This is a genomic window from Algoriphagus halophilus (assembly GCF_900129785.1).
GTDB lineage: Bacteria > Bacteroidota > Bacteroidia > Cytophagales > Cyclobacteriaceae > Algoriphagus > Algoriphagus halophilus.
Genome location: NZ_FSRC01000001.1, coordinates 115,344 through 173,014 on the forward strand (window position 1 = coordinate 115,344; position 57,671 = coordinate 173,014).

The window sequence follows — 57,671 nt, forward strand, 5'->3', positions numbered from 1 at the left end:
GGCCTTTGATCACTCGAAAAATCTCATCTTCCTTGGTATGGATATGTGGAGGAATACCCACTCCAGGATCTACATCGTCTACCCATTCCACTATTTGATTTGCTGTTTCGCTTCCGATCAATTTATGGGTCTGAATATCTCCGAGTACGTTGAGCACTTCTCCTTTTTTATCCTTGATGATTTTTGGATCGAGCTTATCCGAAGAAGCGTTTTTTTTAGATCGAATATTGCTTTTAGAAATTCCTGGAATGAATGCCAGTCCAATTCCTAAACCAGATGTTTTAATGAATTTTTTTCTGTCCATGGTTAAATTTTTTCGTTTGTAGTTTGGACAAAAATAGAATTCCTTATCCCCTAGGGTATTGTGAAAAACTCGGTAATCCTTTAGAATTTTACCCTAATCAACTTTTTCTTATCTGGGAGGGAGTGAGCCCCGTCATTTTTTTGAGATAGTAGCTAAAATAATCCGGTGATGAAAATCCTAGCTCATAGCCCACTTCTTTGATGGTTTTGTCTGTGAATTTCAGATTGTGCCTTGAACGCATGACCAACTGTTCATCAATCAGTTGTTTGGCATTTACTCCCAAAACTTCCTTTACACATTCGTTCAGGTATTTATCTGAAATATGGAGGGAGTTAGCATAATAACCCACCTCATGGTATTGGGTTACATTTCGGTCAATACTTTTTTTGAATTTATACACCAAAGCTGATTTTGCATTATTATCGGTAATGACCGATTTGATATTGCATTTTCCATCACAGTATACAAAGAAGGTATTCAGCAAGGATAAAATGGCTTCCTCCCGATGTTTTAAGTTGGTACTGATCAATTCATCGAGCATTTCCAATATGGATTGTACTCTTAATTCGATGCCGGGAGAAAGGTTTATTTTGGGTATTTCATCTACATTAAAAAGTCTGACCTCTGTAATATGAAGATTTTTGAAAATAGGGTTATTCAAAATCTGTTTAGGAATTAATAGCACGTATCCTGAGAAGGCGGAAGTATCTTTTTTCAATATTTCCCAATCATAAGTTGGGTTTAGAAAAAAGATAGCATTAGACACATTTGTATAGACAGAATCATTGATTTTTATTCCCTTAACTCCATTTTTAATCCAGCATACAGCATAACAATCATCTTTTTGACTGGATGTCATTTTGCCAAGTATGCCTGATATTTTTAAGTTTTCTAGTTTCACTCTTTCCTGAACCCCGGTGATTTAATTTGGTTTTACAAAATGGGTCAAAATTGAAGCTAGGCTAAGCAACAATAGTTTTGAAATTAAAATGTCCCTTTCATCCAAAATGTAGAACTTTTTAATGCTCAATAATAAGGATAGTCTTCCTACAGTCCAAGTACTTACAAGGGTCCACAGTTGAATTTAAAAAATTAGTGATTCTTGTCCTGTTGGAGATTATCAGGAGGCGGTTTGGTTTTTGGTCATTTCGAAGTAGTCTCACTAAGGACCACAATCCTATTTGTTGATTTAATATAACTTGAGATATATAATAACTTGACCCTAGTATTTATTCGTCAATAGATTTCATATTCATCACAGTATTCATTTAAATGCTTATACCCAAATTCAACCCGAATGGCATAAATAAAATATCATCCGTAATTCTTCCAGAAAAGGGTATTAGTCCAAATACTCTAAAATTTAACCTTTTTGATTTTAATGGTAATATTCTATACCCCACTATTGGGTAAAATAAATAGGGTTGAGTAGTGTTTCCTCCAATTATTGTTCCTCCTAGTCCAAACTCGAAAAAATGTCGACTTTTCCCAAGATTTCCTGTTATATGATATAGTATTGTTACATATTTTTCATCTCCGGGAGAACAGGGTCCAAAAACATAAAAAATCAACTTCTTCATTGTATCCTAGGCCTAGTTTGCTACTTAAAATAAAGGAGGGACTTAGTATAAACTGTCTTTCATAATTAAGAGAGATTAAAGAAGCATCACCTAGAAGATTTAGGTTAATGTTATTTAAAGGTCTTGTTTCAACAAGCTCTTTCTGTTTCTGAGCAAACAATATAAGACTGGTGTTGAATAATAATAAAACTAAAAACACTTTTTTCATAATCTAAAAAATTGATTTATCCCATGTTGTTTAAGGGCTTATATAAATTTAATAAATCTTTAGATATTAATTAATTAAGCCTTTTATTCAAAGGAGGAAAAGTTGGTGTTATTCCAATTTCAATGAACTTTGTAACTTCAAAATGCTTTACACTTTTTGAATTCTTTTCTTCTTCCTTCTAGTTATTGATAGACAATGCTAATAGAATTCCTATTACAACAAGAATGATTTCTCCTGTAGCATATTTAGATACCTAGCTTTCATATTTTTGAGTCTGGGTTTACGAAGGAAGTTGAACATGGCTTATTCGGTTTCTTTTTTTATCAGATCTCTTAATTCTTCCATTTGTTCCCTATTACTTTGAAAAGGCATTATTGAATTATTGATTGCACTACTCGATTTGATCAATATATCAATGAATCTCGGGTCCTTTAAAAAATTGAGATTCTCTATGATCAGGTCATGCTCTAAAGAGTTTTTCTCTACTCGAATTTTACTATCAAAAAGTTCATCGAATAGTCTAAACTTTTCATTGATAGATCCTCTAATGATTTCATTTACCCAAATGTCTAACGAAGGCAGATCGCCACCATATAACTTCGCAATCATTCCTCTTAAAGTGTCATTGGATATTTTGTCTAATCCACTAGACCTGATTGACTCATATGGTCCGGTTTTATACGTAACATAAACTCCAAAACCTTGAATTTCTTTGAGGTGAAAATAAACTGAATCTTTATTGAGTATACTGATGTCTTTAGAATTGACAGCATCAGTAAGATAAAGTACTGATTTGTTCCAATCTTTCAGAACTTTGTCAAAGAAGTAAAAAGTTTTGATGTCGCTTTCCAGAGCAATTTGAAGTTCAGAAAGCATTCTCTTTTCGAATTCCCTTTCCTTTTTCTCTCCATTCCAATTGTTGATTCCTAAAGCAATGAGAATACCAATGACTACAAGGATGATCTCTCCAAATGCGTATTTTAAATACTTTGAGTTCATATTGTTTCGTCTGAGTTTGCGGAGAAAGCTAAGCATGTTAGTTTTTTAGTTCTTCGGATAAAAGTGATTCTACTCGTTTTAAGTCAGGAATAAAATTATTGAATGACCTTAATTGAAGCCTGGCTCTGCTTCTCATTTCATCTAATAGGTTTAGAAAATCAGGTTTTTTCAACAGGTCAGGAGGGAACTTTTTATTAATCATTCTTTTGCCATTCACGTATTCGATGAATGGTTCATCCATCATTCCGAAGAATCTGTCTATTTGGGTTTTGTAATCTTGGTCATAATATTCTATAAATTCTTGATGTCTTGGGTACTCGAAGTCATATAGGGTGATGAGTTCTTTTCTTAAAGAATCATTTCTAATCTTATTGACTCCTGTTGATTTGAGGGCTTCGTAGGGGCCCGGATTATATTGATAAATAATTCCAGTGGCCAGATAATAGGATCGACCTCGATCTTGGTTATACATAGAGTCGATAAATTCTGCCTCTTCTTCAATAAATCCTAGCATCACATCGATGGCGGAATCCAAACTTGCCAGTCGACTTACATTATTTTCAAAATATGCAATGTCGTTTTCAAGTGCCAAATGGATCTCAGAAAGCATTTTCCTTTCAAATTTCCGTTCTTTAGATTGTTCATTCCAGTTGTTGATGCTAAGTGCGATCAGAATACCAAAAACCACCAGGATGATCTCACCAAAAGCATAAATCAGGTATCTGGTGAATTTATTTTCAGTAAGCATTTTTTGGCGGATTTTTCTAAAGAAATTGATCATAGTTTCTGGTAGGTCCTGTTTACTTTCGAGGTGAAGCAAAATAGTCTAACTATGAGTAGTTGCGAGGGGTAGCACTTCACTTTCAAGGCCTGCAATTACATCTAGCCATTATTGTATTAATAGTCATTTATTGGTTTTCGTAATTCCTTGGTAAAAACTATCCAGAAACAAAGAATTGTGAGTTTCATTCTTATAAAATTCAGTGGTCAAACTTACTTTCTGGTTCTTCTTTAGCTCTGATATGAATTCTTCAATTTTGCTTTTGTGGAATTCTGGGATAGGCTGATAGGTTAAATGAATTTTTACCTCCTTCTGTAAATTACTGTTTTTTAGTTTATTAATAACTTCTCCATTGCTAAACCAAATTGATGGGTCGTAAATATGAATCACTTCAAAAGGATGATTTAAGGATAAGATATATCCCCCAAAATAACCTCCATAAGAGTGACCAATCAACGTTTCGTAATTATTGGTGGGATAGTTGTTATTTACTTCAGGAATCAATTCATGAATAAAATAATCATAGAATTTCATGCCCTGTCCAGAATTTGAATCATTGTACCAAGTTGAATCAACTTTCTCACCATCATATTCAATTCTTGATTGACTAAAGGTTAGGTCTCGACCTCTTTTTTCTTCCCAGTCAATATGGGGAATACCGACAATGATTGAGTTTTGAATTTTCCCGTCTGCACCTAAATAAAAAGTGATGTTTCTTATTAAGTCAAACCTCCATTCAGCATCTAAGACATAGATGACAGGGTAGCTTAATGTATCTGAATAATTTAGCGGAAGGCTTATCCAATAGCTTCGTTCTTCTTGTAAGTATTCAGAATGTATTTTGTGCTCAATGGTTTTGTTGATACAGATCGTGTCTTGAGCCATCGAGAACTGAGAAATTAAAATCAATCCAAATACAAGTAATCCTTTCATATCGTTTTTTATTGTAGCCAACACGGGTTTAAACCTAATCATCTTAATCCTGTTCAAAGCTATCTACATGGTTTTCAATTGTATTCATTCAGTGTTTAATAATCCAAAATAAGGATTTCAATGTCTTCCATCTCTTTCTTATCCCAATAGTTTTTGGTCAAAAAGAATATAACCCTCCTGTTTAAATCATTCCAAAATTTTAATAGGCTATTTTATTTAATATCAGGAATATAAATCCTATGATTAAGGATCAGGATTGCATCCATAATGGATATAATTACTTGAATATCAGAAAATCAAATAATGACCATTTTTATATAGTTGTAATCATTTTATTAAAAATAATCAGATGTAGAAGGGCGATTATCCTTTACATCTTTATCAAATTTTGGCTTCTCCTTCTCTTTAAATAATTCTTTCTCTTTTTCAATTGCACGATCAATTATTCCTTTTTGAAATGCTTTAATTAAATCAACTTCACTTGTGTATTTTAATTCCTCCAGCACCCATTTGTATTTTCCTTTTAAATCTGAAAACATGGCAAACGCCTGTTCATCTTCTTGAATAATTGGGATAAGAGGGATTTTAAAATTGGGGACTGTTGCTTGAAGTTCAAGAGGACTACTTTTAGGGCTAGTAATATCTGCTATTACAAACCTGGACATACCTGCTAAAATTTGAATAGTCTCTGTATAATCTCTTGATTCCACTTGCTCAAAATCAAACATCATAGGGACATAATCCAATTCTCTTAACTTATTACGAATAGCATCTAATATTTTTTTTCTTTCTGGAGAAAATCGACCTAGAATTAACACTCCCTTACCTGTTATCGTGGTTAAAATTTTTCGAATTTTCGTATTATTCAGCATCAAGTAAATAAATTGAGCTACTTCAATATCATCTACAGTGATAATAGGGTTAACATTAGGTTCTTGTTGATTGGTAATCACCAAATTATTTTGTGAAGCCGGTTCTCCGATTAAATCCCAAACTGAAATTCCATAGACATTGCATCCATCAAAAATGGCGTTTTCTATTTTAGTATAGGTAAAATTAGATCCAGTTAAGATACTATTCGTTAAGTCTGCACTTGAAAGGTTGGTATCAATCATTATCGTATATGCCAAGATTGAATTTCTGATGGTTGCACCTGAAAAATTTGCACTCAAAAGAATTGCTTGAGTAAGAGCTACTTGTGTAAGATTAGCACCTTCAAGATTGGCTTTTTCAAGATTTGTTTTTTCAAGGTTTGCCTTTTCAAGGTTTGCTCCTGACAGATTTGCTCCTGACAGATTTGCTTCTTGAAGATCTACTTCTTGAAGATTTGCTCCTTTAAGATTTACATTAAAAAGACTTGAATAGGGAAGATATGCCTTATGAAGATTTGCCTCTGTGAAATTTGCATACCCCATACTTGCTTTACAAAGATTTGCATTCAAAAGATTTGCCTTTGTAAAATCTCCTAGGTCAAGAACTGCTTCTATAAGAGTGACTTCCGTGAGAATTGCTTCTGTGAGAATTGCTTCATATAGGTTGACACCCTCTAGATTTGCGTGGGAAAGATTGGCACCTTCTAAATTTGCCGCTGAAAAATCTGCCGCTTTACCTGGATTTGATCTAGGATTTTCTGAAAAAAGAGGTTCATCTAATTCACTTACACTTGTGGGATTGACTCTTTCGAGATTTGCTTCTTTAAGATTTGCTTTTTTTAGAATAGCCCCTTTGAGATTTGCTTCTTTAAGGTTTGCTTTTTCAAGGGTTACTCCTTCTAGATTTGCATTGGAGAGATTTGCTCCTTCCAAGTTTGCTCCTTTCAAATTAAAAAATCTTAAATCAAATTCCTGTAGGTCAAAACCACTAAGGTCAAGTTTGCATAGTCCATTGATTTTGACTCTCCTTTCCATCATATCCTTTTCAGATATATATTCAATATCCGAATCAAGAAAATTGCTGTTAAAATAATCGTCAAAATTTTCAGTAAGCGCATTTTTTTTTAACCATTCCCCCCATACCTGAGCCCCTTTCTTTAGAACTTCTAATAGTTCTATTGGAGTGATTTCATTTTCCGATTTCATTTTTGCAATGTTTGCCAACGCTTCTAATATGAGTCCAAATCTAAATAGTCAATTTCCTGACTTTTCAATTGGTTTTCAGTGAATTGGTTGTTGTTCTAACCAAAATAAGGATTTCAATGGCATTCCTCTATACCTTAGCCTAAAAGTTTTTGACCACAAGGTTGGTAGGATATTGAATTAGTTTTTAGTGGTCAGAGTTCGGAAGTCGGTTTGCTTTCTGGGGGTAGGATAAACGTATTCGATTGAAAAGCTTCAACTCAAGGATCAATCTCCAATACCATTATTTCTGCTCTCTGGCATTGATCGGGTGCACGTTGAACGATAAAGGTTCTGTCGTTCGCTTTTAAAAATGGAAGGGGCTCATTTTGACCCTGATTACTCATTTGATAGGATACGGTATCTAAAAGTAATACATCATCTGAACTATCTAAGTATCTTATTTCAAACGTGATTTTACCAATATCTTCCTCGCTGTCATTCACGATTTCAAATCGAGCATTGTTATTCTCAATCTCAATAAATTCCGCTTCGATTTTTTTACTTGAACATGCAACAAATAAGAGGATGGGAAATAAAAATAATTTATTCTTCATTGCTGTTTTCTTTGATTAATTCTGTTAGCAGGTTTTCAATACTGAGTCTCATTTTGGTGTTTTGGTCGGATCGGAAATAATAAGTCCGTAAAATAGAAAGCGCTCTATTGTTGAACAACCTGTATTGTTCTGATTTGAAGTCAAATAGCCAATTATTAAGGGTTTTGGATTCGTCGGATGGGAGATCATTAAAAGAAAGAATATCTACCGCATTTTCAAATTCGAGATCACTCAAGACATATTTTTGGACCACTTCTTCCCTGTTTTTTTCATAAAAATCCTGCGTGGCTTTATATTCTAAAATGGCATTTTTAATCTCTTGGTTAAATAGCTCTAGGTTGCCCGTATTAATAATATCATCGATGGTATAGGCAATACTTTGGTAGAAATCACCGTAATAGTTCACTTTTTCCATTTCTTGAATGACTACCTCATATTCCTTATCCGGATTTTTGAAATAGGAGAGGTAATCATTGATGTCTTTCTGCATTTTCTGACATAAGGTATCTAGCTGATTAATCCTCATCAAATCAGCGTTCAGCTCTGCAATTAAGGTCTCTTCGTAGTTTTTAGCTTTGCGATTTTGCTTAAAGCTTTCATTTGCATTATTGATCTGTAGTGCAATTAAAATTCCTATGACAACGAGTAGGATCTCCCCAAGGGCATATTTTAGGTATTTTCCCGTCTGACCCTTTACCAGCAAGTTTTGTCTAATTTTTCGGAAGAATTTTATCATAGTTTAATGAAAGGTCTTTATAAAGCGTAATTCTAAATACACGATTGCTACAACCCTTGCCGTTTCTACTGAACCGATAATTAGTTTTAAACAATATTGTGTCACATTAAAAAAAATCAAATAGCACTAAATCCTATAAAACAATCCTATTCCTAGACTTGGTAAAACTGGAAAGTCAAGATCAAATGTCCAACCACCAGTCCAAGTCCCAGCACTATTTGAAGTATTCTTATTTATTTCTTTATCACTTAATATGAAAATGGCACCAATGCCTATTTCAATTCCAATTTTCTTTGAAATATTAAAGTCTCTCCCAATCCGAGTATTTAAGTAGAAATCTTTATGAATTATACTTTCAGTTTCATCTCGCAGATAATTCAATCCAATCCTTCCGAACCAAGGACGTCTGTTTGATAATTCAGAAAATCCTCCAAAATGGTAATAAAAATCACCTGAGATGGAAACTACACTTTCATTTGAGCCAAGTGGCAATGATCCAACACTTAATCCTATTTGAGTCTGATCAATTTGATATCGCATACCAATATTTAATAACTCAGGTAGTCCAAATCCAGTCGAAATATTCAATTTCTCTTGTCCATATACTTGATTGATCCAACTGAATAAAGAGGTAATAATCAAAAATAGGTAGGTTAATACTTTCGATTTATTTTTCATTTCTGTCGAATTTTATTGCGCTCTTCGGGACCCGATAAGAATATCGTGCTTGCAATCTCCAAGTATGATCAAAACATTTAAAAGCAAAACTATGCTCTTTCTTATTTACTCGGATTTTAAATCCTATGATAAAGGTTCAGGATTGCTTCTGACAATTGTCGAGGATCCTGAGCAGCAAGGCTTTCCAGCATAATCTACTTTTCAATGCAGTTTTTACAATGTTGACATTTCATTTATTCCATTTTTAATTTAAGGCCATAATATGCATTAATCAAGTATAGAACATTTACTAAAGGTGCAGTTACCATAGTTTGCTGCCAGGTTAAAACATCAGCAAATACAAAAAGTAATACCAATACTTCTATACTGGCAAAAGCTACTGCAGTGTACCTAAGCCAGGGTTTTAATATATTATCCTTGATGTATAGTACAAATAGACCACTTAGGAAAATTATGTTTCCAAAAACAAAAATTATTGTTGCAATTTGATTAATCATTTTTGCCAAATCTATTGGATTGTTATGATAGCCACCCAACATCAATGGATAAATCATCAATAAGACTAACTGTCCAATGGTAATAAGAGACCAACTTATTTTTTTGCTCTTAATAGCAAAGTAGAATGCTCCTATAGCAACCATAGTCATAAGCAAGAATTCTATTTTCCAATGAGCATTATATATTCCCCAATTCTCGTTTATATAGGCAAATCTCTCCTCCAGATTTGCTGGTGCTTTACTAGAAAGGAATATATATACAATTATAGTCCCGTTAACCAAGAATGAGCCTAAAGACCAAAGTGCTTTTGCTAATTTCATACTATTTGATTTTAATGAATTCCAACATATTTAGATATGAACCTCCAAAAATCTATTGCATATCTATCACAATTATCCCTATGCAGATGAATTACCTTCTTTAAAATAAGAATTTCAATGATTTTTTTCTTAATCCGATCCTAAGAGTTTTTGATCATAAGGCTTTTGATCTTCTTTATAGCCTTGGAGAATTATATCAAACAAGGTGTACTTAAAAGTTTTTTTAAGGGTTGGCAAGGTCCATTATTCCGTTCTTCCACTCTTCGGGACCCGATAACTATCGTGGTTGCAATCCCGAAGTATGATCAAAAATTTTTCAAACTTCTAGATCAAAACATTTAAAACAACACAATGCTTTTTTTTAATTGCTTGGATATTAAATCCTATGATATAATTTCAGGATCACATTTACGATGGTTTTCTGTACTTGATCAGAAGGGGTATAACTTTTTTCTCAACCGATTATTTTATGGGATTGAATAGATGAATTTACCCACCAAATTGATGATCGACTGTTCATGTTGCCAAGCATTAAAGTGGGCTTCTTTGCCATAAAATGGATCAGCGGTAGTAACAATGACCATATTTAAATCTCTCAAAATAACGATTAGCTGGCCGCCATGTCCCCAAGCATAAGAGAATTGATGTGGGCCAACACTTGCTGACCACCATTGGTAGCCATATCCAACATCCTTGAAATAGCGACCTAAATGTCCCGATTTCACACCAACGGAATTGATATCTGTTGAATAAGGTTGAGTTGACGCTTTTACCCAATCGGCAGGAATGATTTGATCCCCTTCCATCTGGCCTTCATTTAAATATAAGAGCCCAAACTTTACCATATCACGAGCAGTGAATTGAATATCGCCAGATCCAATTCGATAACCGTCCAAGTCTTGAGGCCAGTCACCTAATTTTACCTGAAGTGGTGAAAACAGGTGTTGTTCGCCAAATGATTTTAGATCCGTATTACAAGCACGTGAAATGATCATGGAAAGCCAATTGGAGGTTAGATTGCTATACTGAAAAGTACTTCCTGGATCATGTGTTAAGGGAATGTCTTCTATCGCATTAATATATTTCCCTGTCCATAAGGTATTCCAGTATTGATCTTCTGTTTCTTCCCATGGATAGCCCGCCCGCATTTGCAGCATCTGTTGGATGGTGATTTCTCTTTTTCGTGGGTCTGTTAGTTGATCTTCTATTTCTGGAAAAAACCCGACCATCTTCTGATCAATATCGGAAAGACATCCTTCCCCTAAAGCGATGCCGAGTAATGCTGAAACATAACTTTTGGTTACAGATGCCCGCTGTGATAATTGATCCACGGATCCTTTATTGAAATAGCCTTCGCCAATTAGAAAACCATTTTTAATTATTAGTAAACCATACAATGTTTCAAGATGGGAAGCTTCGAAATAGATTTCATCTACCAGGTTCTTAGCCAATCCTTGTTCGGAGGGAGATGAAATCTTCCAATCATCCCGATTTAAAGGCTGGTAGTTAACCATTTTGTGACTGGAAGCTTTTTTATTCAGCAAGGCTGCAATTTTTGGCCGGGTGGTTTGAATATAGTTCGAATCAACTTTTAGCCCCATTGGACCCAGAGCACTTTCTAATTGTTGATAGGTTTCCTGATCCAATTTATAGGGAGCTATTACAATATCAAAGGCTGTAGCTCCATCATTATTTCTAATGTATTTATTTGCTCCATTCTGAAGTAACATCTTGACGATGTCTTCATGGCAAAAGAAAGCCGCAATATGCAATGGGGTAGAACCTTGACCATTTGGGATACTTAAATCGGCCCCTTTTTCGATCAATAGCTTTACGATTTCACTCCTGCCAAATGTGGTTGCAATGATAAGGGGGGTAGATCCAAACTGATCTTTCTCATTGAGGTTGGACTCGGATTGTAAGATTTCACGTACTTGTTCAAGGTTTCCTTGAAGAACCGCTAAATGCAGTTTGGTATTCAAATTTTGATCTTGCGCCGGAACTTGTGAAGCCCAAACCAATAAAAAAGCAGCTATTAGTATTTGGAATATTTTCATCAATCTTCAAATTAAAAAAAGTCAATACTGCATAAACCCATGTGTTTTAAATGGATTTCTCTCTTATTAATATATTGATAATTAGCGGGATAAATACGCTCAAAAGACCTCAAATGAGCAGATGTATGACTAAAATCAGCTTATTTAATTTTTAGGTAGGAGGGTGATTTCACTCACAATATGTTTCTTGGTCGTATAGTAATAACCAAGGAGGGAAAAAGAAAAATAAACCTTCGAGGTATTGAAAACCTCAAAGGTTAAATGTTCAATGCAGGTATGGACCTAGGATTACAATTTTATCTCCCGAATCATCGACTTCAAATAAATGAGGAATACGGATATAGCGACCATTCACACTTTTATGGCTATGTACCGACATCAATAATTTTCCTTCAAATGTGCGGAATAGCATTCCATGACCAAAGTTGGGTGGAGTAATGGGTTCCTTTTCCTGAACCCAGGGACCATCCAAGGTGCCACTCTCGGAATAGGCTACTCCCTGAACGTAGTCGCTGAATATCCAGCTGGTCCAGATCATTCCTAATTTCCCGGTTTGAGTTTTAAATAAGTAGGGCCCATCCGTTACTTTGTTAGGTACGATTCTGTCATATCGGTCCTTCTCTTTGCTCCAAGGAGAATCGTGGGCAAAAAACAGGATCTTCCTTTTTCCAACAGTACCACTCAAGTCTGGTTTTAACTCGATCTTTTCCATTGTACCGTTCCAGTTTACTAGCCATTCCTCGCAATAGACGAGGTAGGGTTTTCCATCGGTATCCACCCAGAATGTCCCATCCAAGGTAGGGATGTCTGCGGGTAGATAGGTTTCGTCTTCCATGGGTACATAAGGTCCATCTGGATGATCACTCACCAATACGTGGCTGGCTCGTCTTTCAATGGCATTACCTTTTACTGTGTCGATTACCACTTCTCGGTTTGTAAAGGTGGCGAAGTAGTAATACTTGTTTTGATACGCATGTAATTCTGCGGCCCAGATCATGGGTCTTGGCCCCATCCAGGAATCTGGATTTGTTTGGGTGGCGACGTAGGGGCCAGTCCAGGTTGCCAGGTCCTTACTTTTCCAGAGCAAGCCACCTGTTCCAGTCAAATAATAGGTGGAGGTACTTTTATCCGCAAGGATCGCCGGATCGCTCAGCCGTATAGAATCCAAAGGGATGTTTTCCCGAATTTCCGGTTTCCTGTTTTGGGCGTAAATGGCTGAACAGCACACTAAGACCAACCATGCAGTAAGTGTAATTCTCATAAAATCTAGAATTCTAAATTCATTTTTCAGGATATGTATCATGCTCCTTTAGACAAGTCTTTTGAGTAACTACCCATATGATTCAGAAGACTTTAAGCGTTGTGGAAACCAAATTAAGGATATTGTGGCTCAATCCTAGAAGTTAGTGGAAAGCAAATACGTAATAATAAAAAAGCGTAGAGGTAAACTACGCTTAAGGGGTAACAAAATTAAATTTCTTCCTCAGAAGGTGGTAAACCTTCGTTTATCGAAGGGTCTCTATTTTCAGCATCTAAGGCTTGTTGTTCTTGAATTTGTTCTGCAATACCTGTGGCTTGAGATAATTGTTCTTCAGAACCTAGATTATTTTGAAAATCAGAATTGTTCTTAATTAATTCGTCTTTTTGACTTTCCCATGATTCTTTAAATTTATCGAAATCAGTAAGATTAATATTTAATGATAACAATCCATCATTATCAAGAGTATAATCGGGAAGCAATTTTTTTGTTGATTTAGCTATTGTTTCTAGCTCTTTGATTGCACCAATTAAAACCTCACTTCCTCGTTTATCAGGCGCAAATATTCTCCGCGATAAAACAATTTGTGATTTACCATATTTCCCAATAACAGGTGCAATTCCAAATTCCATTTCAGCTTTTGGAACTGAGGAATTTATTATGCTATCTAAATCCAAAATATTTACTTCACTCGTTATTCTACCAAAGCCCTCAGCATAAGGTGCGAAATCAATTTGTCCACTCCTATCTTTTGAAAGTATTAACATAAGGTAATTTGGTGATCCGTCGGATGAAGTGCCACTATGATATTTAAATGTCAAAGAAGTGAGAACACGACTTCTGTTTTGAGGCTCATTGTAGCCTCTAACAATTTCTCTGGTAATTGCTTGAATACTGTTAATTGTATCTTGATCTACGAATGACATGGAATTAGGATTTTTTTAAAAGGTTCCGCCTCCTTCAGAAGGCCACTCTAAAATTATATTGTTACCATCACGAGGATATATAATATCATCAGCCCATAAGGTATTTAAAACTCCATAACTATCCTTATTTCCTAACTTCCAATCTTTAGATTTTAACATAATGGCCATCTCCTCTTCTGCCTGTTCCTTATTCTCTGGCTTACCTTGGTTAAATAATTCATTCAATAATACATCATCTTTAATGGCAAATAAACACTTGATGGTCACCTTCAAAGGAAACCCATTAAAGTTTTTTCTTTCATTGTCATCTACTAACCAATTGAAACCCTGAGTAAAATCTAAATCAGAGGTTTGAACGTCTGTAGGATTGTCAGGAGTCCCATTGTTTAAATCATATCTCCAAACGATCCTTTTATCTTCATCACCATTATTGATTTTTGGAATAGTTACGTTTTTAAAGTTTTGAGGAAGATCATTAGGGCTTGGGTTACGAGAAACTTCGACATCTTTTTTCAATCTGCCAATGGATATGCTGGTTGTCTTGCTTTGGCTTATACTGCCGCTCACTGTCCCAGTAACCGCTTTGCCAAATGCTCCTGCACTTGCACTTAATGTCCAAGCATTAGTAGTACTTGAATCTTGATTAGTAGTAGTAGATCCTTGGTCCGTCGACGGAATTGGTGGTTCTACATTTACAATGGGAGCTAAAGTTTCAACTATTACAAAGACTTGCACTAAAGACAAATTTCCATTTTTACTTTGGCCACTTTTGATTGTGAAACTAGGTTGTAAAAGATAATAATCAATTAGTTGATTATTACTTGTTAAAAATTGGCCTTTTCCTCCAGTGATCTTAAAATTATATATTTCGAGACCTCCTTTATTATTGTCGAATATTTTGCAATACTTCTCAGCAAATGCGATAGGAGTAAACAAATTATGATGCTTTGGAAAAATTTTCAAAACATCCGGGTTATTTAACAACAAACCAAAATTTGAACCTGAAAATCCTAATTTTCGGGAGGCTTTTTTCGGGTCGAATTTACTTGGATAAACCGGGTCATCGTATTTAAAAATTTGTGATTTAGACATAAAAGTTAAATTTTAGTTAGAATTTTTAATTTAGAAAAAAAATATATATATGCGAAAATGCAGATTAAATTAATCATACTGTTTATTAAATCATGATTGAATTTCCAGTATCCCAAGTATTTTTTCAATGAAATTTATGCTGTGTTAAGGATTGGATAGATAAAGGTAAACCGTTTTCGATCCTATATTCATCAGCTGATTGATAATACAAAACATGAATAAAAGCTGTTTGGTGATAGGTAAGATTTTGATTGTTTAAATGGCTTCATCCGTGAGGCTTTCTCCAACTAAGATTTTTGGAATAGAAATTTTAGAGTGATTGCATCTTCAGACTTTGTTATGGAGTGTGCAAACTTGTAGAAAAAGTCGTTCATTGTCTCCAATAATTCCAAAGGGGAGAGTTCAATGGTCCCCCGAGCCGGACCAAATGCGTGTTTTTTTCTTCTGCTGCCCAAGCTTACCATAATGATCAATTTTAAAGTCAATACTACCCAATAAAACACGGGGCTTCTTTTGAAAAAGCTAGAACTTCTGCTAGAAACTTAATTTACAATGGGGCTGTCTTTATATAATTTATTTTGATCGGAGAGACACTATCAAGCAGGTGTTCCTAATTTCTGGTTTGTTGAAATGCCTGTTTTTATTGGAATTCATTCTGGATAGAAAAAAGAAGCTGAAAAATTTCTGAAAGCCGAAATAATAGTATTCATAGTTCCAACAAATATCCACGTGGTTTTCTCTACCAGATCAGCAGGTGCTAACCTTGAAAGCATAGCTTAGTTTATTTTGCTGTATAGAAACTGTAATTCGTGATAGTGACTACAGCATTTGGGGATAGACGATATGCCTTTCTTACCCATTGCTCTGCAAGAGCCCCTTGATCTTCATATCCACCATGACCTTTCACAATGGAAATGTCTTCATCTCTGTCATTGAAGTTCTGTGTTTCACCATTGTCTGTATAACTTCCTTGAACATTTAATTTCTTTTTTTTGCCATGACTTCCTGATTTTTGCTGAATCACAGATTCCTGCCTGGATAGGTAAGGATTTCTCACTGATTTTCTTTGGAGGAGTTGATTAGTGGTGGATCTGTTATTTGCAATACTTTGTAAATCTTTCATATGAACCGTCTCAGGTCTATTGTCTACCAGCTGAAGCGTGGAATCCGAATTACTAGTATGAGAAGGTAATGGATTGGTTACCGTTTTGCTAGTAGAATTTGTGTGCTTTTCTGTTTGCTCGGCATGTGTTTGCATGATGTGATGGGTAGGTAAAAAATTTCCTTTTTAAAAATTGGTTGACGCAAAATATACTTCTCGGATGGAACTGTATTTTTCTGATTTACAAAAAGATAATAGTGCTTTCAAATACAAAATAAGAATTTAAGTGATATGATCCTTCGTTCATCTTGAAAGATTAGGGATTCAAGGGCTAAAATAGAGAGAGGATTCCGCTACTTTCCTCCATTAAGACTGGAAAATGGAAGTTTTTTAGAGTGATGATTTACTAAAATCTTCTTACCTCTTCCTTGATTAAACTTCGATTTACTGAATTTAAAAGTCCCTAATTTACATTTTGATCCACAAGGTTATAAATCATCAAAAGCAAAAGTAAAATCCAGTTTACTCAAATTTGAATTCGTACGCCGCAAGTTTTGGGTGAGTATCAATACCATTCTGGCAAATAAACATTAATGTTCTATTTTTTTTATTTCCCAAAGAGCTTTAATGGCTTCTGCATTTCCTTCGTCATTTAATTCATTTTCTTTTTGGAGCATTTGATATCTTATTTCTAATTCATTTTGTACCGCTGTCACAAATTCTTTATCATCTGGTCTCCACTGCCATATCAAAGTTGTATTTATTAGTTTGGCTTTCGCATCTTCAGCAGATTCAAACAAATTCACTTTATTTTCTTTAGGGAACCATGGGTCTACCTCTTTGCCAAGATTTCCCTCTTGAACTAGGACTGATCTATGTTTATTTAATTTTTCATTAGGTGGATTTATTTCATACTCATTATCTGTTTGAGGTTCATAACTGATAAGTACTGGTTCTTTTCCTTTTTCTACAAGGCTTAAAAAGGTGGATGCAGAGATATGGTCACAGGATCCTCCCCCTGTTTTCTTTAAAACAAAATCTCTCCATACAATCTCAATTAAATTTCCAAAATTTTTATTTATTTCTATTAATTCTTTAATGTCATCTAATTTCTCTTTTCTCAACACACCTCTATATTTTTCTCCGTTGATTGGTTGATCTAAATTGTTGTCTTTTCCTACATGGGAACTGACAGACATTTGATTGTCCTCCTCCTCAGTCATATGCTCTTGTCTATAAAGAGCATCTCTCGCCAACTCTTTCATATCTTGATTTTCTGGGGAATTGTCAACAGAGTTATTTGTTTTAAGTAACATTTGTTCCAATCGAGTGGCTCTGTGGAAACGTTTCTTTGCCTCTTCCGAACTCGAGGTCAAGTTGCCTGGACCATCAGGCATATAAGCTAATACTTCTCTAGCGCTTTCTTCTTCGGGATTAAACTGGACAGGGGCATTGCTCTTTAGTTGAGTTACTTGTTGTAGAGGTTTATTGAATGCCAAAGTCATTGCGTTAGGGTAACGACTTACATTTTCGCTATGAAAAGATTGGGCTTCTGGCCCATACATTCTAAAGAAATACCTTGGATCTAAATCTGCAGGCGCATGGTCATCAGCCTCTTCATTTCTTCTTACGTAGTTTTCCATCGTGATATAATCTGCTCCACTTCTGGCAATGACTGTTGCAAAATGATAAGGTGCTGGTTTATTGATCATTTTACCTGTGCGATAATCCATCACACTAAAATCACCACTTACATCTCCAATTGATTTTCCTATTGAAAAAATAGCCATGGCATCACCAGCATCTGGGGCAGCACTTTCATTAATCCCCAATTGATCAATGATTTCTTTGGAATTGGGTTTATTTAAAAATTCATTGGAATAATAGCCTCCAATTCTATCTTTCATGTCCTCCATTTTCGCTGTTAATTTCGATTCGCTCAAACCATCTTGATACCCTGTAATCTTATCTCTTGAATCTAAAGAGTGATCCCGTGTGATCTCCATTAATTTTTTTTCTTCGATAGGCTCGGATTGAAAGAACCGACTGAATCCGGAAGATTGCTCATATTCTTTTACCTTTAGATAAGCTGGTAAAAAGCTCGCTAGTCTTCCCACTAATTCTAATCCTAGATATCCTGATGGAGGATTAATAGTTTCGCTTCCGGGTTTGTACTTTCCTTTAAATCTATTTTGCCCTCCACCACCTAAGTTGGTTATAGCACATGCCGCTTCATTACAATTTTCAGGAATCTTAATATTGGTGCCTGTTTCCTGATTTTCAGTCCCGGCATGTTTAACAGGAATGATAAGACTTAATTGATGATCATTACCTTCTTGGTCTTGAACAGTGATCACTTGAGTCCCTTCCTCAAAAGAAATTGGTGAGTTAATCTTTGCCATCGCTTGATTAGCTTCATTTAAAATATCACTGTCTGCGTAGAAAAATTTGGCTTGTCGAGCTCCTTTGTCTGAATCTTCAATTGCCATTTTTCCTGTAACAGCCACTCGAACTTTACTTGAAGTTTTTGATTCTAGCTGGGCCCCAGTTCCTAATTGATTTAAAAATGTTTTTCCTCCTCCCTCCTTTTCACGAGATACTTGGGAAGTAAAACTACCATCAACTTCATTTTCAGGAATAAGGTATCGTTGAGTTGTGGTCTTTGGAAAAGAGGTATTTTGCAAGGAAGAATTGGGAACTATAGCCTGATTTTGAAATGCTTTTAATCCCATCTCATCTGCCTCTTTCTCCAATCCAGCATCATCATTAATATTGACTTTTTCTTTCATTTGCATGGTCGGTTTTACCCTTCCTTGCTTTTGCTGTACCACATGCCATGCCTCGTGAGGCAAATGCTTTTCTTGCCCGGATGCTAAATGAATATCGGTTCCTTGGGCATAGGCATGAGCTTGTAGTTGAGCAGGTTTACTGGAATTGTAATGCACTCTCACATCATCCATAGTGAAACCTGAGAGATTTTCAATTCCCGATTTAAGAGAGTCAGGTAAGCCCGTCTTATTCTCTTTCTTCTGGATAGGTGGAGATTTGGTCGAAAAATGAGTGTCTTCCATCCTATGCAATGGACCAGATGCTTGAACCTGTAGGCTGGAATTCGCCATTTTTTTCAGTTTCCGTTGGGCAACTGCCTCCGACCGATTATCCACCCAGGGAAAAGCAGACTCAACCCCACTTTGTTGAGAAGAGACAGCATGCTCCACAGAATGAGTTGCCTTTCTTCCAGTAGCTTTGGGATTCTTTGGAGTTTGGTCAGCGTGCCTGTGCATGTTTTGATGGTTAGGTAAAAAATATTCTTTTTAAAAATTGGTTGACCCAAAATATACTGCTCAGAATGAACTGTGTTTTTCTGATTTACATAAAGATAACAGCGCTTTCAATTACAAAATAAGAATTTAAGTGAATTGATCCTTGAAATCAGGTCTAGGTTTTTGATGGATGCATACTTTTACTAAATCGCTTGTAGTCAAATTTAGCTTTATAGGGTACAAAAATGAAATGTGATCAGACTAGCATTCCCGGTTTTAAATCTTATCCATATAAAGTGGCAGTGATTGTATTTTTCTAGAAACTAACTATTAATTGAGCTTTCCTTTAGCAATTATCTGCCGTTCACATAAAAAAACCGTCTACATGAAACCTGTATCAATTCTTCAAGTTAACTATGCAATCTACCAACCAAAAGTCACAGCTCTTTAACCCAGTGGCTTTCCGACTTTACCTAGTAAAAAAAATGTTAAGAAAGGCACTTTTCCTTTTGACCCTCTTTCTATGTACAAGGGTTTCCATTGCACAGGATATCATTTTTAAAAAAATAGATGTTCCTATTGTTATTGATGGGGAGATCGACGAAATCTGGGCGGAAGCGGATTCTGCCTATAATTGGATGCAGCAATTTCCCTACGATTCGTCGTTGGCAGTGAATCAGACCGTCGCCAAAGTGCTGTACGATGATAAGAATGTGTATGTACTTGGGATCATGTACAATGCCACAGAAGATCGATCCTATGTGACCCCCTCGCTCAGAAGAGACTTTAGAGGTGCTGCCAATGATAATTTTACAGTGGTTTTTGACACCTTTCAAGATAGAACGAATGCCTTTTCTTTTGGGATCAATCCCTTTGGGGTTCGAAGAGAGGGGTTGGTGGTAAATGGAGGAAGTGGTCGTGAATCATTTAGTCTGGACTGGGACAATGTTTGGAGGGGAGAGGCCAAGCCCCATCAAGGGTACTGGGTGGCTGAAATGGCCATCCCTTTGAATTCCCTACGATTTAATGAAGGACAAAAATTTTGGAATCTCAATTTTTACCGAGTAGATAGTGAAAGCGCAGAACGATCCACTTGGGCGCCGATTCAACGTAATTTTAGTCTCTATAATTTAGCCTCCTCTAGGGTAGCAGAGTGGGAACAACCTACCAAAAGAAGTGGTAAAAATCTCTCTTTTATTCCCTTTGTGTCAGGAAACTACGATCAAAATTTTTCGGAAGGGCTAGATGCCAATACTGGGCTGAGTGCGGGGTTCGATGTGAAATATGGCATTACTCCAGGACTGAATCTGGACCTCACCGTCAATCCTGATTTTTCTCAGGTGGAGGTAGATCAACAAGTAACCAACCTAGACCGTTTTGAGATATTCTTTCCAGAAAGAAGGCAGTTTTTTCTGGAGAATGCAGACCTGTTTTCAGATTATGGCTTGAGAGATACCCGACCATTTTTTAGTAGAAGAATTGGAGTTTCTCGGGATGAAAATACCGGGCAGAACATTCAATCCCGTATTCCCCTAGGGTTGAGATTGAGCGGTAAAGTAAACGATAATCTTCGCGTGGGGGTCTTAAGTATGCAGGTGGCAGATAATCAAACGGCTCAATTGCCTTCCTACAATTATTCCATGATTTCCTTACAGCAAAAAGTCTTTTCAAGATCCAATATTTCGGCCTTTTTGGTCAATAAGCAAACCTTTGAAGATCCTAAGGAATACAGCGATAGTTTATACAATGAATGGGATAGAACCTTTGGATTCGATTATAACCTGGCTTCAGCAGATAATAAAATCACGGGAAAGTTTTTCTACCATCAAAATATCAATCAAGTGAAGGTGGATAGCGCCTTTGCTACCGGGATGGAATTCCAATACAGTGTGCCGGAGTGGGAATTTAATATGAGAGCCCAGATGGTCGGAGCGAATTATGCCCCGGAAGTAGGCTTTGTACGACGGACGGATCTTCGGCAACTCGCCATGACCTATCGAAAAAGGTTTTACCCCACGAGTGGAGGAGTCCAGCGACATGGTCCTGGCTTTGATGTGGACTTGAAAGGGAACCAAACCTATGGATTGCTCGATTGGGATGTGAATATTTTATATGATATCACTTGGCGGACCTCTGCTGAATTTTCCGCTAGGCTACGAAGACAATACACCTACCTGTTTAGATCTTTTGATCCCAGCGGTACCGGTGGACTTCCTTTGGAGGCCAACACCGAATACACCAATAACCTGTTGATCGCGCGGTACCAGTCTGACGCAAGAAAAAAAATATCCTTTGAGCTGAGCACCCGTTCTGGGGAATATTACAATGGGATGCGATGGAACCTGGAGGGAAGCATCCAGTGGCGTTACCAGCCCTTGGGATTTACCAGCATTGACTTTGCCTACAATGGCATCCGGTTGCCAGACCCCTATAACGATGCCAATCTCTTTTTGATCGGACCTCGGTTTGATTTTACCTTCAGCAAAAAACTCTTTTGGACCACTTTTGTCCAGTACAACAGTCAAATTGATAATGTGAACATCAATTCGCGCTTACAATGGCGTTTTGCACCGGTTTCAGATATGTTCTTGGTGTATACGGACAATTACTTGGCAGAAACACAGGAAGGGTTTCTTCAATTTGGCGGGTCCAAATCCCGTGCGCTGGTATTTAAGATGACCTATTGGTTGAATTTGTAACTCAGCATGGTAAAAATCCTCTCGCTCATGTGAGTGTTTTCGCTCATAGTTTTATTAGCTGTTTGGGAAGACATAACCAGGGGAGGGGTCGATATATGAAACCTTCGAGGTATTGAAAACCTCAACCGTTGTCTATTCCGTGCATGTGAGGGTCTTCACTCACATTTCTGCTAACAGTTTGTGGAGAAACAAACAGAGGGAATATTAAAAAATCCTAGTGGTTTCCTACTGTCCAAGCATTCCTAAGGATAACAAAGTCCCGATGATATTGAGCCCACAATGAACATAGATTGCCAATCGTAAACTCTGGGTTTTCCAAACCAAATAGGTCATAGGAAGCAGCGCAAGGATCAAGGTCAAATAGATTTGGGGCTGCCAAAAATGATAGAGTGAAAATAAAACAGCACTCAGCACCGGAGCATACTTGCCCCAGGTCTCCATTCTTGGCAATAAATATCCCCTAAAATACAGCTCCTCAAAAAAGGGAGCCAATAGCCCGTTGAGAAGGAGGTTTAACAACAAGGTGATCAGAATGATTTTTTTCGAATACCCTTCAAAGTCTCTCACCTGATACCAGTCGGGCAGCCAGAACAAGAGTTTTTCGGTCAACAGCACATTGAGGGGCTGGGTGAGTCCGTAGATCAAAAAAGCAAATAGGATCAACCCGGCAGTATACAGCACCATTTTTTGGGTGGGTATTTTCTCTTTGTAAACCATCAGGTCGCTGATTCGTGGAACGCCCTCCTTTGATTTTGCGCTTCTTAAATGGATCAGAAAAACAGGGACCACCACGAGGGTGCCGGCGAGGAGCATTGAAAACTGAGGAGGAAATCCTTTTTCCAATAGGATAGGGGTGATCAAGCTAAAAAAGAAAGTAATGATCACGCCAGGGTAAAAATGATACAGGATGGATTGTGCTTTTGAGAGTTGTTTCATGATAGCTATAATAAAGATGGATGCTCCTATATTCGTCTCCTGCAACCACTCAAACTCCCTTCATCAATTCTGCTTGGTCACGCAGGCTATTCAAGTTTTTTCTTTCTGAAAAGATCCCTTTTAAGGATCACCAAATGCAGTTCCAAGCGCTATCCTTAATTGGATTGACCCAAATACTCCACTACTTTCTGAGCTTTTTGAAGTAGGTCTTCCTGGAATTCTCGAATTTGCTGTCTATAGGCCACAATCATTCCCACTTGGGTTTTTAAATACGCATTCTGCTGTATGCCTTTCCAATCGATCTGGTATGTTGGAGAATAACCCAGTTCCACGGGATCTTCCAGCTCATAAAAATCCCGATACAACAACGGGCTATGGAATTTCACCATTTCATCCCGATAATCGAACCAGGCAGTTTGAAGAATTCGTTCATTAAATAGCACTGCCCAATTATTAGGAATGTAATAGTCGTCCAACAGCCTTTTTAACTGGGCATCTTGAAATAAGTGAAAATGATTGCTATTGATCAGGTCATTATAGGTGGAGTTGGTAATGGTGGCGTTGGGAATGAATGCCGTCATGATAAGTGAGCGTGTAAGCAGGAAGGTATCTATCTCCGTGAGTTGCTGGCCCAAAAACGCTTCCAAGTATTGCCCCTCTTGTTCTGTATAAGTATTGATCTCCTTTTGTTCTTCGATAGAGGAAATGTCCTTTTGCAGATCCACCAATAAGTTTTCTATGTATGATTGCTTCAGTTGCTGATTGAGTCTGTCCTGATTCCAATTATTCACCTGTAGCGCCAGCAGAATGCCTATCATTACTAGCACAATTTCACCCAAGGCATATTTCAGGTATTTTCCGGTAGTTCCATTCGAAAGCAATTGTTGTCGGATTTTTTTAAAGAACAGGATCATGGGCGAAGGTGAAGGTATAGCTATCCATCAAAGAATTTAGCTATTACTGAATAGCTGATTCGAAGCGATTGATTGTTAGGTGGTTTGGCTTGTTTTTATCAAGATAAGGATTTTGGGGAATTCCTGCTTAGAAGCAGCTCTCTGTGTTGGGGTCAAAGGTTAAAAATAGGGGAGGGGGTCTTAGTTTTCAATGTTCAATGTTCAATTGGAAAAGTAGATTCACTTAATTCTAATCCTTGCATCACCACATAATACTTGTCTGTAAATGGGTCTACAATAATCCGAATACTTCCGGTAGCGCCTTCCTGATTTTCTTTTCGGGAACTAAGATGAGTAGTATCAGCCACAAACTTTAACTCATTTTGAAAAGCATTGGAAGCAGGATTGATATTGGTTTGAAAGAACATACTCCCTACTTCTTCTGTCAATCTTTTTCCAATATCCACATTCGGATGGCCATGTTGGGTTCCATTTGACACTACCGAAACTTCGGGGTCTAGATTCCTTACAAAATCAAGACCTGAAGAGGTTCTACTACTTCCGTGATGGTTTACATGATACACATCACTATTCTTTATGTTGGATGCTAATGAACTTTCAGGCTGCAGAGTCAAATCACCAGCTGTGAAATAGTCAAATCCCTTGTATGAAACTATTAAGGCAATGGAATTCTGATTTTTATCCCTGGCAATAGCTAAATTTGGTTCATTGTCTGTCGCATTATTTACAGCTACACATTCTATTGTTACTCCACCGGAGAACTGTTCGATATAATTCAACTGCATCTCTTCACGATCCGATTCTCTATTTTTTAGAGCAGTTTTGTATTTGCTTGTTTGTTGTTTGGATCCTGGGTCATAAATTTTTTGACTTAAAGGGACTATGTCTTTTATTGCTCCTACGTGGTCATGGTCATAATGTGTAGCAATAAATGAAGTGATTGGCTGAGCATTTAAGTTAAATCCAAAAGAAGCAATTGCTTCCCGAATTCTTTCCGCATCATTTCCCATTCCGCAATCTATAAGTATGACATCACGTTTTCCGTTTTCTTCTGGGCAAACAATAAGCGTAGCATCCCCGACTTCCACATCAATAACTTCAATTTGAAGTACGTCTCTACGTGATCTGAGGGATTCTTTGGTGGGTAATTTATATGACCATCCAGTAATACTATCCCGGTCATATGAATAATAATTAGGAGCCTCCTTGGTCAACTTAAATATATCCGCGACTGGGGCTAACCGTTCATTAAGAATTCCATTCCTGCTGGGTTCACTTTTTACGATGGCAGTTCTGTCAGTTTTTACTTTTAATAGCTGGGCAAAGTTATCTTGGGGAAGTAATGCCAGGAAAAACAGGAAAAAGATTGAGTCCTTATTTTTTTTAAAATGATGGAATATCATGTGCTTAAAAAGAAAAACGGGTGATAAGACAAAACAGTGCCAATCGAAAACCTGAAAATAGAATCAATTAAAATGGTCTCCTAGGTTAAATATAGGAAAGCCTATATTCTTCCAGATATTCAAAGGTGTCAATAAGTTCGGAAACTTAAGATTGAACTACAATACCCATTACTGGGTATTTTTTTTTGTTGAAAATATTGAAAAACAGGGGTTTATAGGATGTTGAAGGCGTTTAACCCCTGTTTATTTTTAATGGAAATTATCAATTACACGCGATCAACTAACTATAAGTTTGACTTCCTAATAATTTGGTTATTAAAGAAAATCTATTAAATTACTTTTAGTTAATTTTTATCATTCACCTAAATACTTTTAAGATGGCGATAGAAAATCGTAATTCAATCGAAATCCCAGAGGCTGTATTAGCTGATGCTCTGGGTAAATTAAACGAAGTAAGGGAACTTTTAGCCCCTTATTTAATTGCACTGACTCCGACGCAGCGGAAGAATCTTCTGAAAATGGCGGATGGTTCCAGACCTTTTGTAGAAAAGGTCATGGATTATGTTGAATCTGAACCTCAATTTTTGCCTCCTTATCTTCCTGTGGAAGAATTAAAAATAGACTGGGGAGCAGTAAAAGGATTGGGACCCATTTTAAATTCAGCTAATTTATTTTATGATAACCTCAGTGACACTTTGATGTTGGCTGGATCTGAATGTTTTGATGGAGCTTTGAGTTATTACAACACCGTAAAATATGCTTCAAGAATGAATGCTCCTGGTGCCAAAGGAATCTATGAGGATCTTAAGGAACGATTCGAAAAGAATTCTAGCGATGAAAGTTCGCAAGCTGCTTAATAAAAAGTTGCAATAGCCTTAAATATAAACTTATCGCTCTCCAGCAGATTCCTTTTAGGAACTGCTGGTTTTTTATTTCATTTTATCCTCTTCTATTTCTTCCAAAAGCCCGTTTCTAAAAATTTTTTAAATCCTGAGGTATAAAAATTAATCTCGCTTGATACAAAGAGAGTCTCAGGAGATTTCAAAAGAGTCTTCGTTGATACAAAGAGTATCTCAATAGATACTAAAATAGTCTCGCATGATCCAAATAGTATCTCCTGAGATACGAAAAGAGCCTCGCTTGATATTAAGAATATCTCGCGAGATACAAAAAGAATCTCGGAAGATACTAAAAGAGTCTTCTGAGATACAAAAAGAATCTCTGGAGATATAAATAGAATCTCGCAAGACTCTTTTGACCCCCTAGGGGTACCTCCGAGGTGGGGGAGGGGTACCTCTGAGGTGGGGGGAGGGGTATAAGGAATGACTCGTCCTAATAAAAGTTTATAGGATAATGTTTAAATCCTGATATTAGTTTACATTTTCATACCATTTTTCAATTTCTGAAACAACCTTGTCTAGAGATTCATTTATTTCTTTTCCAGTATACCGTAGCACATTATATCCCATTTGTTGCAGCTGCCTATCAATATTCCGATCCTTCAATGCTTGTTCTTCGGTTCTCTCATGATAAGTATGACCATCGGTATAAATGCAAAGTTTTTGATCTCCTTGATTGATAAAAAAGTCAGCAATGGTCAAAACTTCTTTGAAATTATCGGTAGGGTGATCGTATGATCTATTTTTAGTGTGAATATTTTTCCCGCTTCGACTAATCCCAAATTGAACTTCAAAATAGATGGGGGTTTTTTTTAGAGCGAGAAAAAGCTTCCTTTCTAATGGGCTTTGTAATTCTGTGAAACAGACTTTACAATACTTCATTTTAAAAGAACAATTTGTGCATAGAGGATCGTTATCAAAGGCGAACTGAAGTTTCGTGGAATCCTCTTCTGATATTTTTAGCCTATCAGCCAATGATAATTGATCTAGCGCATTATCAATCTCTTTTTTTAATGCGATCAATTGATCCTCGGATATAACTGAAGAATAATTCCAGCTATTGCCTCTTTCATTTTGGTATACTATGTATTCAATTTTTTGATTTAGAGATTTATTGTCAGGTTTAAGATGTCGGATGATAAAGGGTGATTTTGAAGCCATGAATTATTATTTATCGAAGAACATTTTAAAGATTCCATAAATAACTACCCCTCCAAGTAAAAACGGCCAAATGGCAATTATTAAATTTTCAAAGGCAGTTAGAATAGCGGTTAAAATTCCGAGCCCAATAAAGATTGCAACAGCAACGATCACAATCAGCAAAATTGTAGAAAATATGGATTTCATTAATAGAATATAATCAGGTTGTGAATTATTATACACTCTCAAAAAACTGGGTTGCAAACTTGCAGAACTCGATAATGACCTCTTTATCCAGATCAAATTCCTTTCGTGATCCCAAGTAGTTTCTAGATTCAGGTGTGATTTCTTTACCTTCCAAAAGTTCCGGAACAGTAATACACTTGATGTGCTTTTTCGATACCAAAATAATATAGGCATTGGTGTAGGGGTAATTTTTAGGAAGGTCCTTCATTTTGAACTCTCCACTTGCCCTGAATTTTACTTCCATAAAATAAACCTCCTTGCTTGCAGGGTTTTGCATCACAAAGTCAGGCATTCTTCTAATTTCATGAGCAACATCAGACCTAACTCCCTTCAATAATTCCATAATACCGGGAATAGTATTTTCCATACCAAATCGAAAAACATTGTAATTCAAGCTCAAAAACAGCTCTTGAATCAAGGTTTCGGCAATGCGACCCTTGATCATATTATAGCGATACTTTTTCTGATTGTCAGGAAGGCCTGAAGTCAGTTCTACTTCTGGATCAACTTCATCTATCAGGACTTCGGTATTTGCATTCTTTTTGGAATAACAGGCCGGACAAAGTCCTCCATTAAACTTGGTGTACTCACCGCATTGGATACATGCTGGCATAATCTAATTTTGTGGATTAATAAAGTTTGAAATAATATGTTGCGTTAAGTTTTAAAAAGGAATTGATAATTCTAAAGTAAAAAAAGTGTAGATGCAATCTATGCTTAGTGGGAGATTAAGTATGATTAATTTATTTGCTAATAAATTTAAATTTATTCTTTGAATTTATATAAATATACCGCAGACCTAACTAGAAATTTACTGTAATAAGAATTATACAAGTAATAAAATCTTAATAAAAAAATGAAAGAACAGCATAAAAACATAAATGGGATAATTAGTCCGATTAAGACATTGAATTTACCAAAATTACCGAATGAATTTGAAGAGACTTGATGTGAATTTAATCCAATACTTAGAATGGAATAGATAAAGGATAAATAAAAGGCAGTTGCGACATTTCTAGAAAAACTATATAAGTGTAACCAATTTAACAATGTTCTAACTGCTGAAGGCGATTTTCTAGAAACATACAAATAAGTCATCCAATAAACGTCTGTGTTTGGATTTAAAGGATCTAGTCTCAATTTTTTCTCAACAAATTCTTTATAGATCTCTATTGTTGAATCAGACATATCATGTCCCTTTCCTACTATATTTTTGAGTACTAATGTTAAGTAATTATAAATCTTTTGAGGTAATTCCCAAAAGGTAAAATGCTTGGTGTAACTAATACTTAAAATTAATCCAATAATAGAAATTAAATAACAAAAACAAATTAAACTATGCCAAATAATAGTGGTAGGTGAATACACAGAATAAGCTAAGCTTATGTAAATTCCAGACAATAGGTAAGATATAGATAATGAAACATTAATGAATATAAAATTTGATTTGACAGCATTTGATGCGACTGTGTTTTTAGATTCACCAATTAAAAATCTAGAAATAGGATAGTAATGGCCCTTTTTTATTAGAACCCGGTCAATATAAAAGCTTGAAATAATTGAGATGATATGTCCTAGTAAATAAACAGATATTAATGTAATTAAAATAAAAATCACAGCTTCAAAACTACTAAATGAATTCTGACTTCCATCAAAATTTGGAGGTCTAAATAATTCAAATAAGGTGTATATAGGATTGTGTTTGAAACCCATAGTTTTTTTTGCCCAAAAATCAAACACGTAAATTGTAACTAAAAAAATTGATCCTGGTATTAAGTATCCAAAAACATCATAAGAATTGAATGGAAAATATGATCTGTTATTTACCTCTTTATCATTACTCATATTTTTTCGTTATTTGATAGTCTTTATTTTTACTTTTTTACCTGTCGAATTTTCTTTGTTTTTTATTTTTGTTTCATCGGAAAGTGTGTATTCAAGGAGTTCTTCATTATTTATGAATTCTTGATAACTATTGTATTTTTTCATAAATGGGGTTTGATCCACCCATACTGAAAATTTTTTAATCCATCCATTTTTGTTAATTACTCCATTTTTTTCTAAAAAATTTAAATCAGTAATAGAAAAGTAATTATGCTCCCTTATCATATACTCTATATATTCAGGGTCAAATAAGAAAATTATTCCAACTTTTATTCCCTTATACTGTCCAAATTTCATTATTGAGTTTGATGATACTATAAAAGGATTTTTCATATATTTAATATTTTGATTTATTTCTTAATTATGATTGTTGTAAAAAAAAATAATAATTAAAAGTTGATATGTTTCGAATTTCATCTAAATACATTTTAATATAATCATTATTTAATATTTTGTAAAAACTTCTTGAAGCTTCAATGCCCATTCTCCAAGCCATTGAAAATATTCATTCCATATTTCAGTTTTACTCAAGTCTCCAGAAACAACCTTTTTGATTCTACTTGCCTTTTTTGTTGGTAAATCCATCCAATCCAAACCATCTATTATTGAATCAATTTCCAACTTATGGTCTTTAAATATTTGATACGTTTCTGGAGAATTAGGAATATAAATTTCACATCCCAATTCATTTTTTTGAGAATTGATGGTTAATGCAATATGACAATCCGACCTCCCAAAACTCAAATCGTACCAATGTTGTGGATAGGTTTTTCTTAACCTAAGCTTCCAATTCTTTTCCTGTGCATAAGATTTAAAACCATCCCAAAATTCTTGTTGAAGCAATTTTGTATCCGTAAACTCTGCTTTTTGAATGGATTGTTTGACTGCCTTGCTCCAATCATTCGGTTTAGAAATGATATGAAATTTAGGAGCAGCTAAAGATTCTCCTATTTTCCATAATTCCATTCGGATAGCAAAAAAATTAATATTTTCATCGGTGTGTTCATTTAGCCAATCAATGGCTTGACGATGTTCTTCTAACACATCCTTTACTATCCAAATAATAATTTCTGCCTCTAAACCAGATGCATAGGTAATCAGCTTACCCAAATGATCGTGATCTGTTTTTTCTAATTGATTTTCAATAATTACTTTTCTTCCTCCTACCTCTGCACTGTTGAAATCACCATCGCCTTTCAGGTAGCTCCATTCCAAGTCATTTACATCTATTTTGCCGTCCCCGCTGATATCGTGATCTAAAGTAAAGATCTTACCGTGCTTCTTAGTCTTTTTGGCATCGTAGTGGGGGGCAGACTCTTCAAACATAGATACTTGGTAGCTTGTCTTATAGAGTTTGCTATCTGCTGCATAGCTGGTGCTAATGAGTTTTTTGAGCCCAAATCTTTCGAAGTTCTGGGAAAAGAATTTGGTGAAGTTGCTCCACTCTGGATCATCACAAGGTAGGAGAATGGTTTTGTCTCGAAAAACATCTGGATTGAAATCGATATAGGCATTGATTTCTTTTTCGATATCATGGTATTGCGTGTAGAACTCGTCGTTTTTTGCTTTTTTAGCTGCAGTGAGATTTTTATTGGCCATTGATGGGTATGCTGGTAAACTCTTAGGTGTTTAAACAATTCCTTAAAGATATCATTTACCTTGAAAACGAAAAGCTCTTTTTTAGGGATGAATAGAAATTAATAGGGTAAGTATTAGTTAATTCACTATAATCCTTAGTTTTAAGAAATATTTTTACATACCTATATGAAGATTTTTTACTCACTGAGGGATTTTATAATCCATCCTGAAAAAGCCGCTTCTTTTCAGCCCATATCCTTTTCTGATTTTTTTGGACTTTTGTTGCTGGTTATCCTGTTCGTGGTTCCTTATGGACTCCTTTTTGAATGGATGGGAATGGATCAGTTTGAAAATGGCTTGATGGATTTGTTTAAGGAAAACAAATGGTTGTTTGCCGTTTTAGGAGTAGTAATCGCTCCGATTATAGAAGAACCCATTTTTAGGCTTCACTTGGATTTAAAGAAATCCTCCATTTGGTGGAGCTTGATACTATCACTTCTGCTTGCGAGCGTATTATGGTTTCCATTAATTTTTATTGGATATATGATCTATTTGCTCGTTTCGGTTAGTAATCATAATCCCCCTCCTCAAAGATTTGTGGTATATGTATCGGCTGCATTATTCGGTTTAATTCATATTACTAATTTCAAGAATTTTGATTTTAGCCAACACTTCTTTTACATTCCTTTTTTGGTAGCCATCCAAATTTGGGTGGGATTGGTATTAAGCTATATCCGGCTGAAACACGGCATGTTTTGGGCTATTTTGTTTCATGCAGTATACAATGCAGTGCTGATTATCCCGACGGTTTATTTCTATGAACCTTAAAGATGATTTCTGTTTGGATTAAAATAGTTTTTCTGGTATCCAGGATTATTAATCAACTTATTTATTCTGTGAGATTTATAATGTCGAGACAGATTCAAAGGATTTTAACTTTTTCATGGTAACATTCACAAATCAATGGGGCCTGAAAAGCACGATGATTTTTAGGTTTTGAGATAAATAAGAGAAATTTGATTCATTGCCCACGGTTTCAACCGTGGGTTGATGGTCAAACCGGGGCCTGAGAAAAACCATTTTAATGGTTTGAATTTTTGGTTTTTAAATTTTTGAAATGTCACATTCTATTCATAATGTATGGATTCATGCTATTTGGGCCACCAAGGAAAGAAGAAGATTAATTTCGCCTTCTATGGAAAAAGCAATTCATTCTTTTATATCAGATCAGTTCCGAGAACTGGGTTGTCCTGTTCGGATTATAAACGGAATGCCTGATCACGTTCACGCGTTATTTTTACTCAATCCCCAGAAATCAATTTCTGAAGTAATTAAGCAAATCAAAGGAAGCAGCTCTCATTTTATAAATCAAAAAGATTTGATCCCAGAGAAATTTGCATGGCAAACCGGTTATGCAGCATATTCTGTTTCAGCATCCATTATGGAGAGGGTTTATTTATACATTCGAAATCAGAAGAATCATCATCAAAAGATTTCGTTCCAGAAGGAATACGAAGAATTTTTAATAAAAAACGGTCTTGATCAGAGAGGCTGAAATGGCTGAAGCCATTCCTATGATCATGGGGATATCATACTAATCTTCGCCCCGGGTTAAAACCCAAGGCTATGTTTATGAAATTTATAGGTTAATTAGGGCTGATCTAATGCCCACGGTTTCAACCATGGGTTGATGGTCAAATTGGGACCTTGGATATTCATACCATCAATTCCATTTAAAAGAATTGAATATTCTATCGTTTGGTTTTGAATTTGAATATTTAATTTAAAAATTAAACCTTCGAGGTTTTCAAAACCTCAAAGGTTTGCTACGGGCCTAATCTAGATTCCAATCTGGTCGACCAATGGGAGACCTATCTGCCCACAGGCCTATCTTTTTTTAAAATTGCCGTTCGCTCTTTGAATCTCTCTTCTCTTAATCTCTTCCTCACACACCCCCACCTTCCTATTTGATCAATCCTAAAACTGATTAGAAACTTGTTTTTGTGACCACTGCCTACTGATCACCTACCTTCGGCAGGCAAGCTGATCATTACTTTTTCTTCAATTTCAGCACCGTAATCTCTGGCCAGATACCCACCCTTCCTGGGAAGGCTAAAAACCCAAAGCCACGGTTCACATGCAGGTAGCGTCCTAGCTCCTGATACAATCCGGCCCATTTGGGGTAGCGGTAGGAGGCAGGACTCCATTTGATAAAGCCGGGAATCTCGATTCCAAACTGCATCCCATGGGTATGCCCACTCAGGGTTAGATGGATCAGCTGAGAGAAATTCTTCACCTCCTCATCGAAATGGGAAGGGTCATGGCTCATCAGGATTTTAAAACTTTGTTCGCTGAGGTTGGAGACGGCTTTTCCCAGGTCTCCATATTGGGCGAATCCTTTGCCCCAGTTTTCCACGCCGATCAGATCGATGCTGGCTGTGGCTCCTTCGGCTCCGTTGCGTGCAGGTTTTTGGAGTTTGACGTTCTCATTCCGTAGGAGCTGAAATCCCAGTTCTTTTTGAATGTCTGCCAATCGGTTCAGATTTGCCTCTTTGGCTTCTTTACTAGGCCAGGACATGTAATCCCCATAATCATGGTTGCCCAGAATGGAGTACTTGCCCATGGGAGCTTGAAGCTTCTTAAAGGTATCCACCCAAGGTTCCATTTCACCAGCATGGTTATTGACCAAGTCGCCCGTAAATAAAATGACATCGGATTCCTGCTGGTTGATCAGGTCCACTCCGTATTCTAATTTCTTTTTATCATCAAAGCTGCCTGAGTGAATATCCGATATCTGAGTAATCGTGAATCCGTCAAACTCTTCAGGCAGGTCGTCAAATTCAAGCGTGTGGTTCATCACCCGATAGCGATATTTCCCTACCAATACCCCGTGCAGGATGCCCAAAAAAGGAATGGCGGAAAGAGCCAGCGCCGTTTGACTGATGAATTTCCGTCGGTCTGGCAAGAAGTCCCCCTCTCTAGTTCCGGTAACCGACTGAAAAGTACCCGTAAGAAAGCGGATGATATCTTCTCCAAACATTAAACCCAAAATGATCAACTTTGGGATCAGAGAAAGTACAAGTAGGGATACCATCCTGCCTAGGTTGATGTTATTATTGCTGCTTCGGTCGAAGAATAAAAAACCATACGTAACAAAGATGTAAACGGAGACAGAAAAGATCCAAAACAAGACCTTCACCCAAACTTGGTTAGGAAACACCGTTTTGAACGCTTGGAAGGAATACCAATCGATCAAAAAGAAAATGGCAAGGACGAGTGCAATTCTAATTATTAAAGGAAACACGTGGGTTAGTTTTAATAGGGTGTGTTGAAATGAGCTAAGTACGTTCCTTTTTTGGGGACCAAGGAATTGTAGTTAAATCATGATACGCAGGGGATTACCTTGCTGGTTGCGAAAATTTGCAATTATTTGAAGATAGAGCAAATTTACGTTCAAAGTAGATGGTAAATTGGTTCATTTATCTGCGAACACTTCCTTGCAATTTGGGATTGTCTTTTGAGCTTTCTTTGTCAACTGTCTACTGAAGTGAAAATTATAAATTGCTTCAAAATACCCCTTAATCCCCTTAACTGAAAGTACGGGGATTAAATTGGATTAGCTCTTTAAGGCCGAATTGTTTTCGTTTCAAATACTTCTGGGCCGGATTATAAGTTTTCTTTCCATTGATCAACTTCCTCTGGCTGGCAAGCTGACCACTTTCTACCGACCACTGACCATTGGTAAAACTACCTTTCCAATCATCTCTTTTAAATAATTTCTTCTTTTATTCGATTTGGCAATTTTCTTTTCCTTTTTTGTTTCTTTGTGGCGGATTTATTCCGCACCAAGCCTATTGAACTATGAGACAGTTACTCCTCAGACCCGGAGCAGAAGAATTAAATTATGAAATCCGGGGGATCGTTAAAAAAGCCCGGCAGATTGAAGCTTTGGGCTATCCCATGACTTGGGAAAATATCGGGGATCCCATTCAGAAAAGTAATCAAGTTCCAGAGTGGATGAAAGCCATTGTGGCTGATTTGGTTAAGGAGAATAAATCGTATGGATATGCCGATTCCAAAGGGGTATTGGAGACCCGAACCTATTTGGCGGATCTCAACAATGAAAAAGGAGGGACGACCATATCTGCCGAAGATATCTTGTTTTTTAATGGCTTGGGAGATGCCATTGCCAAGCTGTACCAATTCCTCATTCCAACTGCGAGGATCATTGGACCTTCACCAGCATATTCCACACATAGTTCAGCAGAGGCAGCACATGCCAATGCGGCTCCCATTACCTATAAATTAGATCCGGACAATCAGTGGTTGCCGGATATGGAGGACTTATATCTAAAAGTGAGGTATAATCCTTCCATTGTTGGGATTTTGATCATCAATCCGGATAATCCAACGGGTATGGTGTATCCAAAAGAGGTATTGGAAGCATTTGTGAAAATTGCAGATGAGTTTAATCTGCTTTTGATCACAGATGAGATTTATCAAAATATCACCTATAATGGAATCAAAGCAGTCTCTTTGGCGGAGGTAATTGGAGATCGGCCAGCTATTTCTTTGAAAGGGATCTCCAAGGAGTTTCCATGGCCTGGTTCAAGATGTGGTTGGATGGAATTTTATAATAGGGAGTCTTCCAAGGAATTTTCCAAGTTGTGTACCACCTTGGAGAATGCCAAAATGATTGAGGTATGTTCTACGATATTACCCCAATTGGCGATCCCGAAAATCATGTCTCATCCGGAATACTTTAAATATAGAGAGGATGCCAATACCCAGATTGGAAAGAGGAGTGATTGGATGTCTGAAATATTAGGTGATATACAAGGCATTAAATTTAACCCCACTCAAGGAGCTTTTTATAATACCATTGTCTTTGATGAGACCTTATTAACACCTCAGCAATACTTACCCATAGAAGATCCAAATTTAAAATCTTTGCTGGAAGGTTGGTTGACCGATCCGGATATGCCTCTAGATAAACGATTTGTGTATTATTTATTGGTAGCTGAACAAATCTGTGTGGTGCCGATTTCTTCTTTCTGTTCGGATTTACGAGGATTTCGAGTGACTTTGTTGGAGGAAAATGAGGAAGTATTTAAGGATACCTTTAGAAGACTGGGTAGAGCGATAGAGAGGTATTTAAAGTCATAATACTTAAATCAGAAATCTGAAAAGTCAGGAATAAGAAATTGTTTTTCAATTAAAGGTTTTCATACAAAGTGATCAGAATTCAGTGGAAGTGGTCAGTTTATCATTATCCTTTTATTGAGCCAAATTTGCTAGAGTTTAAAATCAAATAGTTGAATAGGTTGTCAACGTCTTCGGACTGTTTGATTAGCTCTTGGTGTTTTTTAGGTTGAATATATTCACTGGCTAGAGCAAAATCTAACCAAACACCGGTAGCTGTTTTCCATTTCTGCATTACTAAGTTTGAACAAAGGTGAAATAAGCTGCCCATGGACTAATTCCATGTGCTCTAAGGCGATCTTCCGTAAATTTTTCTACGGCATCGGACCAGAATACTGGTATTTTTTCAAGTGGCTCATCTCCAAATCGGTCAAGATCAACGTAGTGTATTACTGCTTTTCCTTCGACTGCGTACCTTCTACGATCTAGATTGACTTTTTTTAACTAATGGATTGAATATGAGGTTTATAAAATTGAATTAATTCGGGAGGCAGGGAATAAACAGCCATTCGATTGATTAAGGAATGAGCGAAAAAACCCCAGTTATTAGGAGGGAAATTATAGAGAAATGGATAATTCAGAAGGGAAAAGCGGAGCCTCATGATATAAAAATCTTAAAATTTTCCAGTGTTTAATCTTTTGAAAACACCTATATTTGTGCCTGAATAGGCGTTTTATCCAGTTTTTTCAATTGGTGGTAGCTTCTATTTACAGTAATCTGAGAAATAAATTGGCAGTGTAAATAATTTCTGATAACTTTGCACTCCAATTCGGAATAGGGGAACGTAAAGAATTTATTTATAATAACTAGATATGGCAAATCACAAATCAGCACTTAAGAGAATTCGTGCAAACGAAGCGAAGCGTTTGAGAAACAGATACCAAGCCAAAACGACTAGAACTTTCATCAAAAGATTGAAAGCTACTACTGATAAAGTTGAAGCAACTGAGCTTTATAAAAAAGTAGTTTCTATGTTGGATAAATTGGCGAAGAAGAATGTGATTCACAAAAACAACGCTAATAATAAGAAATCAAGATTAGCCAAGTTGGTTAACGCTCTTGGATAATCCATAAAGATTTATCTTTATAAAAAAACCCTGCTTGTCAGGGTTTTTTTATTGTCTTTAAGTTAGTATTTTTAGTTGAACTTTTTTATACGTTATTATGGAAAATTACTCCTCTATTAAAATTTCCCAACTAGCTGAAGCAGATCGACCCCGTGAGAAATTACTCCTCAAAGGAAAATCTGCCTTATCTGATGCCGAGTTGATTGCGATTTTAATAGGATCCGGAACACCTTCCATGAGTGCAGTAGATTTATCCAGACATATTTTATCCAAAGTCAATGATGACCTCTTTTCATTGGCTCGCTTGACTATTCAGGATCTCAAGAAGTTTAAAGGAATAGGGGAGGCAAAAGCCATTTCCATCATTGCTGCTCTTGAACTGGGAAGAAGGAGAAAGGACTCTGAACCCGTCCAGCGACCAAAGATCACTTGTTCTCAAGATATTTATGAATTGATGAAGCCTGATCTTCAGGATGAACAAATCGAGTATTTTTATTTAGTGTTGTTAAGTCGATCCAATCAAGTTTTAAAGAAGCATCTCATTTCTCAAGGAGGCACAGCAGGAACCGTGGTAGATACCAAATTGGTTTTTAAAGCGGCTTTGGAATACTTAGCTCAATCTATGATTCTGGTGCATAACCATCCCAGCGGGAACCTCAAACCCTCTGAACAAGACAAAAGATTGACGGAAAGATTGGTCAAAGTGGGAAGGGAAATGGATTTGCCCGTATTGGATCATGTTATTTTTACAGATGTTGGCTACTTTAGCTTCGCCGATGAAGGAATGATTTAAAAGGATGAAGTCTTGCATGCTGAAACAGTCTCCCTCTTGGGATGGTTAAAAGGCATGCGGCAATTCCAAAGCAAATTGCAAGGACATCTTTGGGTAGACCGAATTAAACACATGAAACCAAAAAATATTTTATTCTTATTTGTAGCTGCGGTGATTGTGGCAGCGATCGCTTATACCTTGACGGGAACAGAAAGTCCTGAAGCGTACATTGAAAAAATAGAAGCCGAGCGGGAGCGACAATTTAAATTCATCCGTTTCAATATCGACTCTCCCTTGACAGAGGAGCAGAAGCGGAATTTTAACGAATTGAATTTTTATCCCATCGATCCGACTTATAAGGTGAAAGCCTTGATGGTTCCCATAGAAAACAAAAAGGTTCGTGAAGTGCCTTTAACCGATGGTTCAATGGAGCGATACATTGAGCATTCCTATGCGGAATTTGAATTGGCAGGGAAATCTCAAAAACTGTTGCTTTTACAATCCATGGATGAGCCGGATAAGCGAAACTTCTTTTTGGCATTTGCCGATGAAACCAGTGGTATTGAGACTTATGGAGGAGGACGATACATCAATGCCAGACAAGATGGGAAAAGTAGTATCACCTTGGATTTTAACTTGGCATACAATCCCTATTGTGCCTATAATCCGGATTATGCCTGTCCGATTCCTCCAAAAGAGAACATCCTGGAAATTCCAATTCCTGTTGGCGAGAAAAATTACGATAAATAGCCTTTTTGCCTACCGCAATTCTCTTAAATTTGTACCATATTCTAATCAATTTGGGGTTTTCGAACCCTTTTTGTTTATCCATGCGAATCTTTGATTCGTTAGCAATTGCTTTAAATCAATGAAAATTTCAATAAATAGACTCAAGCATTACCTAAACCTAACAGAAAGCCCGGAAGAAATTTCGGCTTTGTTGACAAGGTCAGGGCTTGAGGTAGAAGGACTGGAAGAATTTGAGTCCATCAAAGGAGCTTTAGAAGGTGTTGTGATCGGAGAAGTTCTTACTTGTGAAAAGCATCCCGATGCGGACAAACTGAGCTTGACTACGGTGGATATAGGGGAAGGTAATCCGGTTCAAATCGTATGTGGAGCACCCAATGTGGCTCAAGGTCAAAAAGTGCTCGTAGCCAAAGTAGGTGCCACCATTTATCCTACATCAGGGGATCCATTGACCTTAAGAAAGGCGAAAATCCGTGGACAGGTTTCTGAAGGAATGATTTGTGCAGAAGATGAATTGGGAATTGGTACCAGTCATGCTGGCATCATGGTGTTGCAGACTGAATTGGCAAACGGAACTCCAGCTTCTGAATACTTGGAAATCTCCCAAGATCAAGTGCTTGAAATTGGGCTGACACCAAATAGAGCTGATGCAGCTTCCCATTTAGGGGTGGCAAGAGATCTTCAGGCTTTGTTGGGACAGAAAATCCAGCTTCCAGAAGAGCCTGAGCTAACTGTAGAAGCTTCTGGTCCGAAGATTTCGGTTAAAGTAGAAAACTATGAAGATTGCCCTCGCTATGCGGGAGTGGTAATTACAGATTTAAAAGTGGAGCCATCTCCACAATGGCTTCAGGATTTCCTGAAATCCCTTGATTTGGAACCTATCAATAACGTAGTGGATATCACCAATTTCATCTTGCATGATTTAGGTCAACCGCTACATGCATTTGATGCGGAGAAAATTGATCAGGGTGAAATCATCGTAGGCAAACTTCCTAAAGACACCAAGTTTACCACTTTGGATGAGAAAGAGCGCAAGCTTTCTGGAGAGGAGTTGATGATCAAGGATCCGAAAGGGGGATTATGTATTGCAGGGATTTTTGGAGGAGAAGGTTCAGGGGTTTCTGACGCAACTACTTCTATTTTCTTGGAATCTGCCTATTTCTCTCCCGATGTGGTTCGAAAAGGAAGCCAGTACCACGGCTTGAAGACGGATGCTTCTTTCAGGTTTGAAAGAGGAACAGATCCAAACATGCCGGTTTTTGCATTGAAGCAGGCAGTAAAACTACTTCAGGAATTAGCAGGAGGGAAAGTAGCTTCTGAGATCATTGATCTTTACCCTAATCCAATTCAGGATTTTGTAATTGAGGTGGAGTATGGACATGTCAATCGTTTGATCGGTAAGAAGATTGAACCATCTGAAGTAAAGTCTATTTTGGAAAGCTTGGAAATCAAAGTGGAAAATGAAACAGAGACCGGTTTTACGGCGATAGCAAAGCCTTACCGTGTAGACGTGACGCGTGAAGCAGATATCATTGAAGAAATCTTAAGGATTCATGGATTCCATCAGGTGTTGCTTTCCGAAAATTTAAAAACTGAATATTTGGCTGAGCATCCTGTCAAGGATCTGAATAAACTTCAATACCGAATGACCGAGATTCTCTCTGCTCATGGGTATTTTGAAATGATTACCAATAGTTTGACGAAACCAGGCTATGCGGAGAAGTCAGGCTTTTTGGATGCTTCCAAAAGTGTGGAAATCTATAACAAGTTAAGTGAGGATTTAGGGGTAATGAGACAAACCTTGCTCTTTACTGGCTTGGAAGTCTTGGCTAGAAATATCAATAGAAGACAGACCGATTTAAAGACTTTTGAATTTGGAACGGTTTACCAAAAAACAGAAGAAGGATATCAGGAAGGAAGGAAATTATCCATCTTCCTATCTGGCAATAGATCCTCAGAAAGTTGGTTGGAGCCCACCAAGCCATTTGGCTTTTCAGATCTTTATTCCACAGTAGAGAAAATCCTTGAAAAACTGAATATCAGCGTTGGTGATGTTTCCATGGTGGAATCTGCTCCTTATGCTTATGGACTGAAATTAATGTTAGGGCAAAAGGAAATTGGTACCATTGGACTATTGGATGACAAAATTCTTAAGCTGGCGGAGGTAAGGCAGGAAGTGTTCTTTGCTGAGTTGGATTGGGACTTGTTGTGCAAGAAAGCAAGTGGTCTCAAAAAGTACCAAGAGATCTCCAAATTCCCGGAAGTGCGAAGAGACTTATCCCTGGTAATAGATAAATCGATAACCTTTGATCAAGTAAAATCCGTAGGAATTAAGTTCGGAGGAAAATTATTAAGAAGAATTGGCGTTTTTGATGTGTACCAAGGTGATAAAATCGATGCGGGTAAAAAGGCATACGCATTGAGTTTTCATCTACAAGATCAGGAAAATACCCTGACCGATAAGGTAATTGATAAAACAATGAGTAACTTGATTCAAGCCTTTGAAAAAGAAGTAGGTGCATTGATCCGTACTTAGAAAATGATCCACGACGAACTGCAAAAATTAGAAAAACTGGTGCATCAAGCCAGTAAGAAATTGATTCATTTAACTGAAGAAAATGAGCAATTGAGGTCAAAAATGACCGAAATGGAGTCCGAATTGAGTCAAAAAGAGCAGGAAATCGAATATTTTAAAAATAAAATTAAAATTAGTAACATTGTGGATAGCCGACCGGTGAATTCAGGAGATTCCACCGAAATGAGTGAATTAATCAATAATTATATACAAGAAATCGATCATTTAATCGCCTACTTATCCGAGTGATATGGAGACACTTGCCATAAAAGTAAAAATTGGGGATAGAGAATATCCTATGCGCGTCAAAATCGAGGATGAAGCTAAGATTAGGCATGCAGGCAAGTTGATTAATGAGAAATTGAAAAGGTACAAGGAGGAGTTTGGATTGGATGATAATCAGGATTTGCTAGCCATGGTAGCTTTTGACTGTATGGTAGAGTCATTGGAAACCAATGAAGTAAATGCAGAAGATAGTGAACATATACGCACGAGCTTGTCCCATTTGAATGCTTTGCTGACCAAAGCCTTGTAATTAGTTGTTGCCCACTTATTTCAGGAATTTTTAGATTCTCCGCAGGTGAATTTCATATATAAATAACCTATGGGAGATATATTATACATAATCCTAGCCGCCCTGGTAGGGCTTGGTGCAGGAGCCGCGATAGCGGGTTTATTGATTAAAAATAAAAACCAAAAACTCGAAGAGGAGACCAAAGAGCGGATTAAATCCATGCTCAGAGAGGCAGAAATCAATGCAGAATCCATTAAGAAAGACCGCATTCTTGAAGCCAAAGAAAAGTATTTGAAGCTCAAATCTGAATTTGATGAAGAGGTAAATACGAAGAAGAATATTATCATTACCAATGAGAATAAGGTCAAGCAGAGAGAACAACATGTATCCAAGGAGCTGGAGCAATTAAAGAGAAAAGAAGCTGAACTGGATAGTCAAAAAGAGAATTTGAGTGCTCAGCTACATGCGGTGAAAGTGAAGAAAGAGGAGCTTGAAATAGTAACTAATCAACGAATCGCAGATTTGGAAAAAGTAGCCGCTTTGACCCGTGAGGAAGCTCGAGAGCAACTGGTAACTATGCTGACCGAAGAGGCTCAGACCAAGGCATCTTCTCAGATCAAGGATATCCTGGATGAGGCGAAATTGTCAGCTACCAAGCAAGCCAAAAAGATTGTTTTGGATACCATCCAAAGAACTGCTACCGAACATGCAGTAGAAAACTGTGTGTCTGTTTTCAATATCGAAAGCGATGATATCAAAGGTAAAATCATCGGTAGAGAAGGTAGAAATATCCGTGCATTGGAATCTGCTACAGGAGTAGAAATTGTTGTGGACGATACTCCAGAAGCGATCATTATTTCGGGCTTTGATCCGGTTAGAAGAGAGGTAGCGAGATTGTCTCTTCATAGATTGGTTCAGGATGGAAGAATCCACCCAGCAAGGATTGAAGAGGTCGTTGCTAAGACCGAGAAGAACATCGAGGAAGAAATTGTAGAAATCGGAGAAAGAACGTGTATCGATCTTGGAGTGCATGGTCTTCACCCTGAGTTGATCAAAATGGTCGGAAGAATGAGATTCCGTTCCTCTTATGGGCAGAACCTGCTTCAGCACTCTAGAGAAGTGGCGAAGTTATCTGCTACGATGGCAGCTGAAATGGGACTCAATGCCAAGCTGGCCAAACGAGCAGGTTTACTTCATGATATTGGTAAAGTTTGGCCTGAGGAGCAAGAACTTCCTCACGCAGTTTTGGGGATGGAAATTGCCAAGAGATACAAGGAACATCCTGAGGTTTGCAATGCGATAGGTGCACACCACGATGAGATTGAAATGACTTCCATGATCTCTCCAATCGTTCAAGCTTCGGATGCTATTTCTGGTGCAAGACCTGGAGCAAGACGTGAAGTAATGGATAGTTACATCAAGCGTCTGAAAGATTTGGAAGAGCTTGCCTTAAGTTTTGACGGAGTAAATAAATGTTTTGCAATGCAGGCAGGAAGAGAACTTCGCGTGTTGGTTGATGCCGACAATGTGGATGATTCTACAGCAGGTAAGCTGTCATTTGATATTTCGCAAAAGATAGAGAAGGAAATGCAATACCCTGGACAGATAAAAATTACTGTGATCAGAGAAATGAGAGCAGTGAATTACGCGAGGTAATAACTGTTGCTAATAAATAATATGGCAGTTACCTTTGGGTATCTGCCATTTTTTTTTAAAAACTATGATTGGCTATAAGTTAAGTAGTACGATTCGTTTTTTTGAGGATTTAAGAACAAGCTTTTTTAAACGCAAGTTGGAAGCATCTGATCTTTTTATCCTGGAAAGTAAATTTCCTTATTATTCAAGGCTTTCGACGGTCCACAAAAAGGAGTTTTGTGAAAAGTTAGAGGTGGTACTTACCACCAAAGAATTTATTGGCAGGGGAGGTATTCATATGGTCAGTCAGGAAATGGAGCTGTTGATTGGAGCTACTATAGTCATGGTGACTTTTGGCTGGAAGAAGATTAGACTACCTCAGTTCAAAAGAATATTAATTTATCCCAATGTGTATTATAGCTCGATTTCCAAGAGTTATCACAAAGGAGAGGTGAATCCTAAATTGGGTGTTATTGTCGTTTCTTGGAGTAGTTTCCTTGAAGGTATGGCTGACGAAAAGGATGGGGTGAATTTAGGGATCCATGAAATCGCCCATGCCTTGAAACTGGAGAATTTGATCAAAAGTAATGGGGAAAGTGACTTTTTTAATCCCGAGACCTATCGTGAATATTCCCGACTAGCTGAAAAAGAGCTGGAAATCCTTTCTCATGATTCTGCCTCATTCTTCAGGAAGGAGGGAGGAATTAATGAACATGAATTCTTTGCGGTAGCCGTAGAGAATTTCTTTGAAAGACCTCATGAGTTTTTTGCCTATAACCCGGATTTATATGGCTCCATTGTTCGCTTGTTGAGACAAGACCCCCGGGTTTGGATTACGAAGTAAGTAGCGCTTCAGATTCCTGTATTACAAGTTCTGGTAAGCCCTTCAATTCATTGAGATTCTGCCCCCAGAAGTCTTCGTAAGAAAGTAGTTTTGCAATGGCCTGTTCGGTGGAAGGAAGTTCCCAGGCAGACTTGAATGACTCTAAAATGCTGGGATCATCTTTCAATGGAATTGTTTCTCCATCTAAGGTTTTTCCTCTGTAAAACACCAACAACGCAGCAAGAGATTTTACGAGCATCGGAGGCCAGGTTTTGTGCTTATTATAATATTCCAATAGAGAAGGGAGTACTCTGACTTTAAATTTTGAGATGGAATTTAAGGCGATTGAAATAAGCTCATGGTGAATAAAAGGATTTGCAAATCGTTCCAATACATCATTGGCAAATTGCTCTAATTCCTCTTGAGGCATGTCCAGGGAAGGAATGATTTCATTGAATATCACCTCTTTCATGAATTGACCCATTACCGGATCTTCTACTGCCTCACGTACCGTCCTGATTCCCGATAGGTATGCAAAGGGAACCATAGAGGTGTGACCACCATTTAAGATCCTGACTTTTCTGGTTCGGTAAGGAGTCAAATCCTTGACAAATTTCACATCGAGACCAGCCAAGTGTAAGGGGAATTCCTGTTTTACCTGATCAGGGCCTTCAATTACCCAAAGATGAAATGGCTCTGCCATTACGGTAAGTTGATCTTCAAACCCTGTTTTATCCTGGAGCTCTTTAATGGCGTCTTTCGGAAAGCCTGGCACAATTCTATCCACCAGAGTATTACAAAAAATGCAAGAAGAAAATAGCCATTCCGTAAAATCATTTGGAAGCTTCCAAAGTGTCGCATACCGATCGATGCATTCTTTTAGACTGCCGCCATTGTTCTCTATTAGTTCACAAGGAATAAAAATCAGCCCCTTATTTGGGTCTCCTTTGAAGTGTTCAAATCGGTGGTATAACAGCGCAGCAACCTTGGCAGGAAAAGAGTCAGGAATTCTGCTAGGGTCTACATCTGAAGGATCGAACTGGATTCCTGCCTCCGTAGTATTTGAAATGACAAAACGTAAATCAGGGTTTTCTCCCAATTGGAGGTAGGATTTATAATCCTCATTCGGATTACTGATTCCAGAGATAGAGGTGATTAATTTTACTTCATCTACTTTTTTTCCATCTTTCAATCCGCGAATAACCACATGAAACAAACAGTCTTGGGCAATCATTTTGGGATCAGCCACCGGAGAATGTACCTGAACTACCTGAATGTTTCCGTCAAAAACTCCTTTCTCATTTGCCTCATCTACCATGAAATCTGTAAACCCCCTGAGAAAATTTCCATTTCCGTACTGGAGGATTTTAACTGGTCTTTCTGTGGTATTGATTTCTGATTTTGAAAGTTGTTTCATTGTCTTTGATGTGTTTCAGAGAAGTGGAAAAATTTGTATAAGCTAAGTTATGAATAGGGCTTTATTGTTCTGTCCTGCAGAATAGGAAGTCAGTTGATTATGAAGAAGAGCCTCTGATAATCAATTCGGGTTTCAAAATGGTTCTTTTTGCTACGGGGTCTGGTTTGTCATTATTCAATAATTCGAAAAAGGTTTCAGCAGTAATTTTACCCATGGGTATACTTTTTTGATCTACAGTAGTGATGGCTGGTTCTGTGAAGGAAGTAAAAGGTTCATTTCCAAAACCTGCTAATTTCACGTCTTGGGGTATTTTAAAACCGTGTTCCTTCAATACCTGCATGGCCCCCATGATTGAATAATCAGAGGATGAAAAGATCGCATCAAATTTAACCCCATTTTTAAGCAGTTCCTCTGTCATTTGCCTCCCATCTTCTAATTGCATTTTGCTATTTATGATTAAATCAGGATCAAGTTCTATTCCATGATCCTTCAAAGCTTCTTCATATCCCCTTTTCCTTTCTTTGTAAATATTGATTCTTTGTGAACTGGTAAAATGAACGATCCTTCGAGCGCCATTTTTTATTAAGTGTTCTACGGTTTGGTAGGCTCCCAAAAAATCATCTATGACCACTTGACTGACCTCCAAATCATTAGACACCCGATCGAAAAGCACCAATGGAATACCTTTTTGAATGATTTTTTCGAAGTGTTCAAAATTTTCCGTGGTCTTGCCTATAGAGGCAATGACGCCATCCACTCTGGCATTCAGTAAGGTCTCCACTGTTTGGGCCTCCTTTTCAAACTCATCGTAGGATTGGGAGATCACAATTTTATAATCCAGATTATTCGCAATTTCTTCAATTCCTCGAATGACAGAAGAGAAGAAATTCCGATTGGCTGTGGGGACGATTACTCCAATTAGCCTACTTTTTCCACTCCTCAGTGCAGACGCAATGTGGTTGGGTTGATAATTGAGTTGCTTCGCTACTTTCAGCACTTTCTTTTTAGTCGCCTCAGATATTCTAGGATGATTATTGAGGGCTCTTGATACAGTACTGGCGGTTATTTCCAGCTTCTCAGCAATATCATGAATCGTTGCTTTTTGTTTCTTCATTACAAGTCTGGTGTTTGGGTCTATTGATTCTTGACATGGTAAATGATAGCTTATTCTCCATGAGGTTTTCCAATTGTTGCCAAGATTCCTCCATCAACATAGATGACCTGGCCATTAATGAAATTGCTGGCTTCACTAGCCAAGAAGACCGCCACGCCTCCGAGATCTTCAGGGTTTCCCCATCTTCCTGCTGGTGTTCTGTCTATAATAAAATCGTTGAAGGGATGTCCGTTGACTCTGATGGGAGCAGTTTGATCTGTTGCAAAATAGCCAGGACCAATGCCATTGACTTGAATGTTGTATTTTGCCCATTCGGTAGCCAAGTTACGCGTAAGCATTTTTAAGCCACCTTTTGCTGCTGCATAGGCACTAACCGTATCACGACCCAATTCACTCATCATCGAACAAATGTTGATGATCTTTCCTCCCTTCTTTCTGCTGATCATAGATTTAGCTACTCTTTGGGAAACGATGAAAGGAGAGACTAAATCAATATCAATAATTTTTCTAAAGTCGCTGGGATTCATTTCCAGGGCAGGAGTCCGTTGTATCAACCCCGCATTATTGACTAAAATATCTATAGGCCCCACTTCAGATTCAATTTTAGAAATGGAATTATTCACAGCGATTTCATCGGATACATTGAAAAGATACGGGTGGACTCGAATGCCAGCATTGGTATAATTTTCAAAAGCAGCCTCCATTTTGGAGGGAGTGTGACCATTGATCACCAAATTTGCTCCGCTAAGTGCCAACGCCTTAGCCATGGCCATTCCCAACCCATGAGTGGCACCAGTGACAAGCGCTGTTTTTCCTTTTAAATCAAAGTTGGGCTTCATAGTTACTTTAAATCCACAGGTTTGATTCCATCCATATCCTTGTAATCCATATTTTCTCCAGCCATCCCCCAAATGAAGGTATAATTGGAAGTCCCTGCGCCACTGTGGATTGACCAAGGCGGTGAAATGATTGCTTGATGGTTCTTTAACCAAATATGTCTTGTTTCGTCTGCTTGCCCCATAAAGTGAGAGACCACATTTTCCTCGCTTAAGTCAAAATAAAAATAGGCTTCCATTCTTCTGTCATGGGTATGTGCAGGCATGGTATTCCAAACGGACCCTGGCTTTAATTCTGTCATTCCCATTTGAAGTTGGCAGGTTTCCAGAACTGAATTGACTAACAGTTTGTAGATGGTTCGATGATTGGAATTTTCAAGGGAGCCAAGGGTCACCACCTCAGCATCTTTTCTGGTGATTTTTCGAGTTGGGTACTCCTGATGGGCAGGAGCAGAATTAAAGTATAAGTAGGTGTCTCCCGATGGAGAAGGGTGAAAAATAACTTCTTTCACTCCTTTTCCAATGTATAATGCTTCTTTATGGTCCAGTTCTAAGGACGCTCCATCGATATCTATTTTGGTCTTTGCCCCGATATTTATAATTCCTATTTCTCTTCGATCTAGGAAATTCTCCGCTTTTAATTGATCCACTGCTTCTAATTGGACAGGGGAATGAACCGGATGAATACCTCCCACAATTAGACGATCCTCCAAGGTGTAAACTCCTGAGATTTTATCAGCCTTGAATAAATCTTCGATTAAAAATTTATCTCTGATTTCTGAAGTTGGGTAGCTTTTGAAATCTTCTGGGTGGGAAGAGTATCGGGTGGTTATTTCAGTATTCATTTGGGGAATTGATGTAATCGTTTGCGCAATATAATTAAATAATCTTGGATGTCCGTATTGAAATTACTATTGATAATTACTTAAATAGTTTGTCTAACTTATTGATTGAATGTGCTTCTATGTGATTATTTAAATTTTGATTTTTAAATCCAATCAAAAGTTTTTAATATGCAATCGATTGCTCAAAAATAGATTCAATTGTTATCTTTAAACAGGTTTGCTTGTAAATAATTGAAAATTAGAAGTTTATATTCAGAGGGGTTTAAAGGGAGTTCTCCAAGATTTTGTGGTTCCTGGTTTTTGATGAAAAGCGAGGAGTCTGCGAGAGGATACTCAACCCTGCCTATTTTCTGAATTGATTTATAATATAAAGTTTCAAAGCAGAAAATGTAACCTGTGATGTTATGTTTTTTGTTTTTTGATTCAAAAAAAATCAGGAACAAAAAAAAAGGAGCAAAAAAACAAGACCCAAAATATGAAGCCATTAAAATTTGTATGCTTTCTGACCCTTCTGTTCCTTGTAATCAGAAAGGATTTACTTGCCCAAGAATCCATTCAATCGATCTATGAAGGAGTGGAGTTTGAAATGCCTAAAGTAAAAGAAACCAGTTTTCCTGAATTAAAGAAAAGCATTGTGGAGTTTGGAGCGGTAGGAGACGGCTTAACCAAAAACTCGGAAGCCTTCAAAGCTGCCATAGAAGAAGTGGCAAGATTGGGAGGAGGAAAAGTGATGGTCCCTAGGGGGATTTGGTTGACTGGTCCTATTACTTTATTGAGTAACATCAATCTGCATTTGGAAGATGGAGCCTTGATTATATTTAGTAAGGATAAGGATGACTACCCATTGGTAGAAACCAGTTTTGAAGGTCTTAATACTATTAGATGTATTTCACCCATTAATGCCTATCGCGTAGAAAATATTGCGATTACGGGAAAGGGGACAATAGACGGAAGCGGGGATGCTTGGAGGTCGGTAAAGAAAGGGAAAATGACGGAGAGCCAATGGAATAACTTAATGAAATCTGGAGGGATTGTAGAGGGGGCAAACTGGTTTCCATCTCAGTCTTTTTTGGATGGTTACAATGCTAGTAGCAGTTTCAATGTGCCAGATATTACCGATCGCAAGGAATTGGAAAAAATGAAAGATTTTCTCCGTCCAGTGATGATCAGTATCCGGGAAAGTAAACGGGTTTTATTGGATGGTCCTACTTTTCAGAATTCACCAGCCTGGAACATTCATCCTTTGATGAGTGAGGATGTAATCATTCGTAACCTGAATGTCCGAAATCCTTGGTATTCTCAAAATGGGGATGGCTTGGACCTGGAATCTTGTAAAAATGCACTGATCTATAACAATACCTTTGATGTGGGAGATGATGCCATTTGCATCAAGTCCGGTAAAGACAAAGATGGTCGAGACCGAGCAATTCCTACAGAGAATGTGATCATTAAAAATAACATCGTTTATCATGGACATGGAGGCGTGACAGTGGGAAGTGAAATGTCCAGTGGCGTAAAAAACATTCATGTTTCCAACTGCACTTTTATCGGCACAGACATAGGACTGAGATTCAAAAGTACCCGTGGACGTGGAGGAGTGGTGGAAAATATCTGGATTTCCAATGTGGATATGATTGGAATCCCAACAGAAGCGATCGGGTTTAATATGTTTTATACTGGGAATAGCCCCATCATTGAGGAAGATCAAAGTGAAGAAGATGAGGCGAGAGAAGAGAAGATGATGCCAGTTACCGAGGAAACTCCTGTTTTTCGAAATATCAGCATGAAAAATATCCAGGTGACCAATTCGGAAACAGCAGCTTTCTTTATGGGTTTGCCTGAGATGAAGCTTGAAAACGTGAGATTGGAAAATGCAGTTTTAGAGGCCAAAAAAGGTATTACGGCCATTGATGCGGCAGGTCTTGAGTTGATCAATGTACGTGTCTTGGGTACTGATGAAGTGCCACTGACAATCTACAATAGCCAAGGAGTCACTGTTAGTGGTTTTGAATTTGAGAAAAATGGAAAACCAGCCGTTCGGATTTTGGGGAATTCTGATCAAATTGAATTAGATCGATCAGATTTTTCAAGTCCCGATCAGATTTCAAAAGGAAATGGTCTACCGGCCTCTGCCGTAAAATTGAAATAAGATGAAGTTATTTGTGATCCTACTTTCTCTATTCTCCCTAGGTGTTGCCGTGATTTTTGGTGATATAGTTTCAGAAGAAGAGATTACTTTTTTTATGGTCGGAGACTCGACCATGGCGGATAAACCATATACTGGAAGTAATCCCGAAAAGGGTTGGGGACAGGTATTTCCTTTGTATTTCAAAGAGGGGATTCGCTTTGAAAACCACGCCAAGAATGGAAGAAGTACCAAAAGCTTTAGGGATGAAGGCAGGTGGGATGTGGTGATGGAACGATTGCAGGAAGGAGATTATGTGATCATTGAATTTGGTCATAATGATCAGAAAATAAATTCCGAGGATCGCTATGCTTTTGCGGATTCTACCTATCGGGATAATTTAATTCGATTCATTAAAGATGTCAGAAGCAAAGGAGGTAATCCCATTTTAGCGACTCCCATTTCGAGAAGAAGCTTCGATGAAAATGGAGTCTTGATTGATACTCATGGTAGGTATTCGGAAGTGGTAAGAGAGGTTTCAGACGAATATGAAGTGCCTTTGTTTGATATGCATGTAAAAACAGTTGAGCTCCTTAATCAATTTGGAGTAGAAAAATCCAAGGAGTTATTCCTTCATTACCGACCTGGTGATTATTCAGTGTTTCCTGAAGGAAAAGAAGATAATACTCATCTGTCTCCAACAGGAGCTTTCAAGGTAAGCGATTTAGCGGTGGAAGAATTAAAGAGAGAACTTCCTGAGCTAGTCAGGTTTTTAAAAGACTGAATTATTGAGGAAAAGGTCTTTACCCTATTACTAATTTGCCCAAAATACGTTCCCATGAATTTTATTCGAATTCAGTTTTTCTTTCTGCTTTTGAGCAACACCTTAATTCAGCCATCATTTTCCCAAGGAGAATGGTTGGATCCCAAACCTTTGGATTCGGAAGAGTTAAAAGGAAAAGTGGAGCATGATATTGTGGTGGCACAAGATGGGACTGGTCATTTTAAGACCATTGGAGAAGCATTGGATGCGATCCGTGTTTACTTGCCAAAACCTTTGACAGTGTACATTAGGCCGGGTATTTATAAGGAGAAATTAGTCATCCACGGGCCTGTGACAAATGTGAATTTTGTAGGTGAAAACCCGGAAAACACCATCATCACTTTTGATGATTTTGCGGCAAAAGATAACATGGGAACATTCGAAACCTATACGCTCAAAGTACTTGGGAACTCCCTCACTTTTAAAAATTTAACGATTCAAAATACGGCTGGACAAGTTGGTCAGGCGGTGGCGTTACATGCAGAGGGTGATCGTTTAGTTTTTGAAAATTGTCGTTTTTTAGGCAATCAGGACACTATGTTTGCTTCAGGAGAAAATTCCAGACAGTATTATAAGAATTGTTATATCGAGGGGACGATAGATTTCATTTTTGGATCGGCTACTGCTGTGTTTGAGAATTGTGAAATTCATGCAAAATCTAACTCCTATATCACAGCAGCATCCACTCCAGCCTGGGTAGAATACGGTTATGTTTTCAAAAATTGTAGAATTACCTCAGCAGCGGATGTTTCTGAAGTTTATTTGGGAAGGCCATGGAGAAATTTTGCAAAAACTGTTTTTATCAATACTGAAATGCCTCCATCAATTCATCCGAAAGGCTGGCATAATTGGGGAAGGGAATATGCTGAAAAAACAGTTTTTTATGCAGAATATGGGAGTTATGGTCCAGGATCAACTAAAGAAAGCAGAGCAGAATGGACTTTTCAGCTTTCTGGGGATCAGTTGCCTCAGTATCACAATAGCCTTATTTTTTCTGGAAGTAATAATGATGCTGACTATGATGGAAACAGATGGTTTGGGTATGAAAAAGACAAATCTTTCAACCTGGAGGATGCTTGGAAAAAGGATGTTAGGAATTTTCCTCAAATCAAACCCGTATATGCATCAGCGAATGATGATATTCTGGAAGTAAGAAATCAAGTTTACAAAATACTGGGAGATAGAAAACTGCAAATAGACGTCTTCGCTCCCAAAAGAGTGGAGTCATTAAGTCCAGGAATAGTAATGGTGCATGGGGGAGGATGGAAGTCTGGAGGCAAAGAACTTCAGATTCCCATGGCGATGGCTTTGGCGGGAAGAGGGTTTGTTACTGCCGTGGTGGAATATAGGCTTTCGCCAGAAGCACCATATCCTGCAGGAATTCATGATGTGAAAGAGGCGATTCGATGGCTGAAAGTACATGCGAATGAATTTGGTCTAGACAGCAACAAAGTGGCTATTTCCGGAAGTTCTGCCGGAGGACAAATTGCTGCATTAGTAGGTCTGACCAAGTCTTATGAATACGAGGGTGAAAGCTCTTTGGAAGCTAGTTCAATAGTTCATGCAATCATTGACATGGATGGGATTTTGGCTTTCCATCATCCTGAATCTGCAGAAGGTCAGGTTGCTTCCGAATGGCTGGGTGGTACCTATGGACAAAAACCTGAGGTTTGGGACCATGCTTCACCTTTGTACTTGAAGCATCCCAATTTTGTCCCTATGCTTTTTATCAATTCCCAATATCCAAGGTTCCACGCGGGGAGAGATGAATTAATTGAAAAGTTAGATGCTGCAGGAGTTTATTCGGAAGTTCACACTTTCCCTGAAAGTCCACATCCATTTTGGCTTTATGAGCCTTGGTTTCAACCTACCGTTGATCTGATGGATGGCTTTTTAAGCAAGGTTTTAAACTATTAATATCCCTTGAGTAGGGATTCGAAGCTTGTTCCTGCCAAACTTTTCATTTCTGATGAGTAACTTGATAAAAAAACACACCAATCCATGAAATTTGAACACTTCGCCATCAATGTTCCCGATGCAAAAGCGACTGCTCTTTGGTACGAAGAACATTTAGGTCTTACAGTAAAAAAGAAAATGGAAGAAGCTCCAAATATGATTTTTCTGGCAGACGATAGCGGAACCGTCATGCTGGAACTTTACAATAACCCAAAAGGGGAAACGCTGGAATTTGAAAAATTACACCCCCTTGCGGTCCATATTGCTTTAGTGTCCCAAGATCCTACGGGGGATAAAAACCGGTTAATAGCAGCTGGGGCTAAAGAGTTTTCTGATGATATATTACCGGATGGGTCGCATTTAGTTATGCTGAGAGACCCATGGGGCATCTGTTTGCAATTATGTAAAAGAGCCACTCCCATGATTTAATAGTCGAGTTTAAGAATGGAGAATTGTTTCATCTACCTATGAATGATCTGAACATAAGTTTTGAGGAACTGTCCAAGACATTGGAAAGTGTGCTGCAGCGCTATGGCTTTGATACCCAAAGAGCTGAAAAATGTGCATTGCTTTTTGCTCAAACGGATCTTGATGGAGTTCGGTCTCATGGCGTAAATCGATTTTTGAAACTTCTGGAATTTATTCGGAAAGGTTATGTAAATCCTACTAAGGAACCTGAAATAGAAAGTAATCTGGGGGTGTTTGAGCGTTGGGATGGTCAATTGGGAGTAGGGAACTTAAATGCTGACTTTGCCATGGGGAGGGCGATCAAGATTTCTGAGCAATTAGGGATAGGCTGCGTCGCTTTAAAAAACACCAACCATTGGATGCGCGGAGGAAATTTTGGTTGGCAGGCGGTAAAGGCAGGTAAAATTGGGATTTGTTTTACCAATACCAAAGCAAATATGCCCGCTTGGGGAGGCAGTGAACCTAAGCTTGGGAACAATCCATTAGTGATAGGGATACCCCGATCAGAAGGCCCAGTGGTGTTGGACATGGCCATGTCCCAATTTGCCTACGGGAAACTTTCCGTGTTCTCCATGGCAGGAAAAAAAGCTCCTTATGCAGCTGGATTTGATCAGGAGGGGAATCTGACTAATGATCCGAAGACCATCATCGAAAATGAAATGGCACTTCCGGCAGGTATGTGGAAAGGAGCAGGACTGTCCTTGGTTCTGGATCTATTGGCCGCTTTACTTTCTGGAGGCGATAGTACGCATGAAGTAGATCTATCCGGTGAAGAAATAGGGCTTTCCCAGGTGTTTTTATGCTTTGATCCAAAGAAATTGGAATTAGAAGATTGGTTCGATCAAAAAGGAAATGAGATTATAAATGAACTCAAAAGTTCCAAGGTGTTTGAAGGAAAGGAAGTTTTGTACCCGGGAGAGAATGTCCTAAGGACTAGAGAGAAAAATAGAGTAGAAGGAATTCCTGTCAACAGGGAGGTCTGGAGTCAAATTTTAAATGAGTTACAAAAATGAAAAAATTCGGAATTGGAATAGTAGGTACAGGATCCATAGCGGTGAAACATGCACAGGCAATTGAAGAGTTAAAAGGAGCGGAACTGGTAGCACTTTTTAATCCGAACTCTTCCAGTGCCAATGCAGCGAAGGAGTTGTTTTCAGCTCCTATATATACCGAATTAAATGAATTTTTAGGCCTTCCGAATTTGGATATAGTTTGCATTTGCACTCCAAGTGGAATTCATTTGGAGCCAGGATTAGCTGCAGCCAGGGCTGGAAAGCATGTGATGGTAGAGAAGCCTATTGAAATTACCTTGCCTAGAGCCGATCAATTAATTGCAGCATGTAAGGAAGGTGGAGTTCAGCTGGCTGTAATTTTTCAAAATAGATTCGCGGAAGATTTCATCAAACTAAAGAAGGCAGTTGTCAATGGGGTATTTGGAAGATTGTTGGTAGGCAATGCCTATGTCAATTGGTTTAGGGATGATGCGTATTATGCCACCAGTAAGTGGAAAGGTACGTTGAAAGCCGATGGGGGAGGAGCCCTTATCAATCAGGGGATCCATACCATTGATTTACTGTTGGATTTAATGGGGGATGTAGCACATGTATACGCGCAAGTCCAAACCACCCTCTATCCGATTGAAGGTGAAGATTTGGGAATGGGCTTGGTTCAATTCAAAAATGGGGCCCTGGGGAATGTTACCTCTGCAACCACCTTGTATCCGGGATACCCCGAACGAGTAGAGATCTTTGGGACCAAGGGAAGTGCAATCCTGGAAGGAGGTAAGATCATTGCCTGGAATATCAAGGGAGAAGAAGCCTCAGAAATAAAAGGGGACGCTGTTTCTGGCTCAGGTTCTTCAGACCCTAATGCCATTGGTTACCAATTGCACCTTCAACAATGGGAATTGTTTTTAAAAGACATCAAGAATAACTCAACACCTACGGTAGACGGAAAAACTGCACGAAAATCAGTAGAGTTGATTCGGGCCATGTATCAATCTTCCAAAACTGGTCAAAAAGTAGAATTCCCTTTCAAAGACAAAGCAGGTTAAAGGGATACGCCTCTTTTCCAAGGAATAAAATCATCTTGCCCCAATTTCTGGGCTTTGGTCATTTCTCCACTTGCGACGGCAATGACCTGCTCTAAAATTTCCTCACCCATTTGCTGAATGGATTTCTCTCCGGAAATCACATATCCCGTGTTGACGTCGATGATATCTGGCATCCTTTCCACCAGGCGGTGGTTGCTGGATACTTTGATCACTGGTGTGATTGGATTTCCGGTGGGAGTTCCTAAACCTGTAGTGAAAAGTATCACATTGGCTCCAGAACCAGCCATTGCAGTAGTGCTTTCCACATCATTCCCAGGGGTGCAAAGCAAATTTAGACCTGGTTTCCTGACGATTTCTCCGTAGTCCAGTACATCTGTAACCGGAGAGGTACCTCCTTTTTTTGCGGCTCCTGAAGATTTCATGGCATCTGTGATCAATCCATCTTTGATGTTTCCAGGAGAGGGATTCATGTCAAAACCGGAACCTACTGCCTCTGCCGCAGCAGCGTAGGATTTCATTAATGCTGAAAATTTTTCTGCGCTTTCATGGGTTACGCATCGGTTGATCAGTTCTTGTTCTACTCCGCATAATTCGGGGAATTCAGAAAGAATTGCCTTTCCACCAAGGGCGACAATGAGATCCGCAGCATATCCCACAGATGGATTGGCTGAAATACCCGAAAAACCATCTGAACCGCCACATTCTAACCCCACCGTCAATTTACTCAATGCAGCGGGTTGCCTGCGTAATTTATTTACCTCAGCTAATCCTAGGAATGTTTCTTTGATGGCATGGGTCAATAATTGCTGCTCTGTTCCTTCCTTTTGCTGCTCCAACATGATCAATGGCTTTTGGAAATCAGGATTCATCTCTTTTAGTTTCTGTTCTAAGATGGAAGCCTGTGCATTTTGACATCCCAAGCTTAAGACCGTTGCTCCAGCGGTGTTAGGATTATTGATATATCCAGCCAGTAAGGTGCAAAGGGCCTCGGAATCCTGTCTTACTCCACCACACCCTCCCTGATGATTTAGAAATTTAATGCCATCTACCTGTGGAAATAATTTCAAATCTTTCCTTTCTGTAAATGTGGAAACTGAAAGATTGGCGATTGCTGCTTGGTCTCCCGCTTGGTAGTGCAAAGCCATTTCTTTGACCAGTTGCTTGTATGGGTTAGGTTTGGCAAATCCTAATTCTTCCAAAAAAGCTTCCTTGATGGTGTCTACATTTCGATTTTCACAAAATACCAAGGGAATAACCAACCAGTAATTACCCGTTCCAACCTGTCCGTCACTTCGATGAAAACCTTGAAAGGTCCTATTTTGAAATTTGCTTACATCAGGTGCTTCCCAGTGGTAATCTTCCGTTTTTCCCCCAAAGCTTTCAGCTTCATGGGTGACATTGGATGTAGTCAGGGGGTGGCCTGAAGGAATATCTACCACTGCTTTGCCCACGATACCTCCATACATATAAATCAAATCTCCCTGGTGAAGGTCCTCCATTGAGAATTTATGTTTAGCGGAAACCGGGGCCTGTAAGATTCCCTCTACACCTTCAATGGAATAAAGTTCTCCTGCTTCTAAATCCTGTAAGGCT

Annotated in this window: 50 protein-coding genes (2 of these 50 cut by a window edge); 19 read left to right on the forward strand and 31 right to left on the reverse strand. The window is 37.9% G+C overall.

Annotated features, from left to right (window positions below):
- The 17 genes from BUR11_RS00550 to BUR11_RS20900 form a co-directional block, all read right to left on the reverse strand.
- Positions 1-304, reverse strand: partial view of a cupin domain-containing protein gene (locus BUR11_RS00550; protein ID WP_074222908.1) — the 5' portion only. The gene continues 242 nt to the left of window position 1, outside the view; only the first 304 of its 546 coding nucleotides appear in the window; its start codon is at positions 302-304; its stop codon lies off the left edge, out of view.
- A 97-nt stretch (positions 305-401) separates the two neighbouring features.
- Positions 402-1,163 (reverse strand): helix-turn-helix domain-containing protein, encoded by a 762-nt coding sequence (locus tag BUR11_RS00555; RefSeq protein WP_084560824.1) that lies wholly within the window; start codon positions 1,161-1,163, stop codon positions 402-404.
- Positions 1,164-1,572: 409 nt separating this feature from the next.
- Positions 1,573-1,884: a hypothetical protein gene (locus BUR11_RS00560; protein WP_074222910.1), complete on the reverse strand. Its 312-nt coding sequence runs from the start codon at positions 1,882-1,884 to the stop codon at positions 1,573-1,575.
- Between the two features lie 511 nt (positions 1,885-2,395).
- The gene (locus BUR11_RS00565; protein WP_143185776.1) at positions 2,396-3,091 is read right to left on the reverse strand and encodes a DUF6090 family protein; all 696 of its coding nucleotides are present in this window, start codon (positions 3,089-3,091) and stop codon (positions 2,396-2,398) included.
- A 37-nt stretch (positions 3,092-3,128) separates the two neighbouring features.
- The gene (locus BUR11_RS00570; protein WP_074222912.1) at positions 3,129-3,872 is read right to left on the reverse strand and encodes a DUF6090 family protein; all 744 of its coding nucleotides are present in this window, start codon (positions 3,870-3,872) and stop codon (positions 3,129-3,131) included.
- 123 nt (positions 3,873-3,995) lie between these two features.
- Complete coding sequence (locus BUR11_RS00575; RefSeq protein WP_159439193.1) at positions 3,996-4,805, reverse strand: alpha/beta hydrolase; 810 nt, start codon at positions 4,803-4,805, stop codon at positions 3,996-3,998.
- A gap of 335 nt (positions 4,806-5,140) precedes the next feature.
- Positions 5,141-6,883, reverse strand: coding sequence for a pentapeptide repeat-containing protein (locus BUR11_RS00580; protein ID WP_074222914.1), 1,743 nt, complete (start codon positions 6,881-6,883; stop codon positions 5,141-5,143).
- A 257-nt stretch (positions 6,884-7,140) separates the two neighbouring features.
- On the reverse strand, positions 7,141-7,476 hold the full coding sequence (locus BUR11_RS00585; protein ID WP_074222915.1) for a hypothetical protein: 336 nt from the start codon (positions 7,474-7,476) through the stop codon (positions 7,141-7,143).
- Entirely contained in the window at positions 7,466-8,212 is a 747-nt protein-coding gene (locus tag BUR11_RS00590; RefSeq protein WP_074222916.1) for a DUF6090 family protein, read from the reverse strand. Before BUR11_RS00590 ends, BUR11_RS00585 begins: the two co-directional genes overlap by 11 nt.
- Positions 8,213-8,338: 126 nt before the next feature.
- Positions 8,339-8,890: a hypothetical protein gene (locus tag BUR11_RS00595; protein ID WP_074222917.1), complete on the reverse strand. Its 552-nt coding sequence runs from the start codon at positions 8,888-8,890 to the stop codon at positions 8,339-8,341.
- A gap of 233 nt (positions 8,891-9,123) precedes the next feature.
- Positions 9,124-9,708 (reverse strand): hypothetical protein, encoded by a 585-nt coding sequence (locus BUR11_RS00600; RefSeq protein WP_074222918.1) that lies wholly within the window; start codon positions 9,706-9,708, stop codon positions 9,124-9,126.
- A gap of 467 nt (positions 9,709-10,175) precedes the next feature.
- Positions 10,176-11,765, reverse strand: a complete 1,590-nt coding sequence (locus BUR11_RS00610; protein WP_074222920.1) for a serine hydrolase — start codon at positions 11,763-11,765, stop codon at positions 10,176-10,178.
- Between the two features lie 265 nt (positions 11,766-12,030).
- Entirely contained in the window at positions 12,031-13,026 is a 996-nt protein-coding gene (locus BUR11_RS00615) for a glycoside hydrolase family 43 protein (protein ID WP_074225035.1), read from the reverse strand.
- Positions 13,027-13,235: 209 nt separating this feature from the next.
- Positions 13,236-13,949 carry a hypothetical protein gene (locus BUR11_RS00620; RefSeq protein WP_074222921.1) on the reverse strand — a complete coding sequence of 238 codons (714 nt, stop codon included), beginning with the start codon at positions 13,947-13,949 and terminating at the stop codon, positions 13,236-13,238.
- A gap of 15 nt (positions 13,950-13,964) precedes the next feature.
- A complete protein-coding gene (locus BUR11_RS00625) occupies positions 13,965-15,041 on the reverse strand; it encodes a hypothetical protein (RefSeq protein ID WP_074222922.1) in 1,077 nt (358 codons plus the stop codon).
- Positions 15,042-15,822: 781 nt separating this feature from the next.
- On the reverse strand, positions 15,823-16,299 hold the full coding sequence (locus BUR11_RS00635; RefSeq protein ID WP_074222924.1) for a hypothetical protein: 477 nt from the start codon (positions 16,297-16,299) through the stop codon (positions 15,823-15,825).
- 434 nt (positions 16,300-16,733) lie between these two features.
- A complete protein-coding gene (locus tag BUR11_RS20900) occupies positions 16,734-19,427 on the reverse strand; it encodes an eCIS core domain-containing protein (protein WP_143185778.1) in 2,694 nt (897 codons plus the stop codon).
- A 395-nt stretch (positions 19,428-19,822) separates the two neighbouring features.
- Here BUR11_RS20900 and BUR11_RS00645 point away from each other — a divergent pair, with 395 nt between their 5' ends.
- On the forward strand, positions 19,823-22,105 hold the full coding sequence (locus tag BUR11_RS00645) for a carbohydrate binding family 9 domain-containing protein (protein ID WP_143185780.1): 2,283 nt from the start codon (positions 19,823-19,825) through the stop codon (positions 22,103-22,105).
- A gap of 225 nt (positions 22,106-22,330) precedes the next feature.
- Here BUR11_RS00645 and BUR11_RS00650 read toward each other — a convergent pair whose 3' ends face one another.
- From BUR11_RS00650 to BUR11_RS00660, 3 genes are all read right to left on the reverse strand, one after another.
- Positions 22,331-23,041, reverse strand: a complete 711-nt coding sequence (locus BUR11_RS00650; protein WP_074222925.1) for a CPBP family intramembrane glutamic endopeptidase — start codon at positions 23,039-23,041, stop codon at positions 22,331-22,333.
- A 155-nt stretch (positions 23,042-23,196) separates the two neighbouring features.
- Positions 23,197-23,955, reverse strand: coding sequence for a DUF6090 family protein (locus tag BUR11_RS00655; protein ID WP_074222926.1), 759 nt, complete (start codon positions 23,953-23,955; stop codon positions 23,197-23,199).
- A gap of 194 nt (positions 23,956-24,149) precedes the next feature.
- A complete protein-coding gene (locus BUR11_RS00660) occupies positions 24,150-25,358 on the reverse strand; it encodes a ComEC/Rec2 family competence protein (RefSeq protein ID WP_074222927.1) in 1,209 nt (402 codons plus the stop codon).
- Positions 25,359-25,735: 377 nt separating this feature from the next.
- Between BUR11_RS00660 and BUR11_RS00665 the strand changes: the two genes are divergently transcribed.
- Entirely contained in the window at positions 25,736-26,215 is a 480-nt protein-coding gene (locus tag BUR11_RS00665) for a hypothetical protein (protein WP_074222928.1), read from the forward strand.
- Positions 26,216-26,728: 513 nt separating this feature from the next.
- Here the strand turns inward: BUR11_RS00665 and BUR11_RS00670 are convergent.
- The 5 genes from BUR11_RS00670 to BUR11_RS20905 all read right to left on the reverse strand — a co-directional run bounded on the left by BUR11_RS00670 (position 26,729) and on the right by BUR11_RS20905 (position 31,126).
- On the reverse strand, positions 26,729-27,418 hold the full coding sequence (locus BUR11_RS00670; protein WP_074222929.1) for an endonuclease domain-containing protein: 690 nt from the start codon (positions 27,416-27,418) through the stop codon (positions 26,729-26,731).
- A 214-nt stretch (positions 27,419-27,632) separates the two neighbouring features.
- Positions 27,633-28,256, reverse strand: a complete 624-nt coding sequence (locus tag BUR11_RS00680) for a hypothetical protein (RefSeq protein WP_074222931.1) — start codon at positions 28,254-28,256, stop codon at positions 27,633-27,635.
- Positions 28,257-28,408: 152 nt separating this feature from the next.
- Complete coding sequence (locus BUR11_RS00685; RefSeq protein WP_143185782.1) at positions 28,409-29,488, reverse strand: hypothetical protein; 1,080 nt, start codon at positions 29,486-29,488, stop codon at positions 28,409-28,411.
- A gap of 9 nt (positions 29,489-29,497) precedes the next feature.
- The gene (locus tag BUR11_RS00690) at positions 29,498-29,860 is read right to left on the reverse strand and encodes a hypothetical protein (RefSeq protein WP_143185784.1); all 363 of its coding nucleotides are present in this window, start codon (positions 29,858-29,860) and stop codon (positions 29,498-29,500) included.
- 111 nt (positions 29,861-29,971) lie between these two features.
- Entirely contained in the window at positions 29,972-31,126 is a 1,155-nt protein-coding gene (locus tag BUR11_RS20905; protein ID WP_084560825.1) for a DUF4268 domain-containing protein, read from the reverse strand.
- Positions 31,127-31,291: 165 nt separating this feature from the next.
- Here BUR11_RS20905 and BUR11_RS00705 point away from each other — a divergent pair, with 165 nt between their 5' ends.
- On the forward strand, positions 31,292-31,933 hold the full coding sequence (locus BUR11_RS00705; protein ID WP_074222934.1) for a CPBP family intramembrane glutamic endopeptidase: 642 nt from the start codon (positions 31,292-31,294) through the stop codon (positions 31,931-31,933).
- A 289-nt stretch (positions 31,934-32,222) separates the two neighbouring features.
- The gene (tnpA, locus tag BUR11_RS00710; RefSeq protein WP_074222935.1) at positions 32,223-32,660 is read left to right on the forward strand and encodes an IS200/IS605 family transposase; all 438 of its coding nucleotides are present in this window, start codon (positions 32,223-32,225) and stop codon (positions 32,658-32,660) included.
- Positions 32,661-33,155: 495 nt separating this feature from the next.
- On the opposite strand, the gene BUR11_RS00715 is transcribed toward tnpA, so the two are convergent.
- A complete protein-coding gene (locus BUR11_RS00715; RefSeq protein WP_234982036.1) occupies positions 33,156-34,409 on the reverse strand; it encodes a metallophosphoesterase in 1,254 nt (417 codons plus the stop codon).
- A 557-nt stretch (positions 34,410-34,966) separates the two neighbouring features.
- Between BUR11_RS00715 and BUR11_RS00720 the strand changes: the two genes are divergently transcribed.
- From BUR11_RS00720 to BUR11_RS00760, 9 genes are all read left to right on the forward strand, one after another.
- Complete coding sequence (locus tag BUR11_RS00720) at positions 34,967-36,271, forward strand: pyridoxal phosphate-dependent aminotransferase (RefSeq protein ID WP_074222936.1); 1,305 nt, start codon at positions 34,967-34,969, stop codon at positions 36,269-36,271.
- A gap of 849 nt (positions 36,272-37,120) precedes the next feature.
- The gene (gene rpsT, locus BUR11_RS00725; protein ID WP_074222937.1) at positions 37,121-37,375 is read left to right on the forward strand and encodes a 30S ribosomal protein S20; all 255 of its coding nucleotides are present in this window, start codon (positions 37,121-37,123) and stop codon (positions 37,373-37,375) included.
- Between the two features lie 97 nt (positions 37,376-37,472).
- Positions 37,473-38,168, forward strand: coding sequence for a RadC family protein (gene radC / locus BUR11_RS00730; protein WP_074222938.1), 696 nt, complete (start codon positions 37,473-37,475; stop codon positions 38,166-38,168).
- Positions 38,169-38,279: 111 nt separating this feature from the next.
- Complete coding sequence (locus BUR11_RS00735; RefSeq protein WP_074225038.1) at positions 38,280-38,897, forward strand: DUF1684 domain-containing protein; 618 nt, start codon at positions 38,280-38,282, stop codon at positions 38,895-38,897.
- Positions 38,898-39,015: 118 nt separating this feature from the next.
- The gene (gene pheT / locus BUR11_RS00740) at positions 39,016-41,430 is read left to right on the forward strand and encodes a phenylalanine--tRNA ligase subunit beta (protein ID WP_074222939.1); all 2,415 of its coding nucleotides are present in this window, start codon (positions 39,016-39,018) and stop codon (positions 41,428-41,430) included.
- A 3-nt stretch (positions 41,431-41,433) separates the two neighbouring features.
- Complete coding sequence (locus BUR11_RS00745) at positions 41,434-41,718, forward strand: hypothetical protein (protein ID WP_074222940.1); 285 nt, start codon at positions 41,434-41,436, stop codon at positions 41,716-41,718.
- Between the two features lies 1 nt (position 41,719).
- Positions 41,720-42,004 (forward strand): cell division protein ZapA, encoded by a 285-nt coding sequence (locus tag BUR11_RS00750; RefSeq protein ID WP_074222941.1) that lies wholly within the window; start codon positions 41,720-41,722, stop codon positions 42,002-42,004.
- A 69-nt stretch (positions 42,005-42,073) separates the two neighbouring features.
- On the forward strand, positions 42,074-43,639 hold the full coding sequence (gene rny, locus BUR11_RS00755; RefSeq protein ID WP_074222942.1) for a ribonuclease Y: 1,566 nt from the start codon (positions 42,074-42,076) through the stop codon (positions 43,637-43,639).
- Between the two features lie 64 nt (positions 43,640-43,703).
- Entirely contained in the window at positions 43,704-44,462 is a 759-nt protein-coding gene (locus tag BUR11_RS00760; protein WP_074222943.1) for a zinc-dependent peptidase, read from the forward strand.
- Here the strand turns inward: BUR11_RS00760 and BUR11_RS00765 are convergent.
- From BUR11_RS00765 to kduI, 4 genes are all read right to left on the reverse strand, one after another.
- Complete coding sequence (locus tag BUR11_RS00765) at positions 44,452-45,858, reverse strand: tagaturonate reductase (RefSeq protein ID WP_074222944.1); 1,407 nt, start codon at positions 45,856-45,858, stop codon at positions 44,452-44,454. The genes BUR11_RS00760 and BUR11_RS00765 overlap by 11 nt on opposite strands.
- A 97-nt stretch (positions 45,859-45,955) precedes the next feature.
- A complete protein-coding gene (locus BUR11_RS00770) occupies positions 45,956-46,972 on the reverse strand; it encodes a LacI family DNA-binding transcriptional regulator (RefSeq protein WP_074222945.1) in 1,017 nt (338 codons plus the stop codon).
- Between the two features lie 50 nt (positions 46,973-47,022).
- Positions 47,023-47,811: a gluconate 5-dehydrogenase gene (locus tag BUR11_RS00775; RefSeq protein ID WP_074222946.1), complete on the reverse strand. Its 789-nt coding sequence runs from the start codon at positions 47,809-47,811 to the stop codon at positions 47,023-47,025.
- A 2-nt stretch (positions 47,812-47,813) separates the two neighbouring features.
- Positions 47,814-48,653, reverse strand: a complete 840-nt coding sequence (gene kduI, locus BUR11_RS00780; RefSeq protein WP_074222947.1) for a 5-dehydro-4-deoxy-D-glucuronate isomerase — start codon at positions 48,651-48,653, stop codon at positions 47,814-47,816.
- Positions 48,654-49,128: 475 nt separating this feature from the next.
- Between kduI and BUR11_RS00785 the strand changes: the two genes are divergently transcribed.
- The 6 genes from BUR11_RS00785 to BUR11_RS00810 all read left to right on the forward strand — a co-directional run bounded on the left by BUR11_RS00785 (position 49,129) and on the right by BUR11_RS00810 (position 56,078).
- Complete coding sequence (locus tag BUR11_RS00785) at positions 49,129-50,802, forward strand: glycoside hydrolase family 28 protein (protein WP_074225039.1); 1,674 nt, start codon at positions 49,129-49,131, stop codon at positions 50,800-50,802.
- Between the two features lies 1 nt (position 50,803).
- Positions 50,804-51,562: a rhamnogalacturonan acetylesterase gene (locus BUR11_RS00790; protein WP_074222948.1), complete on the forward strand. Its 759-nt coding sequence runs from the start codon at positions 50,804-50,806 to the stop codon at positions 51,560-51,562.
- 54 nt (positions 51,563-51,616) lie between these two features.
- The gene (locus BUR11_RS00795) at positions 51,617-53,518 is read left to right on the forward strand and encodes a pectinesterase family protein (protein WP_074222949.1); all 1,902 of its coding nucleotides are present in this window, start codon (positions 51,617-51,619) and stop codon (positions 53,516-53,518) included.
- An 84-nt stretch (positions 53,519-53,602) separates the two neighbouring features.
- Positions 53,603-53,986, forward strand: coding sequence for a VOC family protein (locus BUR11_RS00800; RefSeq protein ID WP_074222950.1), 384 nt, complete (start codon positions 53,603-53,605; stop codon positions 53,984-53,986).
- A 38-nt stretch (positions 53,987-54,024) separates the two neighbouring features.
- Positions 54,025-55,038 carry a 3-dehydro-L-gulonate 2-dehydrogenase gene (gene yiaK, locus BUR11_RS00805; protein WP_074222951.1) on the forward strand — a complete coding sequence of 338 codons (1,014 nt, stop codon included), beginning with the start codon at positions 54,025-54,027 and terminating at the stop codon, positions 55,036-55,038.
- A complete protein-coding gene (locus tag BUR11_RS00810; protein ID WP_074222952.1) occupies positions 55,035-56,078 on the forward strand; it encodes a Gfo/Idh/MocA family protein in 1,044 nt (347 codons plus the stop codon). The genes yiaK and BUR11_RS00810 overlap by 4 nt, the downstream gene beginning before the upstream one ends.
- Here the strand turns inward: BUR11_RS00810 and BUR11_RS00815 are convergent.
- On the reverse strand, positions 56,075-57,671 hold the 3' portion of the coding sequence (locus BUR11_RS00815; protein ID WP_074222953.1) for a UxaA family hydrolase. The gene runs 47 nt beyond the window's last position; 1,597 of the gene's 1,644 nt are visible here — the last part of the coding sequence; its start codon lies beyond the right edge, outside the window — the gene reads right to left on this strand; its stop codon occupies positions 56,075-56,077. The two genes, BUR11_RS00810 and BUR11_RS00815, sit on opposite strands and share 4 nt — an antisense overlap.

Excerpts from the sequence above, each read along its gene's own strand:
- BUR11_RS00590 (WP_074222916.1), bottom strand. The coding sequence starts at position 8,212 with ATGATAAAATTCTTCCGAAAAATTAGACAAAACTTGCTGGTAAAGGGT.
- pheT (WP_074222939.1), top strand. The coding sequence starts at position 39,016 with ATGAAAATTTCAATAAATAGACTCAAGCATTACCTAAACCTAACAGAA.
- BUR11_RS00735 (WP_074225038.1), top strand. The coding sequence starts at position 38,280 with ATGAAACCAAAAAATATTTTATTCTTATTTGTAGCTGCGGTGATTGTG.
- BUR11_RS20905 (WP_084560825.1), bottom strand. The coding sequence starts at position 31,126 with ATGGCCAATAAAAATCTCACTGCAGCTAAAAAAGCAAAAAACGACGAG.
- yiaK (WP_074222951.1), top strand. The coding sequence starts at position 54,025 with ATGAATGATCTGAACATAAGTTTTGAGGAACTGTCCAAGACATTGGAA.
- BUR11_RS00645 (WP_143185780.1), top strand. The coding sequence starts at position 19,823 with ATGCAATCTACCAACCAAAAGTCACAGCTCTTTAACCCAGTGGCTTTC.
- BUR11_RS00595 (WP_074222917.1), bottom strand. The coding sequence starts at position 8,890 with ATGAAAAATAAATCGAAAGTATTAACCTACCTATTTTTGATTATTACC.
- BUR11_RS00760 (WP_074222943.1), top strand. The coding sequence starts at position 43,704 with ATGATTGGCTATAAGTTAAGTAGTACGATTCGTTTTTTTGAGGATTTA.
- BUR11_RS00750 (WP_074222941.1), top strand. The coding sequence starts at position 41,720 with ATGGAGACACTTGCCATAAAAGTAAAAATTGGGGATAGAGAATATCCT.
- BUR11_RS00565 (WP_143185776.1), bottom strand. The coding sequence starts at position 3,091 with ATGAACTCAAAGTATTTAAAATACGCATTTGGAGAGATCATCCTTGTA.
- BUR11_RS00800 (WP_074222950.1), top strand. The coding sequence starts at position 53,603 with ATGAAATTTGAACACTTCGCCATCAATGTTCCCGATGCAAAAGCGACT.
- BUR11_RS00790 (WP_074222948.1), top strand. The coding sequence starts at position 50,804 with ATGAAGTTATTTGTGATCCTACTTTCTCTATTCTCCCTAGGTGTTGCC.
- BUR11_RS00575 (WP_159439193.1), bottom strand. The coding sequence starts at position 4,805 with ATGAAAGGATTACTTGTATTTGGATTGATTTTAATTTCTCAGTTCTCG.
- BUR11_RS00670 (WP_074222929.1), bottom strand. The coding sequence starts at position 27,418 with ATGGCTTCAAAATCACCCTTTATCATCCGACATCTTAAACCTGACAAT.
- BUR11_RS00600 (WP_074222918.1), bottom strand. The coding sequence starts at position 9,708 with ATGAAATTAGCAAAAGCACTTTGGTCTTTAGGCTCATTCTTGGTTAAC.
- BUR11_RS00745 (WP_074222940.1), top strand. The coding sequence starts at position 41,434 with ATGATCCACGACGAACTGCAAAAATTAGAAAAACTGGTGCATCAAGCC.
- BUR11_RS00570 (WP_074222912.1), bottom strand. The coding sequence starts at position 3,872 with ATGATCAATTTCTTTAGAAAAATCCGCCAAAAAATGCTTACTGAAAAT.
- BUR11_RS00660 (WP_074222927.1), bottom strand. The coding sequence starts at position 25,358 with ATGATATTCCATCATTTTAAAAAAAATAAGGACTCAATCTTTTTCCTG.
- BUR11_RS00665 (WP_074222928.1), top strand. The coding sequence starts at position 25,736 with ATGGCGATAGAAAATCGTAATTCAATCGAAATCCCAGAGGCTGTATTA.
- BUR11_RS00770 (WP_074222945.1), bottom strand. The coding sequence starts at position 46,972 with ATGAAGAAACAAAAAGCAACGATTCATGATATTGCTGAGAAGCTGGAA.
- BUR11_RS20900 (WP_143185778.1), bottom strand. The coding sequence starts at position 19,427 with ATGCACAGGCACGCTGACCAAACTCCAAAGAATCCCAAAGCTACTGGA.
- BUR11_RS00650 (WP_074222925.1), bottom strand. The coding sequence starts at position 23,041 with ATGAAACAACTCTCAAAAGCACAATCCATCCTGTATCATTTTTACCCT.
- BUR11_RS00625 (WP_074222922.1), bottom strand. The coding sequence starts at position 15,041 with ATGTCTAAATCACAAATTTTTAAATACGATGACCCGGTTTATCCAAGT.
- radC (WP_074222938.1), top strand. The coding sequence starts at position 37,473 with ATGGAAAATTACTCCTCTATTAAAATTTCCCAACTAGCTGAAGCAGAT.
- BUR11_RS00585 (WP_074222915.1), bottom strand. The coding sequence starts at position 7,476 with ATGAAGAATAAATTATTTTTATTTCCCATCCTCTTATTTGTTGCATGT.
- BUR11_RS00680 (WP_074222931.1), bottom strand. The coding sequence starts at position 28,256 with ATGCCAGCATGTATCCAATGCGGTGAGTACACCAAGTTTAATGGAGGA.
- BUR11_RS00765 (WP_074222944.1), bottom strand. The coding sequence starts at position 45,858 with ATGAAACAACTTTCAAAATCAGAAATCAATACCACAGAAAGACCAGTT.
- BUR11_RS00615 (WP_074225035.1), bottom strand. The coding sequence starts at position 13,026 with ATGAGAATTACACTTACTGCATGGTTGGTCTTAGTGTGCTGTTCAGCC.
- BUR11_RS00810 (WP_074222952.1), top strand. The coding sequence starts at position 55,035 with ATGAAAAAATTCGGAATTGGAATAGTAGGTACAGGATCCATAGCGGTG.
- BUR11_RS00635 (WP_074222924.1), bottom strand. The coding sequence starts at position 16,299 with ATGCAAACACATGCCGAGCAAACAGAAAAGCACACAAATTCTACTAGC.
- BUR11_RS00785 (WP_074225039.1), top strand. The coding sequence starts at position 49,129 with ATGAAGCCATTAAAATTTGTATGCTTTCTGACCCTTCTGTTCCTTGTA.
- rny (WP_074222942.1), top strand. The coding sequence starts at position 42,074 with ATGGGAGATATATTATACATAATCCTAGCCGCCCTGGTAGGGCTTGGT.
- BUR11_RS00690 (WP_143185784.1), bottom strand. The coding sequence starts at position 29,860 with ATGAAAAATCCTTTTATAGTATCATCAAACTCAATAATGAAATTTGGA.
- tnpA (WP_074222935.1), top strand. The coding sequence starts at position 32,223 with ATGTCACATTCTATTCATAATGTATGGATTCATGCTATTTGGGCCACC.
- kduI (WP_074222947.1), bottom strand. The coding sequence starts at position 48,653 with ATGAATACTGAAATAACCACCCGATACTCTTCCCACCCAGAAGATTTC.
- BUR11_RS00555 (WP_084560824.1), bottom strand. The coding sequence starts at position 1,163 with ATGACATCCAGTCAAAAAGATGATTGTTATGCTGTATGCTGGATTAAA.
- BUR11_RS00795 (WP_074222949.1), top strand. The coding sequence starts at position 51,617 with ATGAATTTTATTCGAATTCAGTTTTTCTTTCTGCTTTTGAGCAACACC.
- BUR11_RS00560 (WP_074222910.1), bottom strand. The coding sequence starts at position 1,884 with ATGAAGAAGTTGATTTTTTATGTTTTTGGACCCTGTTCTCCCGGAGAT.
- BUR11_RS00705 (WP_074222934.1), top strand. The coding sequence starts at position 31,292 with ATGAAGATTTTTTACTCACTGAGGGATTTTATAATCCATCCTGAAAAA.
- BUR11_RS00685 (WP_143185782.1), bottom strand. The coding sequence starts at position 29,488 with ATGAGTAATGATAAAGAGGTAAATAACAGATCATATTTTCCATTCAAT.
- BUR11_RS00720 (WP_074222936.1), top strand. The coding sequence starts at position 34,967 with ATGAGACAGTTACTCCTCAGACCCGGAGCAGAAGAATTAAATTATGAA.
- BUR11_RS00580 (WP_074222914.1), bottom strand. The coding sequence starts at position 6,883 with ATGAAATCGGAAAATGAAATCACTCCAATAGAACTATTAGAAGTTCTA.
- BUR11_RS00610 (WP_074222920.1), bottom strand. The coding sequence starts at position 11,765 with ATGAAAATATTCCAAATACTAATAGCTGCTTTTTTATTGGTTTGGGCT.
- BUR11_RS00775 (WP_074222946.1), bottom strand. The coding sequence starts at position 47,811 with ATGAAGCCCAACTTTGATTTAAAAGGAAAAACAGCGCTTGTCACTGGT.
- rpsT (WP_074222937.1), top strand. The coding sequence starts at position 37,121 with ATGGCAAATCACAAATCAGCACTTAAGAGAATTCGTGCAAACGAAGCG.
- BUR11_RS00620 (WP_074222921.1), bottom strand. The coding sequence starts at position 13,949 with ATGTCATTCGTAGATCAAGATACAATTAACAGTATTCAAGCAATTACC.
- BUR11_RS00655 (WP_074222926.1), bottom strand. The coding sequence starts at position 23,955 with ATGATCCTGTTCTTTAAAAAAATCCGACAACAATTGCTTTCGAATGGA.